61 protein-coding genes, 1 tRNA gene and 1 pseudogene (2 of these 63 only partly in view) are annotated in these 53,850 nt (G+C 59.9%); 33 read left to right on the top strand and 30 right to left on the bottom strand.

From position 1 onward, the window contains the following. Window positions 1-545, bottom strand: partial view of an alpha/beta hydrolase gene (locus ACP7E6_RS12875; protein ID WP_426230125.1) — the 5' portion only. Its footprint begins 340 nt before the window's first position; the window shows 545 of its 885 coding nt (coding positions 1-545); the start codon lies at window positions 543-545; the stop codon falls past the left edge of the window. Window positions 546-786: 241 nt separating this feature from the next. Here ACP7E6_RS12875 and parE point away from each other — a divergent pair, with 241 nt between their 5' ends. After that, entirely contained in the window at window positions 787-2,862 is a 2,076-nt protein-coding gene (gene parE, locus ACP7E6_RS12870) for a DNA topoisomerase IV subunit B (protein ID WP_426230124.1), read from the top strand. 105 nt (window positions 2,863-2,967) lie between these two features. Here the strand turns inward: parE and ACP7E6_RS12865 are convergent, their stop codons facing one another. Then, window positions 2,968-3,456: a GNAT family N-acetyltransferase gene (locus tag ACP7E6_RS12865; protein WP_426230123.1), complete on the bottom strand. Its 489-nt coding sequence runs from the start codon at window positions 3,454-3,456 to the stop codon at window positions 2,968-2,970. Between the two features lie 219 nt (window positions 3,457-3,675). Here ACP7E6_RS12865 and ACP7E6_RS12860 point away from each other — a divergent pair, with 219 nt between their 5' ends. After that, window positions 3,676-4,122: a hypothetical protein gene (locus tag ACP7E6_RS12860; RefSeq protein ID WP_426230122.1), complete on the top strand. Its 447-nt coding sequence runs from the start codon at window positions 3,676-3,678 to the stop codon at window positions 4,120-4,122. Between the two features lie 2 nt (window positions 4,123-4,124). Here ACP7E6_RS12860 and ACP7E6_RS12855 read toward each other — a convergent pair whose 3' ends face one another. Next, the gene (locus ACP7E6_RS12855) at window positions 4,125-5,150 is read right to left on the bottom strand and encodes an SDR family oxidoreductase (protein WP_426230121.1); all 1,026 of its coding nucleotides are present in this window, start codon (window positions 5,148-5,150) and stop codon (window positions 4,125-4,127) included. Between the two features lie 105 nt (window positions 5,151-5,255). On the opposite strand from ACP7E6_RS12855, the gene ACP7E6_RS12850 reads away from it, so the two are divergent. Next, window positions 5,256-5,807, top strand: coding sequence for a helix-turn-helix domain-containing protein (locus ACP7E6_RS12850; protein WP_426230120.1), 552 nt, complete (start codon window positions 5,256-5,258; stop codon window positions 5,805-5,807). A gap of 4 nt (window positions 5,808-5,811) precedes the next feature. Here ACP7E6_RS12850 and ACP7E6_RS12845 read toward each other — a convergent pair whose 3' ends face one another. Further along, the gene (locus ACP7E6_RS12845) at window positions 5,812-6,951 is read right to left on the bottom strand and encodes a DUF2336 domain-containing protein (RefSeq protein ID WP_426230119.1); all 1,140 of its coding nucleotides are present in this window, start codon (window positions 6,949-6,951) and stop codon (window positions 5,812-5,814) included. Window positions 6,952-7,029: 78 nt separating this feature from the next. On the opposite strand from ACP7E6_RS12845, the gene ACP7E6_RS12840 reads away from it, so the two are divergent. Next, the gene (locus ACP7E6_RS12840; protein WP_426230118.1) at window positions 7,030-7,740 is read left to right on the top strand and encodes a hypothetical protein; all 711 of its coding nucleotides are present in this window, start codon (window positions 7,030-7,032) and stop codon (window positions 7,738-7,740) included. 9 nt (window positions 7,741-7,749) lie between these two features. Here the strand turns inward: ACP7E6_RS12840 and ACP7E6_RS12835 are convergent, their stop codons facing one another. Together ACP7E6_RS12835 and ACP7E6_RS12830 are read right to left on the bottom strand one after the other, a co-directional pair. Beyond that, window positions 7,750-8,352 (bottom strand): flavin reductase family protein, encoded by a 603-nt coding sequence (locus tag ACP7E6_RS12835; RefSeq protein ID WP_426230117.1) that lies wholly within the window; start codon window positions 8,350-8,352, stop codon window positions 7,750-7,752. Then, complete coding sequence (locus ACP7E6_RS12830) at window positions 8,352-8,936, bottom strand: nitroreductase family protein (RefSeq protein ID WP_426230116.1); 585 nt, start codon at window positions 8,934-8,936, stop codon at window positions 8,352-8,354. Before ACP7E6_RS12830 ends, ACP7E6_RS12835 begins: the two co-directional genes overlap by 1 nt. 112 nt (window positions 8,937-9,048) lie before the next feature. Between ACP7E6_RS12830 and ACP7E6_RS12825 the strand changes: the two genes are divergently transcribed. After that, complete coding sequence (locus ACP7E6_RS12825) at window positions 9,049-10,056, top strand: hypothetical protein (protein WP_426230115.1); 1,008 nt, start codon at window positions 9,049-9,051, stop codon at window positions 10,054-10,056. Window positions 10,057-10,060: 4 nt separating this feature from the next. Here the strand turns inward: ACP7E6_RS12825 and ACP7E6_RS12820 are convergent, their stop codons facing one another. Next, window positions 10,061-10,903 carry a lysophospholipid acyltransferase family protein gene (locus tag ACP7E6_RS12820; RefSeq protein WP_426230114.1) on the bottom strand — a complete coding sequence of 281 codons (843 nt, stop codon included), beginning with the start codon at window positions 10,901-10,903 and terminating at the stop codon, window positions 10,061-10,063. A 209-nt stretch (window positions 10,904-11,112) separates the two neighbouring features. Then, the gene (thrS, locus tag ACP7E6_RS12815; RefSeq protein WP_426230113.1) at window positions 11,113-13,101 is read right to left on the bottom strand and encodes a threonine--tRNA ligase; all 1,989 of its coding nucleotides are present in this window, start codon (window positions 13,099-13,101) and stop codon (window positions 11,113-11,115) included. Between the two features lie 240 nt (window positions 13,102-13,341). Between thrS and ACP7E6_RS12810 the strand changes: the two genes are divergently transcribed. Together ACP7E6_RS12810 and ACP7E6_RS12805 are read left to right on the top strand one after the other, a co-directional pair. Further along, window positions 13,342-13,554 carry an antitoxin MazE family protein gene (locus ACP7E6_RS12810; protein ID WP_426230112.1) on the top strand — a complete coding sequence of 71 codons (213 nt, stop codon included), beginning with the start codon at window positions 13,342-13,344 and terminating at the stop codon, window positions 13,552-13,554. Continuing rightward, window positions 13,551-13,813: pseudogene (locus tag ACP7E6_RS12805) on the top strand (type II toxin-antitoxin system PemK/MazF family toxin); the annotation flags it as partial. The gene ACP7E6_RS12810 and the pseudogene ACP7E6_RS12805, both read left to right, overlap by 4 nt. Window positions 13,814-13,945: 132 nt before the next feature. Here the strand turns inward: ACP7E6_RS12805 and ACP7E6_RS12800 are convergent. From ACP7E6_RS12800 to ACP7E6_RS12790, 3 genes are read right to left on the bottom strand one after another with little or no spacing between them, the layout of a single operon-like run. Next, window positions 13,946-14,497 carry a DUF1697 domain-containing protein gene (locus tag ACP7E6_RS12800; RefSeq protein WP_426230111.1) on the bottom strand — a complete coding sequence of 184 codons (552 nt, stop codon included), beginning with the start codon at window positions 14,495-14,497 and terminating at the stop codon, window positions 13,946-13,948. Next, on the bottom strand, window positions 14,494-14,868 hold the full coding sequence (gene yidD / locus ACP7E6_RS12795) for a membrane protein insertion efficiency factor YidD (protein ID WP_426230110.1): 375 nt from the start codon (window positions 14,866-14,868) through the stop codon (window positions 14,494-14,496). Before yidD ends, ACP7E6_RS12800 begins: the two co-directional genes overlap by 4 nt. A 1-nt stretch (window position 14,869) precedes the next feature. Then, complete coding sequence (locus ACP7E6_RS12790; protein ID WP_426230109.1) at window positions 14,870-15,319, bottom strand: iron-sulfur cluster assembly scaffold protein; 450 nt, start codon at window positions 15,317-15,319, stop codon at window positions 14,870-14,872. Window positions 15,320-15,659: 340 nt separating this feature from the next. On the opposite strand from ACP7E6_RS12790, the gene folE reads away from it, so the two are divergent. From folE to ACP7E6_RS12775, 3 genes are all read left to right on the top strand, one after another. Continuing rightward, window positions 15,660-16,277, top strand: a complete 618-nt coding sequence (folE, locus tag ACP7E6_RS12785; protein WP_426230108.1) for a GTP cyclohydrolase I FolE — start codon at window positions 15,660-15,662, stop codon at window positions 16,275-16,277. 24 nt (window positions 16,278-16,301) lie between these two features. Continuing rightward, window positions 16,302-16,754 (top strand): phosphoribosyl-AMP cyclohydrolase, encoded by a 453-nt coding sequence (gene hisI, locus ACP7E6_RS12780; RefSeq protein ID WP_426230107.1) that lies wholly within the window; start codon window positions 16,302-16,304, stop codon window positions 16,752-16,754. Window positions 16,755-16,967: 213 nt separating this feature from the next. Beyond that, complete coding sequence (locus tag ACP7E6_RS12775) at window positions 16,968-17,942, top strand: patatin-like phospholipase family protein (protein ID WP_426230106.1); 975 nt, start codon at window positions 16,968-16,970, stop codon at window positions 17,940-17,942. A gap of 71 nt (window positions 17,943-18,013) precedes the next feature. On the opposite strand, the gene ACP7E6_RS12770 is transcribed toward ACP7E6_RS12775, so the two are convergent. Both ACP7E6_RS12770 and ACP7E6_RS12765 read right to left on the bottom strand, forming a co-directional pair. Then, window positions 18,014-18,442 carry a CBS domain-containing protein gene (locus ACP7E6_RS12770; RefSeq protein ID WP_426230105.1) on the bottom strand — a complete coding sequence of 143 codons (429 nt, stop codon included), beginning with the start codon at window positions 18,440-18,442 and terminating at the stop codon, window positions 18,014-18,016. Between the two features lie 254 nt (window positions 18,443-18,696). Next, on the bottom strand, window positions 18,697-19,431 hold the full coding sequence (locus tag ACP7E6_RS12765; RefSeq protein WP_426230104.1) for a rhomboid family intramembrane serine protease: 735 nt from the start codon (window positions 19,429-19,431) through the stop codon (window positions 18,697-18,699). A gap of 425 nt (window positions 19,432-19,856) precedes the next feature. On the opposite strand from ACP7E6_RS12765, the gene ACP7E6_RS12760 reads away from it, so the two are divergent. Then, window positions 19,857-20,501, top strand: a complete 645-nt coding sequence (locus ACP7E6_RS12760) for a PAS domain-containing protein (protein ID WP_426230103.1) — start codon at window positions 19,857-19,859, stop codon at window positions 20,499-20,501. 90 nt (window positions 20,502-20,591) lie between these two features. After that, window positions 20,592-21,200 carry a PilZ domain-containing protein gene (locus ACP7E6_RS12755; protein ID WP_426230102.1) on the top strand — a complete coding sequence of 203 codons (609 nt, stop codon included), beginning with the start codon at window positions 20,592-20,594 and terminating at the stop codon, window positions 21,198-21,200. A 90-nt stretch (window positions 21,201-21,290) separates the two neighbouring features. Here the strand turns inward: ACP7E6_RS12755 and ACP7E6_RS12750 are convergent, their stop codons facing one another. Both ACP7E6_RS12750 and ACP7E6_RS12745 read right to left on the bottom strand, forming a co-directional pair. Beyond that, entirely contained in the window at window positions 21,291-21,710 is a 420-nt protein-coding gene (locus tag ACP7E6_RS12750; protein WP_426230101.1) for a DUF1801 domain-containing protein, read from the bottom strand. 83 nt (window positions 21,711-21,793) lie between these two features. Beyond that, window positions 21,794-22,180, bottom strand: coding sequence for an ester cyclase (locus ACP7E6_RS12745; protein WP_426230332.1), 387 nt, complete (start codon window positions 22,178-22,180; stop codon window positions 21,794-21,796). A 547-nt stretch (window positions 22,181-22,727) separates the two neighbouring features. Between ACP7E6_RS12745 and ACP7E6_RS12740 the strand changes: the two genes are divergently transcribed. The 4 genes from ACP7E6_RS12740 (at window position 22,728) to ACP7E6_RS12725 (ending at window position 26,641) form a co-directional block, all read left to right on the top strand. Continuing rightward, a complete protein-coding gene (locus tag ACP7E6_RS12740; RefSeq protein WP_426230100.1) occupies window positions 22,728-23,336 on the top strand; it encodes a transglutaminase-like cysteine peptidase in 609 nt (202 codons plus the stop codon). Between the two features lie 532 nt (window positions 23,337-23,868). After that, a complete protein-coding gene (locus ACP7E6_RS12735; protein WP_426230099.1) occupies window positions 23,869-24,603 on the top strand; it encodes a hypothetical protein in 735 nt (244 codons plus the stop codon). 196 nt (window positions 24,604-24,799) lie between these two features. Then, window positions 24,800-26,290 carry a D-alanyl-D-alanine carboxypeptidase gene (locus ACP7E6_RS12730; RefSeq protein WP_426230098.1) on the top strand — a complete coding sequence of 497 codons (1,491 nt, stop codon included), beginning with the start codon at window positions 24,800-24,802 and terminating at the stop codon, window positions 26,288-26,290. An 84-nt stretch (window positions 26,291-26,374) separates the two neighbouring features. Continuing rightward, window positions 26,375-26,641, top strand: a complete 267-nt coding sequence (locus tag ACP7E6_RS12725) for a hypothetical protein (protein ID WP_060505114.1) — start codon at window positions 26,375-26,377, stop codon at window positions 26,639-26,641. 63 nt (window positions 26,642-26,704) lie between these two features. Here ACP7E6_RS12725 and ACP7E6_RS12720 read toward each other — a convergent pair whose 3' ends face one another. Beyond that, complete coding sequence (locus tag ACP7E6_RS12720; protein WP_426230097.1) at window positions 26,705-27,142, bottom strand: DUF1489 family protein; 438 nt, start codon at window positions 27,140-27,142, stop codon at window positions 26,705-26,707. A gap of 71 nt (window positions 27,143-27,213) precedes the next feature. Beyond that, window positions 27,214-28,614: an L-serine ammonia-lyase gene (locus ACP7E6_RS12715; protein ID WP_426230096.1), complete on the bottom strand. Its 1,401-nt coding sequence runs from the start codon at window positions 28,612-28,614 to the stop codon at window positions 27,214-27,216. Between the two features lie 256 nt (window positions 28,615-28,870). Here ACP7E6_RS12715 and ACP7E6_RS12710 point away from each other — a divergent pair, with 256 nt between their 5' ends. The 3 genes from ACP7E6_RS12710 to ACP7E6_RS12700 all read left to right on the top strand — a co-directional run bounded on the left by ACP7E6_RS12710 (window position 28,871) and on the right by ACP7E6_RS12700 (window position 31,134). Beyond that, window positions 28,871-29,563: a DUF599 domain-containing protein gene (locus tag ACP7E6_RS12710; protein WP_426230095.1), complete on the top strand. Its 693-nt coding sequence runs from the start codon at window positions 28,871-28,873 to the stop codon at window positions 29,561-29,563. Between the two features lie 86 nt (window positions 29,564-29,649). Beyond that, on the top strand, window positions 29,650-30,657 hold the full coding sequence (locus ACP7E6_RS12705) for a heparan-alpha-glucosaminide N-acetyltransferase (protein WP_426230094.1): 1,008 nt from the start codon (window positions 29,650-29,652) through the stop codon (window positions 30,655-30,657). 3 nt (window positions 30,658-30,660) lie between these two features. Continuing rightward, window positions 30,661-31,134, top strand: a complete 474-nt coding sequence (locus ACP7E6_RS12700; RefSeq protein WP_426230093.1) for a methyltransferase family protein — start codon at window positions 30,661-30,663, stop codon at window positions 31,132-31,134. A gap of 27 nt (window positions 31,135-31,161) precedes the next feature. On the opposite strand, the gene ACP7E6_RS12695 is transcribed toward ACP7E6_RS12700, so the two are convergent. The 3 genes from ACP7E6_RS12695 to mgtE all read right to left on the bottom strand — a co-directional run bounded on the left by ACP7E6_RS12695 (window position 31,162) and on the right by mgtE (window position 35,250). Next, on the bottom strand, window positions 31,162-33,135 hold the full coding sequence (locus ACP7E6_RS12695) for a PhoX family protein (RefSeq protein WP_426230092.1): 1,974 nt from the start codon (window positions 33,133-33,135) through the stop codon (window positions 31,162-31,164). Between the two features lie 136 nt (window positions 33,136-33,271). Beyond that, a complete protein-coding gene (locus ACP7E6_RS12690; RefSeq protein WP_060638414.1) occupies window positions 33,272-33,658 on the bottom strand; it encodes a MerR family transcriptional regulator in 387 nt (128 codons plus the stop codon). 164 nt (window positions 33,659-33,822) lie between these two features. After that, window positions 33,823-35,250, bottom strand: a complete 1,428-nt coding sequence (mgtE, locus tag ACP7E6_RS12685; protein WP_426230091.1) for a magnesium transporter — start codon at window positions 35,248-35,250, stop codon at window positions 33,823-33,825. Between the two features lie 257 nt (window positions 35,251-35,507). Here mgtE and ACP7E6_RS12680 point away from each other — a divergent pair, with 257 nt between their 5' ends. Next, a complete protein-coding gene (locus ACP7E6_RS12680; RefSeq protein ID WP_426230090.1) occupies window positions 35,508-36,011 on the top strand; it encodes a peptide deformylase in 504 nt (167 codons plus the stop codon). A gap of 35 nt (window positions 36,012-36,046) precedes the next feature. Here ACP7E6_RS12680 and ACP7E6_RS12675 read toward each other — a convergent pair whose 3' ends face one another. Next, complete coding sequence (locus ACP7E6_RS12675; RefSeq protein WP_426230089.1) at window positions 36,047-36,310, bottom strand: hypothetical protein; 264 nt, start codon at window positions 36,308-36,310, stop codon at window positions 36,047-36,049. 84 nt (window positions 36,311-36,394) lie between these two features. On the opposite strand from ACP7E6_RS12675, the gene ACP7E6_RS12670 reads away from it, so the two are divergent. Continuing rightward, window positions 36,395-36,784 carry a hypothetical protein gene (locus ACP7E6_RS12670; protein WP_426230088.1) on the top strand — a complete coding sequence of 130 codons (390 nt, stop codon included), beginning with the start codon at window positions 36,395-36,397 and terminating at the stop codon, window positions 36,782-36,784. A gap of 98 nt (window positions 36,785-36,882) precedes the next feature. On the opposite strand, the gene ACP7E6_RS12665 is transcribed toward ACP7E6_RS12670, so the two are convergent. Next, window positions 36,883-36,967, bottom strand: a tRNA-Leu gene (locus tag ACP7E6_RS12665). Between the two features lie 195 nt (window positions 36,968-37,162). Between ACP7E6_RS12665 and lipB the strand changes: the two genes are divergently transcribed. Beyond that, the gene (lipB, locus tag ACP7E6_RS12660; RefSeq protein ID WP_426230087.1) at window positions 37,163-37,921 is read left to right on the top strand and encodes a lipoyl(octanoyl) transferase LipB; all 759 of its coding nucleotides are present in this window, start codon (window positions 37,163-37,165) and stop codon (window positions 37,919-37,921) included. Here the strand turns inward: lipB and ACP7E6_RS12655 are convergent. From ACP7E6_RS12655 to ACP7E6_RS12645, 3 genes are all read right to left on the bottom strand, one after another. Continuing rightward, complete coding sequence (locus ACP7E6_RS12655; protein WP_426230086.1) at window positions 37,894-39,150, bottom strand: hypothetical protein; 1,257 nt, start codon at window positions 39,148-39,150, stop codon at window positions 37,894-37,896. The two genes, lipB and ACP7E6_RS12655, sit on opposite strands and share 28 nt — an antisense overlap. A 97-nt stretch (window positions 39,151-39,247) precedes the next feature. Continuing rightward, on the bottom strand, window positions 39,248-39,844 hold the full coding sequence (locus tag ACP7E6_RS12650; RefSeq protein WP_426230085.1) for a hypothetical protein: 597 nt from the start codon (window positions 39,842-39,844) through the stop codon (window positions 39,248-39,250). Window positions 39,845-39,939: 95 nt separating this feature from the next. Then, the gene (locus tag ACP7E6_RS12645; protein WP_426230331.1) at window positions 39,940-40,836 is read right to left on the bottom strand and encodes a DMT family transporter; all 897 of its coding nucleotides are present in this window, start codon (window positions 40,834-40,836) and stop codon (window positions 39,940-39,942) included. Window positions 40,837-41,072: 236 nt separating this feature from the next. On the opposite strand from ACP7E6_RS12645, the gene ACP7E6_RS12640 reads away from it, so the two are divergent. From ACP7E6_RS12640 to fghA, 5 genes are all read left to right on the top strand, one after another. Continuing rightward, window positions 41,073-41,468 (top strand): helix-turn-helix domain-containing protein, encoded by a 396-nt coding sequence (locus tag ACP7E6_RS12640; protein WP_426230084.1) that lies wholly within the window; start codon window positions 41,073-41,075, stop codon window positions 41,466-41,468. A 92-nt stretch (window positions 41,469-41,560) separates the two neighbouring features. Then, window positions 41,561-42,688 (top strand): S-(hydroxymethyl)glutathione dehydrogenase/class III alcohol dehydrogenase, encoded by a 1,128-nt coding sequence (locus ACP7E6_RS12635; protein ID WP_426230083.1) that lies wholly within the window; start codon window positions 41,561-41,563, stop codon window positions 42,686-42,688. Window positions 42,689-42,964: 276 nt separating this feature from the next. Then, window positions 42,965-43,435, top strand: a complete 471-nt coding sequence (locus tag ACP7E6_RS12630; RefSeq protein ID WP_426230082.1) for a YaiI/YqxD family protein — start codon at window positions 42,965-42,967, stop codon at window positions 43,433-43,435. Window positions 43,436-43,455: 20 nt separating this feature from the next. Next, entirely contained in the window at window positions 43,456-44,109 is a 654-nt protein-coding gene (locus ACP7E6_RS12625) for a DUF1345 domain-containing protein (protein WP_426230081.1), read from the top strand. Window positions 44,110-44,185: 76 nt separating this feature from the next. After that, window positions 44,186-45,019, top strand: coding sequence for an S-formylglutathione hydrolase (fghA, locus tag ACP7E6_RS12620; protein WP_426230080.1), 834 nt, complete (start codon window positions 44,186-44,188; stop codon window positions 45,017-45,019). Between the two features lie 59 nt (window positions 45,020-45,078). Here fghA and ACP7E6_RS12615 read toward each other — a convergent pair whose 3' ends face one another. Beyond that, entirely contained in the window at window positions 45,079-45,390 is a 312-nt protein-coding gene (locus tag ACP7E6_RS12615) for a DUF1883 domain-containing protein (protein WP_426230079.1), read from the bottom strand. 164 nt (window positions 45,391-45,554) lie between these two features. On the opposite strand from ACP7E6_RS12615, the gene crcB reads away from it, so the two are divergent. The 4 genes from crcB (at window position 45,555) to ACP7E6_RS12595 (ending at window position 48,494) form a co-directional block, all read left to right on the top strand. Beyond that, entirely contained in the window at window positions 45,555-45,932 is a 378-nt protein-coding gene (gene crcB / locus ACP7E6_RS12610; RefSeq protein ID WP_426230078.1) for a fluoride efflux transporter CrcB, read from the top strand. Window positions 45,933-46,058: 126 nt separating this feature from the next. Further along, window positions 46,059-47,051, top strand: coding sequence for an RluA family pseudouridine synthase (locus ACP7E6_RS12605; RefSeq protein ID WP_426230077.1), 993 nt, complete (start codon window positions 46,059-46,061; stop codon window positions 47,049-47,051). Then, window positions 47,051-47,716: an HAD-IA family hydrolase gene (locus tag ACP7E6_RS12600; RefSeq protein WP_426230076.1), complete on the top strand. Its 666-nt coding sequence runs from the start codon at window positions 47,051-47,053 to the stop codon at window positions 47,714-47,716. The genes ACP7E6_RS12605 and ACP7E6_RS12600 overlap by 1 nt, the downstream gene beginning before the upstream one ends. Beyond that, a complete protein-coding gene (locus ACP7E6_RS12595; RefSeq protein WP_426230075.1) occupies window positions 47,709-48,494 on the top strand; it encodes an ATP12 family chaperone protein in 786 nt (261 codons plus the stop codon). Before ACP7E6_RS12600 ends, ACP7E6_RS12595 begins: the two co-directional genes overlap by 8 nt. An 81-nt stretch (window positions 48,495-48,575) precedes the next feature. Here the strand turns inward: ACP7E6_RS12595 and sugE are convergent, their stop codons facing one another. Beyond that, complete coding sequence (gene sugE, locus ACP7E6_RS12590) at window positions 48,576-48,890, bottom strand: quaternary ammonium compound efflux SMR transporter SugE (protein ID WP_426230074.1); 315 nt, start codon at window positions 48,888-48,890, stop codon at window positions 48,576-48,578. Window positions 48,891-49,145: 255 nt separating this feature from the next. Here sugE and ACP7E6_RS12585 point away from each other — a divergent pair, with 255 nt between their 5' ends. Beyond that, entirely contained in the window at window positions 49,146-49,523 is a 378-nt protein-coding gene (locus ACP7E6_RS12585) for a VOC family protein (protein WP_426230073.1), read from the top strand. Window positions 49,524-49,540: 17 nt separating this feature from the next. On the opposite strand, the gene ACP7E6_RS12580 is transcribed toward ACP7E6_RS12585, so the two are convergent. Then, window positions 49,541-50,872 (bottom strand): replication-associated recombination protein A, encoded by a 1,332-nt coding sequence (locus tag ACP7E6_RS12580; RefSeq protein ID WP_426230330.1) that lies wholly within the window; start codon window positions 50,870-50,872, stop codon window positions 49,541-49,543. Between the two features lie 48 nt (window positions 50,873-50,920). Then, complete coding sequence (locus ACP7E6_RS12575) at window positions 50,921-52,213, bottom strand: DegQ family serine endoprotease (protein WP_426230329.1); 1,293 nt, start codon at window positions 52,211-52,213, stop codon at window positions 50,921-50,923. A gap of 299 nt (window positions 52,214-52,512) precedes the next feature. Between ACP7E6_RS12575 and ACP7E6_RS12570 the strand changes: the two genes are divergently transcribed. Continuing rightward, window positions 52,513-53,523, top strand: a complete 1,011-nt coding sequence (locus ACP7E6_RS12570) for an RNase A-like domain-containing protein (RefSeq protein WP_426230072.1) — start codon at window positions 52,513-52,515, stop codon at window positions 53,521-53,523. 66 nt (window positions 53,524-53,589) lie between these two features. Here ACP7E6_RS12570 and rplQ read toward each other — a convergent pair whose 3' ends face one another. Then, window positions 53,590-53,850, bottom strand: the 3' portion of a protein-coding gene (gene rplQ, locus ACP7E6_RS12565) for a 50S ribosomal protein L17 (RefSeq protein WP_113317595.1). 165 nt of this gene lie beyond the right edge of the window; 261 of the gene's 426 nt are visible here — the last part of the coding sequence; its start codon lies off the right edge, out of view; it ends in the stop codon at window positions 53,590-53,592.

The raw sequence follows: 53,850 nt of genomic DNA, 5'->3' as shown, positions 1-53,850 counted from the left end.
CTGCCCGGTGATTGCTGTCGGGCAAAGGCGACCAGTCCGGCGATGTCTGCGACACCCGCATCATCGAAGGAGCGGATGCTCGGGGCATAGTAGGCACCGCCGTTTTCAACAGCGAGGTTCTTCAGGCGATTGAAATTGCCGCCGAACGACCAGTCGTTGGCGCCGAGCCGCCGGTCGCCGCCCCGGCCGTGGATGAAGATGACCGTGAATGCCGCACCACTCGGGGCACCGACCCGCAACACATCGAGCGGCCGGTTGGCCAGATCAAGCGTCTCGTTGGCCTGCGCGCGCTTGACACCGAGCGACACATAGGCCCGCCTTACCCGGCGTTCCGGCTCCTGGTCGCGGCCGTGGATATCGCGCATCTTATCGTAATCGATGACGCGGTAATCGCCGTCATCCCCGGTTTCCAGTACCGTTCCGTAGGAAAACAGCTCGTCCTTGAATGGCTTCAGCGGTGCTGCCTGCGCCGGCAAAGCCAAGACGACCATGACAATTGAGGCAAAAACAACGCGAAAGATCAAATGAGCTGTGGACAGGTGCATCCGGAATGTTCCTCTTTTGATCCAAGCCTTGCCATCGGACCTTCCGCAAAGCAACAGTTGGGGCTATTGAAGGCACGATCGGCGTGTTGACGCGTGCGGCTGAGACACAAGGCTGGCCAAGTCGCTCTCGCGCCAGGAATTTGGCAGAATTCCGGCGATTCGTGCAGACATTCATGACGGCCCAGTCCGCACCCCGGCCCGGATCTGAAGCCGCCACCACGGAAAGACATCAAAACAGACTATGACCGACAGCAACGATCTCTTTTCAGCATTGCCCCTGGTACCGAAGCCTGCGACGGATGCCGTCGTGCCGAAGCCGGTCGTTGTGACGCCCGCCGCTCCCGTGGTGGAACAGCGCAGCGGCGCCTCCACGACGCTGAAGGCCGATACCGGCGATTACAATGCCTCGACGATCGAAGTTCTGGAGGGGCTGGAGCCGGTTCGCCGGCGGCCGGGCATGTATATTGGCGGCACCGACGAAAAGGCGCTTCATCACCTGTTTGCCGAAGTCATCGACAATTCGATGGACGAAGCGGTCGCCGGACACGCCAATTTCATCGACGTCCATCTCGACGCCGAAGGCTGCCTGTCGGTCACCGATAACGGCCGCGGTATCCCGGTCGAGAACCATCCGAAATTCCCGGGCAAGTCGACGCTCGAAGTCATCATGACCATCCTGCACGCAGGCGGCAAGTTCGACAGCAAGGTCTACGAGACCTCAGGTGGTCTGCACGGCGTCGGCGTTTCCGTCGTCAACGCGCTTTCGGACATTCTCGAAGTCGAAGTTGCGCGCAATCGCAAGCTCTACCGCCAGCGCTTTTCGCGCGGCATTCCGCAAGGCGGGCTGGAGGAGCTGGGCGATATCCAGAACCGGCGCGGCACCAAGGTGAAATTCCACCCGGACCCGGAGATCTTCGGTTCGCACGCAAAATTCGATCCGGCCCGGCTGTTTCGCATGGCGCGGTCGAAGGCTTATCTGTTCGGCGGCGTCGAAATCCGCTGGTCCTGCGATCCGGCACTGATCGAAGGCACGGATACGCCGGACAAGGCGGTGTTCCACTTCCCCGGCGGCTTGAAGGACTACCTTCAGGCGACGATGGGCAAGGAATTCACCGTCACCCGCGAAATCTTTGCCGGCAAGACGGAAAAGACCGGCGGCCACGGCGCGATGGAATGGGCGGTCACCTGGTATGGCGGCGACAGCGTCGTGCATTCCTATTGCAACACCATTCCGACACCCGAAGGCGGCACGCATGAAGCCGGCTTCCGCATCGCGCTGACCAAGGGCCTGAAGGCCTATGCCGAACTGACGCAGAACAAGCGCGCGGCGATCGTCACTACCGAAGACGTGATGATCTCGGCGGCCGGCATGCTGTCGGTGTTCATCCGCGAACCGGAATTCGTCGGCCAGACCAAGGACAAGCTGGCGACCGTCGAAGCCCAGCGCATCGTCGAAAACGCGCTGCGCGATCCGTTCGACCATTTTCTCGCCGACAACCCGCAGGAAGCCCATAAGCTCTTGGAATGGGTGATCGAGCGCGCCGACGAACGGGTGCGCCGCCGCAAGGAAAAAGAGGTTACCCGCAAATCGGCGGTGCGCAAGCTGCGCCTGCCGGGCAAGCTTGCCGACTGCTCGCAGAATTCGGCCGAGGGCGCCGAACTGTTCATCGTCGAAGGCGATTCGGCTGGCGGCTCGGCCAAGCAGGCACGCAACCGCTCCAACCAGGCGATCCTGCCGCTGCGCGGCAAGATCCTCAATGTTGCCAGCGCCGGCCGTGAAAAGCTTGGAGCCAACCAGCAGATCAGCGATCTCATCCAGGCGCTCGGCTGCGGCACGCGCAGCAAGTACCGCGAGGAGGATTTGCGCTACGAGCGCGTCATCGTCATGACCGATGCCGACGTCGATGGCGCCCATATCGCCTCGCTGCTGATCACGTTCTTCTACCAGGAAATGCCGGAGCTCGTGCGGGGTGGCCATCTTTATCTGGCCGTGCCGCCGCTCTACCGCATCACGCAAGGGGCCAGGACGCTCTACGCCCGCGACGACGCCCATCGGGTGGAACTGATGGAGACGGAATTCAACGGCCGCGGCAAGGTCGAGATCGGCCGCTTCAAGGGACTTGGCGAAATGATGCCGGCGCAGCTGAAGGAAACCACCATGGATCCGGCCAAGCGCACGCTGCTGAAGGTTGCCATCGACGAGGTGGATTTCGAAGGCACGCGCGAAGCCGTCGACAACCTGATGGGCACCAAGGCCGACGCCCGCTTCCGCTTCATTCAGGAACGTGCCGTGTTTGCGGACAACCTGGACATCTAGGTCAAAGCCTTGATAGGCCGATTCAACACGCTGCTGAATTGATTCAACTTTCCGCTCCAACTGACGGAGCGGAAACGATTTTCCCTGCGAGGAACTGACTCTGCGTCAGGCGATGGCTTTTTCCATGAACAGGCTGAGCGGGTCCGGTTGATAAGAACCGAACGGCCCGATCTCGACATAGCCGGCGGTCTTGTAGAGGCCGATCGCCTCGGGCTGGTAGATGCCGGTCTCCAGTCGGATCGCCGACAGGCCGGCCTCGCGGCCGTGACCTTCGAGATGATCCAGCAACTTGCGGCCGATCTTCAAGCCCCGTGCCTGCGGATCGACGAACATGCGCTTGATCTCGGCACTGCCGTCTCCCGCATCCGCCAAGGCACAACAGCCGACGATCTTTCCTTCATGGCGGGCGACGAAGAAGGAGACCGATGGTTTTTCGAGCGTCGAGACATCGACGAGGTGGTTGCTTTCGGCCGGATAGAGCGACTGCGCATAGGCGTCGGATTGGTCGAGCAGGTGCAGGACGCCGGGCTGGCGAGGCGATTCTTTTTCAATGGTGAGAGTCACTTGGCGTTGTTCCTTCGCAGGTCGATTCATGCCGTTCGCAATCAACTCTAAAAGCACAGCGCTGAAAACGACAGACGGCAAATCTGGCTCTATTCGACAAGCGCCTCTCACCCAGCCCAAACGGCAGAAACAAATTGTTTCCAAGCTTTTCCCACTCTGCCTTACTTCCGGAGCAAAAAGACTTTTAGTTCAGCGAACTCAGAATCGCTCTTTACCGAACGATCTTCACCGAATTGGAGAACATCCGCGATGGTTCCTGCCCTGATCGTCATGACAATTCTCGGCTGCGACGACAGCGTCAGCCAATGCCACTACGTCTCGACGATCAGCGGCACCTGGCAGACCATTGCGATATGCGATGCGGAATCGCAGAAACAGTTGCCGAAATTCTCCAACGTCAACTACCCGGTGATCGTCGCGGTCTGCGAAACGTCCGGCGACACGATGGCCAATGCCAGGGACCCTGCACCCGAACCGACGAACCAGCCGGCGCTCGATCAGGCTCATGCGGTCGAACCGGACGTCGTACCGGCACCGCCGACTGCGGAACAAAAGCGGCCAAGCCTGCCGCGCCGGACATTGGCGATGGTGTCAGGCGCCCTGCCCGACGCGTCGGCACTGCGCAACGCCGTGACCAAGCCCGTCCACTATATCGAGGACGGCTATTCCTGGGTGGCGCGGAAGTTTACGAAGTAAGCCTATACGAGCCCGGCAGCGATCAAGCTTTCGGCGCTGGCACGGATTGCCTCGTCCTCCGAGCGCGGTTTCCAACCCAGCACGCGCCTCGCCTTTTCGTTCGATATGCGCGCGTCGCGGCCAAGCTCACCGGCAATCAGCTTCAGGCCGGGATCGAAGCGCGCGGCTAGTCTCGCAAGCCAGTTGGGCAGAACGAATTTCGGCAGCTTTTTCCCATAGGCAGGGAAGTCGCGTTTCAGGACATTGGCGATATCCCTGATCGATAGCGCCTTGCCGGCGATGATGAAACGTTCGCCGGCGGCCCCAGCGGTCGTCATGGCAAGAACGTGCGCTTCCGCAGCATCACGCACATCGACGACCGGCACGCTGAAATCCGGCATGGCGGGATAACGGCCCTTCATCAGGCTTTGCACCACACCGACCGACGTGCCTGTCTCGGCGCCCAGGATGGGGCCAAGGATCATGCCCGGATTGACGACGACCAGTTCAAGGTCATTTTCGCGGGCAAAGTCCCAGGCGGCGCGCTCGGCCAGCGTCTTCGATTTGTAGTAGGGCGTGGCCAGCGGCCCGTCGACATCGGTCCAGTCGGTTTCCGTAAAAGGCGCCCTGCCCGGACCGTAACTGACGGCGGCAATGGAGGATGTCAGCACTACGCGGCGAACGCCGGCATCTCTTGCGGCACGCAGCACCCGCAACGTTCCCTGTTGCGCTGGCAGGATGAGGTCATTTTCATCTTTTGGAACGCTTGATGGAAAAGGCGATGCCGTATGGATCACATCTGTTACGCCGGAAAATGCCGCATCCCAGCCCTCGTCAGACAGAAGATCAGCGACAACGAAGGAGAGTTTTCCACCACCGGCACCTTCCGCCGACCGGATCGCCGCCTCGATGGACGCCGCCTTTTTTAGCGATCGCAAGGTTCCACGAACCTCATATCCGGCCTGCAGCAATCGTGCTGCGACACGGCGGCCGAGAAAACCGCCTATTCCAGTCACAGCAATCAGCTTGCGTGCATCCTTGTTCATCATCTACCTCTTCTCTGTCATTCTGACATTTTTGATCTATTTTGTCAGTTTGACATTTTTAGTCCAAAGTGTCAATTCAACAGAATGGACGAGAAGAAGCAGCATATCATGACGGCGGCCGCAGAGGTTTTTACCCGCTACGGCTTCAAGAAGGCGTCGATGCAGGATATTGCCGATGCTGCCATGATGTCGCGCGCAGCGCTCTACCTGCATTTCAGAAACAAGGATGATCTGTTCCGGTCACTGATGACATGGCATCACGGCGCGGCTTTGACGGCGGCGGAGGCGGCCTTTTCGTCCAGCCGCCCTTTCATCCTGCGGATGGAAAATGCGCTGACGGATTTCACCATGACGATCATGGCGCCCGTCAAGGCCAGCACGCACGGACTGGAACTGTTCGAGGCGAACATGCTACTGGCCGGCGACATTAATGTGGCAACCTCGCTTCGCCTGCGTGCACTCATCGAAGATGCAGTAAAGACCGCGGTCTCTCAGGACGAGATTTCGCTCTCCGCAACCGGCCTTTCGGCCGAAGCGCTGGCCGATCTGCTCTACGTCTGTCTGGACGGAATTAAGAAAGCGCCCAACGGACTTGAGAAACTGGACCAACGGTTGGCCGCCCTGATGCGCCTGCTCGACACGTCGACACGGCCTTCCTGAAAAATCAGGCCGCTTCACGGGCTGCAAGCAGCGCGTAATCGCGGGCGCTCTGGCGCTGTTCGGCAATCGTCAGCTTCTCGATGAGATCAGCAAGGCCGCCGGAGGCATCGGATACTTGGCTCCTGCCGCGCAGTTTAGACAACAAGGCGGTGGAAATAGTGGCCGTCACAGTGGGTGAGCCAACCCGGTTTTCCTTGCGCCAGATCAGCACGGCCTCGGCAAACAGCGCACTGACGTCTCGGCCAAGCCCCGCACTTTCGAACAAAGCCCGGATGGCGTGGATACGGCCGTCGGAAAGAATCGAGCGAACCCGCTTGTCGGCGACATCAGACAGGTTGACGATGGCGGCTGCGAAGAAGTCGATCTTGCCGGAGCACAATGCGTTCAGAAGGAAGGCCGGCGTCAACCGTCCCGTTACCCGAAGATGCTCGACGAGGTTGGGGATCTGATCAGCCTGGGCTGCCCCCGCCATGCCGACGGCAGCCTTGTCGCAGGCTTCGCGGGTAATCCGCTCGACGCGGCGTTCGCCGATCACGGCCTGCACGAGACCGAAGCCGGAAAGTGCCGCTCCAACCTTCTCGACCAATGCATGACGGGCATCGGCCGGAAGATCGTCACGGTCAAGCAACGTATTGCGGACAGACCAGAGATGGCCGAGCCGGTCGCTCAGGCGTTTCAGCGTCCGGCAGGAAAACCGCGCCTGCTCATTTTCGAGCAGGATCAATACCTCTTCCTCGCCGCCGATCTCGGCGATGGCCGCGGCAACCGGCCGGGACATGGCCTGGCGGGCCGCAATGACTGCGCGGGTTTCCGGCGTGCCCTTGGCGGCGAGATCGACAAGGTCCATATCGTTGAGCACAGGAGAACGCGAAATGACGGCATAAGCGGTTTCAGGCTGGTCTTCGGCCAGCGACAGGATGATGGCCCGGGGAATGCGCGCGCAATCCGCAATGGCTTCGGCGAGCGCCAACCGGACTTTCGGCGAGGGGTCATCAAGCAGAAAGGTCATCGCCATTTCGGCCGCATGTTCGTCGAGCGTATTCATTTCTGCCGCAACATAGGCGCGGCCCAACGCGCTGGCCGCCCGAACCCGATCGCTGGTTTTTGCGGTCTCGACCCAACGAAGAAATGCTTGAATGATCACCGACGCCTCACTACACACCAACCAGCCACAATCCTGGTATTCCTACGTTAGCGATCAAAGGTTTAAGATTGGTTCACCATGTCCGTTAACCGCTTCGAAATGACGCTGCCGATGCTGTGCGCGGAACCGAAGGGGCTGCTGGCGCAGATCGGTACATACGAGACTGGGACCCTGATCCTCGATATCCGCAACGACTGGCTTACCGGAGAGGCTCTCGAGGCGGTGCAGGCGATCCTCACACAGAGGCAATCGACGGCAGGCTCGACGCTGTTTCGCGTTGGTGGACCGGACGACGAAGCCGGACAGGCCGCGATCGAGCGGCTGGTGGCGCTGAGGCCGCATGGCTTGGTGCTTTCCGGCTGTGGCGGTGCCGCCGACATTCAGAAGTTCGACGTCATGCTGCGGGTCGCGGAGGCCAGCAACGGGATCGAGGCGGGGTCGGTGGCACTGGTGGCGGAATTTGGCGAGAACCCGATATTCCTTCTCTCACCGGTATCGCTGAAAGATATATCCCGGCGCCTGAGGGCCATCATTTTCGACAGCGAAGGCCTGACGCGGGCGACGGCAAGCCAGGTGTTCAACGCCGCAGCGTCAAGGACCGGCGCGCCGCTTCTCCTCGCAGCTGCGACCGCTGTCATCAAGGCGAGACAGGCAGGCATTGCCTCCTACGCACTGCTGCAAGACAGGGATGACGATCCGCAGATCACGCGCGATATCGCGCTTGCCGATGGCTTTTCCGGCGTGGTTGCGCGCAACGCCGAACAATTGGCGGCGCTGGCCGTAATTTAGGACGCCGGACTATCGCGTGGGCCGCAACATTTCGAAGACGTCGCCGGCATCGCAATAATCCATATACCCCATCCTGCCGACCGGCCGGACCTTGGCCATGTCGAAGCGTCCGTCACGGATCGCCTCGTCGCGGATGTGAATGCCGACGACCTGGCCGATGACCACGTGGTTTTCAGAGAGCGTTCCGTCGAGCCCCTTTGGCTGGAATATTTCCGTGACCTTGCATTCGAGTGCCGCGTAAGCTTCGGCAACGAAGGGTGCCTGAACGAACTGGCCTTCAATGGGCATCAATCCGGCAAGTGCGAATTCGCTCTTGCCATGCGGAACCGGAGCCGATGTGGCATTCATCGCCTCGCGGATATCGAAGCTGACGAAATTGGCGGTGAACTCACGGGTTTCCTCGATGTTGCGCACAGAATCCTTGCGGCCGGACGAGGAGAACATCACCAGTTTCGGTGCATCGCTGATCGCGTTGAAGAAGGAATAGGGCGCCAGATTGAGGCTGCCATCGGCAGCCCTCGATCCGATCCAGCCGATCGGCCGCGGCGAGACGATGGCCTTGAACGGATCGTGGGCAAGGCCGTGGAGGTTTTGCGCAGTTGCATAAAACATCAGGCGTCCTCGCCCACCCAGGTGACGATCTCGGTCAGTTCGGGTCGCGGACGTTCCGTCGGCGGCACCTGCGGCGTACCGATGTGAATGAAGCCCGCTATTCTCTCGCCGGAATGAACGCCGAGCAGCGGATAGGCCTTTTCATCGAAGGCGTACCATTCGGTCAGCCAGTTCGAGCAGAACCCGAGCGCGTTGGCAGCCATCAACAGGTTGAGGCAGACGGCCCCGGCCGACATCAGCTGTTCCCATTCCGGCACCTTGACATGCGGGGCCGCCCTGCTGACGACGGCGACGACGACCGGCGCGCGCGACAGGCGGGCATTTTCCACCTTGATCATCTCTTCGGACAGATCGGGTTTGGCTGCGAGCGCCATTTTCGCCAGTTCGGCACTGATGCGAACCCGCTCCTCGCCGCGATAAACGATGAAGCGCCAGGGCGCCAGCTTGCCATGATCGGGCACGCGCGAGGCAAGCGTCAGCATTTCCTCGATTTCAGCCGTGTCCGGTCCCGGTCCACCCATCTGAAAGGCTGGAATAGACCGGCGGGTTGCCAGATAATCACGCAGGCTGATTTCAGTTTTCATTGCCGTCCATTTCCACTAGTTTGCCACCGCACGCCGCTACCACGAGGGCAGCCACGAAATTGCCATATCGGCGTTTCAAGTGGAGCCACACACTCAGGATGTCAACCACCCCATGCGCATCAAGGCCGGTCACGTTCGCGCTGTCACCATAGCGCTGGTTGTTGCAACAGCTGGCGCCCGTGCTCCACAGGCGCAGGAGCTTGCCGACCCCTTCAAGGCCTTCCCGGCGATCTCCGCTCCGACCAAGAAAATGCCGAAGCTCAACAGCTTCAATCCGACGGTCCCGGATGCCGCGACGCAGGGTCCGACGGCGAAAGACATTCAATTGGAAGCGCATCTGACGGAAAAGGGCAAGTCTGTCGAGCAGGGCCTGACCTGGCGCGTTTTCAGCCCTATTCCCGGCTCGGACGGCAAGCTGCCGCTGGTGGCCACGTCGGAAGGCGGATCAGCGGCGTTCCAGCTCATTCCCGGCGAATATTTCGTCAACGTCGCCTTCGGCCGCGCCGGCGCGACACGCAAGATCAGGGTGGCAGACGCCGGCCTGGTCGAAAAACAGGTGCTGGTGCTGGATGCCGGCGGCGTCATGCTGAATGCGGTGTCCGGCAGCGACGTACGCATCCCGCCGGGCGAACTGAGCTTTTCGATCTTTTCAGCGGATTCGAAAGAAGACGGCGAACGGGCGCTGGTTGTCGCCGACGTCAAGCCGAACACGGTCGTCCGGTTGAACACCGGCACCTATCACGTCGTTTCCAACTACGGCTCGGTCAACGCCGTCATTCGCGCCGATATCCAGGTGGAAGCCGGCAAGCTGACGGAAGCGACGATCCAGCACCGCGCCGCCAAACTGACACTGAAGCTCGTCTCGGAGCCGGGCGGAGAAGCGATTGCCGATACCGCATGGTCGATCCTGACCTCATCCGGCGACGTCGTCAGCGAAAGCGTCGGCGCTTTCCCGACGCTGGTGCTTGCCGAAGGCAGCTATTCCGCGGTGGCGCGCAACAACGAGAAGATTTTCCAGCGCGATTTTACCGTCAAGGCCGGCGTCAATACCGATGTCGAGGTCCTGCTCAACGACAAGGGCGTACAGCCCGCATCCGGTGCTTCCGACGCACAGGACTGAAGAACTAGGACACAGCCCTTTTGAGAAAGGGCTTGCGTGGCGGCGCCATGCAGAACACGCCGTCATAGATCCGCGTCAGGATATCCTTGCGATCGGCAATGGCACTCAGCTCTTCCCAGGCAATCAGCTGGCCGATGCGCGACGAAATCGTCGTGCCGGACAGCCTGCGGAACTCGCGGATCAACAGCGAGATGCGCAAGGTCAGCGAAACCTTGCTCGCCAGGTGAAACAGCCTGCCGTTCTGGCCTTCGAAATAGATCGGGATGACGCTTGCCTTGGCCGCCTGGATGAGTTTGGCCGGAAACATCTTCCACGGCAGATCCTCGGCCCTGCCAAAACCCTTTCTTGCCGTGGCAACACCACCGGCCGGAAAGACGATCAGGGTGACGCCTTCCTTGAGGAGCCGCACGGCCTCGTGGCGCGTCTGCATGTTGATCGCCAAGGCCTCTTTGGTTTCTTCAAACGAAATCGGCAACGAATAGGGCGCCATTTCCGGCACCTTCAAGAGTTCGTTGTTGATCAGCACCCGGAACGGGCGGCCGAGCTGCTCGGCAAGCGACAGGACAGCAATACCGTCGCCGATACCGAAGGGATGGTTGGCGACGATGACCACGGGCGTATCGGGCAGATGACGCGGCGGCCATTCGCCCTGGACACGGACGCGCACATCGATCAGGTCGAGCATTTCGCCGAAAATCCGGTCGCTCTTGCCGACGATGTTATGGCGCCACTGATTGTAGAGCCTGGCGTAACGATTGCGCCCGCCAAGCCCTTCCATGGAACGGATAAACCAACGTTTCAGCCGTCGATCGTTCTCGTTGGCGTAAGACAGCTCTTTGAACTGCACGTTGTTCCCCGTTCCAAGAAAAGGTGCGTCCGGAAGGGACGCAGCACAGGTATTTCGATCTGCCGGATTTGCGTTCCGGCGGCGGACGTTTATTCCACCCATCACGCATAAACCGGATAGTCTGCCAATGTTACAGTTTTCTGACAGAAGACTGAAGGCGCGGCCCTGCCGCACCTTCCCGACGGGATCATACAGGCTTTCGCCGATGATCAGGCCTTGGCCTTGCTCCGGCGCTCGGCCTTGCGCTTGACGTCCGGCGGCGTTGCTTCCAAGACCAGCGAGGCGATTGCCTCGTCGAGCGTCATCGGCGTTTGCGCCTGCGAACCGAGCCTACGGATATTGACCGTCCGCTCTTCCGCCTCGCGCATGCCGCAGACGATGATCACCGGCACCTTTGTCACCGAATGCTCGCGGACCTTGTAGTTGATCTTCTCGTTGCGGAAGTCGGTCTCGACCTCAAGACCGGCATCGCGCAGCAGTTCGGCAACTTCACGGCCATAGTCGTCGGCTTCCGAGGTGATGGTGGCGACGACGACCTGCAGCGGCGAAATCCACAGCGGCATATGGCCGGCAAAGTTTTCGATCAAGATGCCGAGGAAGCGCTCCATCGAGCCGCAGATGGCGCGGTGGATCATCACCGGCTGGGTCTTTTCCGAATTGCTGTCGATATAGAACGCACCAAAACGTTCCGGCAGGTTGAAATCGACCTGCGTCGTGCCGCACTGCCATTCCCGGCCGATGGCGTCCTTCAGCGTATATTCAAACTTCGGGCCGTAGAAAGCGCCCTCGCCCGGCAGGATACCGGTCTTGATGCGGCCTTCCGACTGCGCCTCGATCGTCTTCAGCACGTCCATCATGACGCTTTCGGCGCGATCCCAGAGCGCATCGTCGCCGACGCGCTTTTCCGGACGGGTCGAGAGCTTGACGACGACTTCCTTGAACCCGAAATCCTGATAGACCGACAGGATCAGGTCGTTGATGCGCAGGCACTCGGCTGCCATCTGCTCGTCGGTGCAGAACACATGCGCATCGTCCTGCGTGAAGCCGCGTACGCGCATCAGGCCGTGCAGCGCGCCGGAAGGCTCGTAGCGGTGGACGTTGCCGAACTCGGCAAGCCGGATCGGCAATTCGCGGTAGGATTTCAGGCCATGCTTGAAGATCTGGATATGGCCGGGGCAGTTCATCGGCTTCAGCGCGAAGACGCGCTCGTCGTCGGTCTCGTCACCGGCAACCGTCACCTTGAACATGTTGTCGCGGTACCAGCCCCAGTGGCCGGAGGTTTCCCACAGCGACTTGTCGAGCACCTGCGGTGCGTTGACTTCCTGGTAGGTGCCGGCCAGCCGCCGGCGCATATAGGAAACCAGCGTCTGGAAAATGCGCCAGCCCTTGCCGTGCCAGAAGACCACGCCCGGGCCTTCTTCCTGGAAATGGAACAGGTCCATCTCGCGGCCAAGCCGGCGATGGTCGCGCTTTTCGGCTTCGGCCAGGATATGCAGATACTGGTCGAGTTCTTCCTGCGTACGCCAGGCGGTGCCGTAGATGCGCGTCAGCATCGGGTTGTTGCTGTCACCGCGCCAATAGGCGCCGGCAACCCGCATCAGCTTGAAGGCATTGCCGATCTGGCCGGTGGAGGCCATATGCGGCCCACGGCAGAGATCGAACCAGTCGCCCTGATAATAGATCTTCAGGTCCTGATCGGCGGAGATCGCATCGACCAGCTCGACCTTGTAGTTCTCGCCCTTGTCGGCAAACACCTGACGGGCCTTGTCGCGCGGCCAGATTTCCTTGGTGAAGGGCTTGTTGCGCTGGATGATCTCCTTCATCCGCTTTTCGATCTTCGGCAGATCGTCGGGCGTAAAAGGCTCATTCTTGGCAAAATCGTAATAGAAGCCGTTTTCGATTACCGGGCCGATGGTGACCTGCGTGCCGGGCCACAGTTCCTGCACGGCTTCGGCCATCACGTGAGCCGTGTCGTGGCGGATCAGTTCCAGCGCGCGGGCATCTTCGCGGGTGACGATCTCGAGCTTGCCGGTGACGACCGGATCGGACAGGTCGCGCAGCTCGCCATCCAGCGCGATCGCGATGGCTTTCTTTGCAAGCGACTTGGAGATCGATTCGGCGACGTCACGGCCCGTCGTGCCAGCGGCATAACCGCGTACGGAACCATCGGGAAATGTAAGGGAAACAGCGTCAGACATAATAATCTCCTATCCAGTCCCGCCAACGAATGCGGGTGGTATGAGTGGAAGCCGGTCATGCCGGCGCGTGCGGTGCGCGGTATAAAGGGAAAGTAGCGGGATTGGAAGGGGTGGTGAGGTCATCTCCGTGAGGGCTTCGTTCAAACGTTAACCGGCATCAATGCAAATCGCTTTTGGCAATGATTGAATCAGCCTGCTTTCTGCTAAGTTACATGTAACCAGTATTTTGAGAGAACCTCCATGCCCTCAAAACCCTCACGTGTAAAAGTCGGTGAATACCGGGCGCGATTGCGCGCTCAAGGCCTACGGCCGATTCAGATCTGGGTACCGGATGTGCGCGCGCCTTCGTTCAAGACCGAGGCGCGCCGCCAGTCGCTTGCGGTTGCGCAAAGCGCCCAGGCCGAAGACGATCAGGCCTTCATCGATGCGGTCTATGACCCGGGCAATGAATGAGGCGCGGTGACATTTGGACCGTTGCCGGCGGCGCGGATTATGCGGGCAAACCGCGCCCGGTCGTCATCATCCAGGACGACAATTCGATTCGACGGCGTCGATAACCATCTGTGCCTTCACATCGGACGAAACCGAAGCGCCACTATTTCGGCTTCCTGTCGCACCGAGCGCACGCAACCGCCTTGTTGCGGTATCCCGCCTGATGGTCGACAAAATCACCACCGTGCCGAAATCGAAAATCGGACGGCAGATCGGGCGGCTCGATGACGAGGACATGCTGCGGCTAAACCGTGGCCTGCTGGTCTTCTTCGGGCTCGCTGGCTCGATGAAGCAACAGAATTAGAACCTCGCAGGCGCGGCCATTGACCGGCCGCAATCCCCCTTGCCGATGTCAGTCGCGTTTTGCGTCCGACATCGCATCGAGCATCGCGTTAAGTCCGTTGACGGTGTTGGCGTTGCGCAGCGTACCCACGCCCAGCTTCTTCGCCGTCAGATGGGATAGAAGCTTCGTTTCGCTCGGCTTTCCGCCGAAATCGATCCAGAGATCGCCGTCAATCAGGGCAAGGCGCAGTTCCGGCGGGGCAATCTTTTCGAGTTTTTCAAGATGTGTGGTGGTGAGCGGCTGGCGCATGACGCGCACGACGACGACGCTGTCGTCGCTTTCGGGAAACGGATTTTGGCAGGCAAGCCGTTTCCAATCACCGGCGCCCCGGACGATGATATCGACATGTTTTCCGAAATGCCGGCAAAACCCTTCCTCGAGCCGCGCCTCGATCACCGCGACCGGTTCGCTGGCGGTCTCGAAGACCAGGTTTCCGGTCGATACAAGCGTACGGGTGTTGCGAAAGCCGAGCCCTTCGGCCATCGCCCGAAGCTCCGACATTACCACACGGCGCCCAGTGCCCAGCACGATGCTATGGAGAAGAGCGACATAGACCGTCATGCCTGCGCCTTACCCGGCCGCCAGTAGCGCCATGGCGTATACCAATGCTTCGACGGCGCGAGACTTTCCGGCACCGGGTCGAGCCCGCCCGTGCCGCCGGGGCCGCAACGCAGGAAACGGAACAACACCATCCAGCCGCCCGGCCAAAAACCGTGGCGGGCGATGGCCTCGTAGCCGTATTCCGAACAGGTGGGGATGTGGCGGCAGGAATTGCCGATGAAGCCGGACAGCGTCAGCTGGTACAGCCGGATGAAGGCCATGCCGAACAAACGTCCGGGTGTCTTTCGAAATGGCCCCGCATAGTTGCGGCCCGAATAGGGCCGTCTGACGTCCCCGGTCTCATGGCCCTGACATCCCGGTTCGCCGCACATTTCAGCCGGCAGCCTTGACCAGGCGCGCGGCTTCGATCTGGCCGATCGCATCGACGACGGCATCGAAGGTCAGCATGGTCGAGGCGTGTCGGGCCTTGTAATCCCTGACGGGTTTGAGGAAGCGCATGTCTGCGAAACGGCCGGATGGCCCCTCGCCGTCCGCCTTCAGCATCGCCAGCATGTCTTCGCGCGCCTGGCGGATTTCCGAGGATGTGGCGCCGACGACATGGCGGGCCATGATCGAGGATGACGCCTGTCCGAGCGCGCAGGCTTTCACCTCATGGGCAAAGTCGATAACCGTGTTGCCGTCCATCTTCAGGCCGATCTTCACCTTAGAGCCACAGAGCTTGGAATGGGCGCTGGCCTCCGCGTCGGGATGGGTGAGCGTGCCGCTTTTCGGGATATTGCCGGCAAATTCCAGTATCCGACTATTGTAGATTTCATCCATCATTCGACGTGATCCGATGCATTTTGCGCGCTTTCAGGTAATCCGCGCATGATTTTCTATCGTATCTCAGAAAAAAACACAGTGTCTCCATCTGCGCCCCTTCCACATGTATCCCGGCATATTATATGGTATGTCGTGTGGGGGCGACAGGTTCGCAAGAGCGAACAGTTGCCTGTTGTTTGGGAAACCGTGCCGGATGATCCAGAGCCCTTAACCTCTGCAAATCTGAAAGCCCCGGAGCCCGCCGACGGAAACCAGACCTGAAAACGTCAGGTCAATGGCCAATGGCGAGTTGTCCGAAAAGATAAACGTCAAGTAACGCTTGTTACGCCAAGAGGCCATTATGGACGCCATAGTCAAGAATTTTCCCGCTGTGACCACGACTGATGGCCGGCCGAGCCAGAAGGAAGCCGAGGACGCCGTTCGCGTTCTCTTGCGCTGGGCTGGTGACGATCCGGCCCGTGAAGGGCTTCTCGATACCCCTGCCCGTGTCGCCAAGTCCTACAAGGAACTGTTTTCCGGCTATGACCTTGCTGCCGAGGAGGTTCTTGGCCGCACCTTCGAGGAAGTCGGTGGTTTCGACGATATCGTGCTGGTCAGAAATCTCGACTTCTTCTCGCATTGCGAACATCACATGGTTCCGATCATCGGCAAGGCGCATGTCGCTTACCTGCCGGACGGCAAGGTGCTCGGCCTGTCGAAGATCGCCCGCGTCGTCGATATTTTCGGCCGCCGCCTGCAGACCCAGGAAACCATGACGGCGCAGATCGCCAAGGCGATCGACGACACGCTGCAGCCGCGCGGCGTTGCCGTGATGATCGAGGCCGAACATATGTGCATGGCGATGCGTGGCGTCCAGAAGCAGGGCTCGACGACTTTGACCACCACCTTTACCGGTGCCTTCAAGACCGAGCCCGCCGAACAGGCCCGCTTCATGACCATGCTGCGGGGCTTCAAATAAGCTCCGTCAACCGGAGCCTTTCCGATGACACTTGAATTCGACCGCCCGTCCACCGACAAGGCGGAACTGGAATCCGGTTCCGCTTTCACGCCCCGTTTCGACACCAATGGGCTGATCACCGCCGTCGTCACCGATGCCGGCGACGGCACGCTTTTGATGGTGGCGCACATGAACGCCGAGGCCTTGGCGCTGACCATTAAGACCGGCATCGCCCACTATTATAGCCGTTCGCGCAAGAGCCTCTGGAAAAAGGGCGAAACGTCCGGTAACCTGCAAAGTGTCGAAGAAATCCGCACCGACTGCGATCAGGATGCACTGTGGCTGAAAGTCCGTGTGTCTGGCCACGACGCAACCTGCCATACCGGTCGGCGCTCATGCTTTTATCGTGTCGTCGGCGCCAAGGATGGTGTCACGTCACTCAATATCATTGATACCGAAATTCATTTCCATCCTGACGAGATCTACGGCAAAAATTAATCATCTGATGCTTTTTTGCTCAGCTTTTTGGATGGATTCACGATTTCGCAACCAGACTGGGAGCGTAATCTTGACAATGAGGATGCGTTCCGCCGGGAACACCCGGCATGCAACGCCATCCTGTAGAGTCAGTTCTTACGGCATGCGCTTGCACAGCAGTAATGCGAGACGTGACGGCCTGTAACAGTGTGTTCTGCGGCATGGAGGTGCCGGATGTTGAACTGGACATTCAATCGTAGCGGTATCACCGCAGATGCCTCCGTGCCGGGCGGACCTTCCCACGCTCTGGCGGCTCCTCCCCCGTCCGAACAAATCAAACCGCCGAAATCCAAGATAGCGCTGGCGCTTGGTGGCGGAGCTGCACGCGGCTGGGCACATATCGGCGTGTTGAAAGCGCTGGACGAGGAAGGTATCGAAGTCGGCATGATCGCCGGAACGTCGATCGGGGCGCTGGTTGGCGGCTGTTATCTGGCTGGAAAGCTCGACGAGCTTGAAACCTTCGCCCGCTCTCTGACCATGCGCCGCATTGCCGGCCTGCTTGATTTCGCCATCGGCGGTGGCGGCCTGTTCGGCGGGCTGCGGCTGACGAAACGCATGCAGGAACACCTGCAGGACATGTCGATCGAAGACCTCGACCGGACGTTCGTGGCTGTGGCGACCGAGGTCAATTCCGGCCATGAAGTCTGGATCGGTCAGGGTTCGCTGATCACGGCTATCCGTGCGTCCTATGCGCTGCCAGGCATCTTCGAGCCGGTCAAATGCAACAATCGCACCTTGATGGACGGCGCGCTGGTCAATCCGGTCCCGGTATCGGTCTGTCGCGCCTACGAGCAACAGCTGGTCGTTGCCGTCAACCTAAACTATGATCTTTACGGCCGCTCCGCTGTCATCAAGCACAATGCGGGAAGCCATGCGGCCGAGCAGCGGCCGAGGCACAAGCACCCGGAAGGCCAGGCAGGACGGCTGGGCATGACCAGCGTCATGGTCCAGGCCTTCAACATCATCCAGGATCGTATATCGCGGGCGCGCCTTGCCGGTGACCCGCCGGATCTGGCCCTGCATCCCAAGCTCAACGATATCGGCCTGTCGGAGTTTCACCGTGCCGGAGAGGCGATCGATCGCGGCTATTACGAAACCAAATCCAAGCTCAGCGAATTGCAGCGGCTTCAGGATGTGATGCTGCGATAACACCGGCGTCAACGCTGGCGTCTGCCGCGCGGCCGTTAAGCAGCGCGGCATTTTTATCAGCCATGGTCAGATCAGCCAGCGATATAGGCCTTGATCTGCGCGGCCTCGTGCTCGATCGCCCGGATATGATGGCGCACGGCATCGCCGATCGAGACGATGCCGACAAGGCGGCCGTTCTTTTCCACCGGAAGGTGGCGGGCGCGCATGTTGTTCATGATCTCCATGATGTCGTCGATGCTCATGTCCTCGGTGCAGCTATGCACCTTCGACCACATGACGGCGGACACGGTCTTGTCGAGGCAGTCGGCACCGAACTTGGCCATGGCGGCAACGACGTCGCGTTCCGTCAAAATGCCGGCGATCTTGTCGCCCGGCTTGACGATGATGACGGCACCGATACGATTTTCACTCAGCAAGGCGACCGCCTGGCGCACTTTTGCCTGCGGATCGACCGTCACCACCTGACGGCCTTTTTCGTTCAATATTGCCTTAACAGACATTCAAACCCTCCCGTTTCAGCGACCTGCATCTGACCGGGATATTGGCGAACCGCATGGGCGCTCCTCGCGCTGCGGTTATGGACCAATTCGCAAGACAGACATCATTCCTGTCGCGTTATCTGCCCATTGGCACCAAACCGAACTCCGCTCGATTCAGCACCTTCGGAGGTGAATGGTGCGCTACAGACCGGCGAAAATCAAGCGTTGTCGGTGACATCGTCAATCTTTCGAAAGGCGGCGACGGTTTAAAAAGCTCAATGGCGCGGATCGAAAAGGCCAAAAAGCAGAAAGCCGAACAGGAAGCCGCCAATATGCGCTTCCCAGGCAATGCCCCCCGCCCCGCCAAAGGCAAAGACGCCGAGGCCAATCAGGAAATTGGTCAGGAACCAGATACCGGTAAAAACCACGACCGAACGGTTCGACAACGCCTCGCCGACGGTCAAGCGGCGGTTGAGATGGGCAAACTGGCGGCTGATGCGGCCGCTGGGAGAAAAGACGAACCGCGCTGCGGCGCCCATCAGGCCGGCGACCACTCCGGAGGCGCCAACGACAAAGATGGTTTCGCCCCAATGGAAAGCCACATGCAGCGCGACGGCGGCGACAGCCGAAAGGCACCAGAAAAGCAGAAAGCGCAACGGTCCGATCCGGCGAATAACCGGGGCGCCGAACGCCACCATCCAGAATCCGTTGAAGATCAGGTGCTCCCAGGAGCCGTGCAGCAGGGAATACGTCAGGGGGCTCCAGAGCCAGGCAAAATTCTGATCCGCCAGAGGGTGATCATACCGGGCAGGCCAGAACGCGAAGTTCAAGATCACTTCGCTGTCAACCGCAGCCGACAGCAAATAGGTGCGCACAACATGGATGGCCACCAGCAGCGCCAGCATGGCGACAAGACCTGACGGCAGGTTGAAGGCCGGTTCGCTGACCCGCACTGCATTGTCGGCTTCAGCGCCCTGCGGCGGCGTCGCACCGTCGGTTTGGTCTGTCATGCTGCTCACGATTCCTTCCGCCGGTTCATCCTCAACCGGGCTCACATGTCTCGCTCTATACGATTCACGGTCCCGTCAAAAGCGGCGAGATGCGCGGCACTTGTTCGCATAGCTTGCGGGCGGAAATCAAATCAACAGGATTTGCAAGTTCGAACCCAGATGTTCCGGCGAAAAAAAGGCCGTCCAGTCAAAAACTGAACGGCCGGTGAGCCCCCAAAAACCCCGAGCCCTAAGTCAGTGTGCCGAAGGCAACCCTTCGTGAAGTGATGTCCTGTCATGCCATCAGAGCCGGTCGCTTTCAATCTAAACCAAACATTAACCTTAATATCGAGCTGGCACGGAAATCGCAGTGTCATCCCTACGGGCGTGTTTTTGTCCCCTGATGTGCCAAAGCGGCACAAACATGTGTCGAATGGAATGAGAGCATGCGCAGCAAGACCGCCATAGAGATCTACGCCTATTGGGACGAGTTGCGCGGGCATCGCGAGGTGCCGGCCCGCAGCCAGATCGAACCTGGTCATATTCGCAACATCCTGCCGGATCTCTTCATCCTGGAAAAAACACCGCGTGGCGATATCCGCTTCCGGCTTGCCGGCACACGCATCTGTGCGCTGTTTGCGCGCGAACTGCGTGGCTCGACATTCGATGCGCTGTGGCTTGCCGACCAAACCGGCCGTCTTGCCGGCATCGCTAATGACGTGATGGCACAGAAAACGCCGGTCGTTCTCTCGGCATTATCCCTTGCCGGCACCGCCGACCGTCTGCCGACCGAAATCATCCTTTTGCCGTTGCGGTCACCGGATGGAGCCGTGGACCGGATCATCGGGGCCTTGGTGCCGCTGTCGAGGCCGCTTTGGCTGGAGGCCACGCCTGTCAATTATCTCGATCTTGGCGGCATTCGCGTCCTCGATATCGCCAAGACCAACCTGTTTCAGCAGGACCGGCCGGAAAAGACCCTGCCCGCCTCCCGCCCGCTGCCGGGCCGCCAACCGATGACCGATCACGGCATCGCAAGCGCCATCCGCCGGGTGCTTCATCTCCGGGTATTCGAGGGCGGCCGCAGGGATTAATACGGCTCGAATGCAGGCATACAAAAAAACCTTCTGTTAACTGGAAGAAGGTAAAGCTGTGGCTTGGATGGACATCGCACAAGTGTGGTCATGTATTCGTTTCAGCAATCGCAGACGGCCGGCCCCAAGCAGCACAACGAAGGCGCTTTCCAGCGTGTCTCGGTGAACCTGACTGGCCGCCTCATGCTTGCCAACCACGACGAATTCGAATGCACCGCCATCGACATGTCGCCAGGTGACGTGCTGTTCACCTGCGATGCCCGGCCGCGGGCCGGTGAACGCATCATCGCCTATGTCGATCATGTCGGCCGCCTGGAAGGCACGGTGTCGCGTCTTGCCGAGAATGCTTTCGTCATCCAGATCAACGCCACCGACCGCAAGCGCGAAAAGCTCGCGGCGCAGCTGACCTGGATTGCCAACAAGCACGAACTGGGACTGCCCGAGGACCGGCGCCACGACCGTTTGGCGCCGCGCAAGACCCGCACCGATATCACCCTGGAAGACGGCAGCAAATATGTCTGCCGGATCATCGACCTGTCCCTGTCAGGGGCCGCCGTCGATATGGAAACTAGGCTTCCACTCGGCACCGCCATTCTGCTCGGCAGCATGAAGGGCCGCGTCGTGCGTCATTTCCAGGAAGGCGTGGCGATCGAATTCCTCGGAATTCAGTCGCGTGAGGCTCTTCGCGAATTTCTTTAGGTTCGCCGCGCTTTCGCTGGAAAAACCCGCGATGCGCCGTGCACACTATCAATTCCCGAGCAACAGACGGCACAGGATGAAGCGGTAGCGTCAGACCTGCGTGGTCTTTTGCGCCTTCGGACGCGGAGCAGCGTTCGCCTTCTTCTCCTTCTTGTTCCGATTGTATGCCACAGCCGAACGAATGAGCTCAGTCAGAGCACGCGGATCGATCGTATCACCCTCGAAAACATCGATCGACCGCCAGACCTTTCCTGCGAAACCGTTGTTGAACAGATTGTCCGGATCCGGAAGGCTGGCGCCGTGGGAAAAGGTCAGCTTCACTTTCTCCTTATGGGCGTTGCCGACCACCATGTTGCCGGCGCAAGACCAGACCGGGCTTCCCATCCACTTCCATTCCTCGATAATGTCCGGATCAGCTTCGAGAATGGCCTTGCGCAGGCTGGCGAGTGTCGCGCCGCGCCAATCGGTGAGACCGTCAATCAGCGCGTCGATATTTTCCGATGGCGTCATGGTTTTAATGCCTCGACTTGGGTCTGTGGCTGCAGAACAATTCTATCCAAGGACACCGACGCCGGCAACGGCGCACGCACTGGTTAGAGTTGGGCCTCGATCGCCGTCTTGTCGATAACCGACCAGACATTGGCAATCTTGCCGCCTTGGAACTGGTAGAACACGTTCTCGGTGAAGGAGATTCTCCTGCCGTTGACGGGGAGCCCCAGGAACGTCCCTACCGGCGTGCAGTCAAACACCAACCGGCTCGCGATGAAAGGCGGATCCGAGATCAGCAGCTGAATATTGAACTGCAGGTCCGGAATGTCGCGATAGTCACATTCGAGCATGCTGCGATAACCTGCCAAGCCGATCCGCCGGCCATTATGGCAAGCCTCATCCCCAACGAACCGCCCCAGGTTGGGCCAATCCTGCATGTTCAGACAGGCGATATAGGCTCTGTAGACATCCGAAAGGGCATTTTTCGTCACGGCACCTGTCTCCCGTTTTTTGCGTTCCCGGTCAACATTCCGGATAGCCAGCCCCGCCCTGCTGTTGATGCGACCCAATATGATACAAATTCTAGCCCAGATCAGTGCCGTTTTGGCGAAAACACGATCCAGCCGCAATTTCTCGTGCCGAAATAGAGAATATTTTTTGCCGATTTCCCAGCATTTTTCAGCATAGATCGGCAACTGCTTTGGTAAATGAAGTGCAAACGGCTGGGTTGCCTCTCCCTTTCGGCATGCGTGGTTATCCCACGTCGCCGCCGCTATCGTCCAGCGCAGAACTTGGTTTACTCCTGAAACCAACATGTTCCCCGCGAGATAGATGGTTTCGCCCGGCTTAACGGCACTGAGCCAATATGGGAATTCCTCAAATTTTATATAAGTTTGAATCAAATACATCTCGATATTTATTCAAGTTTAATTTGAATTTTCTACTTATTTCAATTTGTTTTGTACTTTATTTTACTTCCAATTTTCGCGAGCAATAAAAAACTCGGTGTCATTGTCACTCCAGAACGGGGAGACAAGCATGACAACGACATCATTCCTGAAGGCCAGCCTCATCGGCGCGTTTCTTTCTGCGGCAGCGGCACAGTCGGCTTTTGCCCTGCCCGCCAACATGATCACCGGCGGCGCCACCAATCCGCCAGTCGGACACTACGAGTTCTGCCGGAGCCAACCGCAGGAATGCCGCGCCAACCCTGGCAGCGACGGACCTCTGGCCCTGACCCGCGAAGGGTGGAAGAAAATTCTCGCGGTCAACTACGACGTCAACGAATCCGTGACGCCGCTGACCGACAAGGAAATCTACGGCGTCGAAGAGTATTGGGCCTATCCGGACAAGGTTGGCGATTGCGAAGATTACGTACTCCTGAAACGCAAGCGCCTGATGCAGGCCGGATTCTCGCCCTCAGACCTTTTGATCACTGTTGTCCTGCAGCCGAATGGCGAAGGCCATGCCGTGCTCACCGTGCGGACCGATCGCGGCGACTTCGTGCTCGACAACATGCGCAACAAAGTGCTGCTGTGGTCTGAGACCGAATACACCTATCTCAAGCGCCAGTCGGAACAGAATTCCGGCCGCTGGGTAAAGCTTCAGGACGGCCGCACCGTGGCTGTCGGTAGCGTCAGCCAGTAAGGCGGCCGCATGCCAGACATTCGCAGCCCGGCTCAGGATGCCCGGGCTGCGCGTAAAAAGGGCTTCGGTCAGTCCCCATCCCCGTCCCAGACCAAGGCCCTGCTGGCCGGTTCCGCTGTCCCCGGAACCGGCCTTTTTCTATTGCCCGAAGCGCAAGGGACCACCTGTTAGAAATAACCGGACACTTTTGGCGACGACGGCCGTAACGATAGGCCGGGCCGAAAGCGATCATACCGGCAATGGCGACTTCGGCTGACAGCGGAAAACTCCACCGGTCGGCCATTGTCCCTTCACCCATCGGCCAAGGCCGCGCCGTGACGCGGCTGATATCCGGCACGAGGAAAGAAGTGCCGAAACCGGCAACAAGCAGAACGAAGAACGCCGCTGCATTCATTGAAAATTAACCATGTTGCGCCAGCGTTACGATGCTTCTTCACTCCGCAAGTTCCGTGCCACCTCCCATGTTTCATACCGGCGCAAGCCAGCCGGGCGACGATACCGCCTGTAACGACAGTAAGACCGCGAACCCTCCATGACAGCCAACTCCGCAGCCGCCGGCCATGACGATCACGCTCCGCTGATCTCCACACGCTTCGTCTCCATGCTGACGGCTGCCGTCGTTGGACTGGCAGCCTTGACGGCAACGATCAGCCTTGCGGGCCGCTGGTATGGAGAAAGCCTGGCGCTGGCCGGGCACACGACCAGCACGGAGCCCACCGATATCCTCATCGGGCAGGACCATCTGCGGATTTCCTCCAATTTCATCCGTTTCGAACAACAGCGCGTGACCGGCCGCGCCGACCGTGTCGATCTCTACCTGACGTGGCCTGGGCTGCAGGGATATACCGACGGGACGCGCGCTCTTTTCAACGATGTCAACAAGCCGCAATCGCTGCTTTTCCTCGATATTTCCCAGAGCACGATGTCACGCGACATGTCGGGGCGGATCGAGCCGATCTACCAGCACCTCTTCAGCGGTAAAATGCTGCCCGGTCCCGCGGGGCTGGTGCGTCACGAGATGAAACAGAACTCCGGCTACGGCCAGGAAGTCTTCTTCACCGCGAACCGGGATGGCGATACGCCTTACGCCGTGCGCTGCATGATGCCGGCAACACCTGCCCTGTCGAGCAGCGCCGATTGCCAGCGCGATATTCACATCGGCCGCGATCTTGTTGTGCTTTACCGTTTTTCCAGCCAATTGCTGCCACAATGGCACGCCATCGACACCGCCATCACAACATTCCTGAACCAAAGACTGGTCCCTTGAATATCCGTCAGCCCCCCGGTCATGAGCCTGATTTGCCGAACGCAACGACCGTGGACCGGCTGTACCAAAATGCAAAGAAGACGTCAGACAGCAGAAACCAATCATTCATCATAAACCGATTGGTAACGCTATCCCGATAGAGTTTCGAGAACAGTCGTTTCTGGAGGCCACCCCGGACGGCATCTGTGAAAATAGAATGAAGAGTAGTGTAGTGTCCAAATCCATATTCAACGGCTCCGCTCCATATTCCCCCGTGCTATTTTTCAGGAAGGCATGCCGGGTACTTCTGGTATCGCTGGCCGCCACGTTCACGGCAATTCCCGTCGCCTTTGCCGCGCAATATGCGGGTATCGTGGTCGATGCGAAGACCGGCAAGGTTTTGTATAGCGAAAATGCCGACAGTCTGCGCTATCCGGCGTCGCTGACCAAGATGATGACGCTGTATTTGACCTTCGAGGCACTCGAAGCCGGCAAGATCAACAAGAACACGCCCGTTCCGTTCTCCAAGAATGCATCGGCTGAACCGCCATCCAAACTTGGCGTGCGTTCCGGCAATGCGATCACCGTGGAACAGGCGATCCTTGCTCTGGTAACGCGCTCTGCCAATGACGCGTCAACCGCACTCGGCGAGTTGCTTGGCGGCTCCGAAGACCGCTTTGCCCGCATCATGACCAACAAGGCCCGTGCGCTCGGCATGACCCGCACCACCTATCGCAACGCCAACGGCCTGCCGAACGACGCGCAGATGACGACGGCGCGCGATCAGGCCCGGCTCGGCATGGCGCTTCGCCAGCATTTCCCGCAATACTATTCCTATTTCTCCACCCGCAGCTTTCGCTTCGGCAAGCAGACGATCGGCAACCACAACCGCCTGCTTGGCAATGTGCGCGGCGTTGACGGCATCAAGACCGGTTACACCCGGGCTGCCGGCTTCAATCTGGTAACCTCGGCCCAAGCAGACGGCCGCAGCATCGTCGGTGTCGTTCTGGGCGGCAAGTCCGGTGGCGCCCGCGACGCACAGATGCGCGCCCTCGTCGCCAAGTACATGCCGGCCGCCTCGCGCCGTGGCGGTGGCAACCTCGTTGCCGAAACTGCCGATGCACCCACCATGCAGGCGCAGGCTGTGACCCAGCCTGCCGAAACGGAGCAGGCCGAAACCGTCGTTGCCGCCACCGGCGGAAGCTTCAATCTGCCGAACAATGGCCCGGTGCCGGATTTCCGCTACAGCGGCGAAACCACGAAGAGCATCGAAGTTGCCTACGCAGCACCGGTCAAGGCCAGCACCAATCCACTGGTGAGCCAGAAAATCATGCCGAATACGCTGGAAGCGCAGAGCCGCAAGCTTGCCAAGGCGGTCCCCGCTGCCGATGTCGATAATCAGATCACCAATTCCGTTGCCAAGCAGGCAACCGAAACGGCTGCGGTCGCCGACAATGCGCCGGCCGGCTGGGTGATCCAGATCGGTGCGACGCCGGACAAGGGCCAGGCGATGACATTGCTTGAAAACGCCAAGGACAAGGGCGGCAAGGTGCTGCGCGGCGCAACCCCCTTCACGGTGGCTTTCGCCAGCGGAGACGGCCATCTCTACCGGGCGCGCTTCGGCGGTTTCTCCGATCAGAACAAGGCTCTATCCGCCTGCAAGGCGTTGAAAAGCAAGGGCTTCGCCTGCTGGGCCAGCCTGCAGTAACAACAGCACACAAGTTTCGATCAGCGGCGTGTTGTGTTTACCGCTGATCCTCCTCGGATTTGGTTTTGCGTAACGAGGTTAGTTATGGGAATGAATGAGAATGGATCGGGCATGACGCCCGCACCGGACAAGAAGCGGAAGTCACCGCGGTCCGGCCTGCACCCCTTGCATGAAGCCGCCATGCGGATCGCCGAACTCGGCAGCCGCCCCCGGTCGAAGACCAAGGATCTGGTGACGCTGCTTTTGACGCATGGGGCACGGGCATGGCGCTCGACACAGCCGGACGCACAAATCCATGTGCATGTGACGTCGCCATCCGGCCGCTATCCGATCCGGCTGCGGATCCGGTAACAACGTCATAGAAAACGATCAAAGCCCGGTTCTGCCGGGCTTTTTGCATTTTGATCTCAGCTTTCAGAGGAGGCCGAGTTCGGCCAGTTCGCGGCGCAGGTCGAGCGGCATGTCCGCCGTTCCAGCGCCCAATGCCGACAGATCGCGCGGCGCTTCATTGTCCTGAAGATAGCGCCAGCCCTGAAACGCCCGGCGCGGCTGATAGGTGGTTTCGATGACTTCCGGGCCGAGGATCAGGTTGCAGCGGCCGATCCCCTCGCCGTCGGTGAAGGTTTCGATGCCGGTCAGCCGCTGGCGCGCTTGCACCTGCCCCTTGATCACCCAATAGAGTGATCCGCCGTCCAGCAGTTCCTCGACACGCTTCGGCACCATGCGCGTCGTATGGTAGGAATGGGGTTCAAGACCGGCGGCAACGGCCGTCAGTGCCTTACGCGACACCCATTCGCGAAGATCGTCAATCGATTCTGCGCCGACGCAGAGCTTGATGAGATGCAAGGCCATGGCCGGAGTTGAACACCCGCAAAGCGGTGCCGGTCAAGCTTGTTCTCGACCGTTCCACAGATCGGTGCCCGTCAGCACTCGACAACGTTGACGGCAAGGCCACCCGTCGACGTTTCCTTGTATTTATCGTGCATATCGACACCAGTCTGACGCATCGTCTCGATGCAGGCGTCGAGCGGCACGAAATGCTGACCGTCGCCTTTGAGCGCCAGCGAGGCTGCCGTAACGGCCTTGACCGCCCCCAACGCGTTGCGCTCGATGCACGGAACCTGGACGAGACCGGCGATCGGGTCGCAGGTCATGCCAAGATGATGTTCCAGCGCGATTTCGGCCGCATTCTCGATCTGCTCCGGCGTTCCACCCATGACGGCGGCAAGCCCGGCCGCCGCCATGGCAGACGCCGAGCCGACCTCGCCCTGGCAGCCGACTTCGGCACCGGAGATCGAGGCATTGAACTTGATGATGCCGCCAATCGCAGCCGCCGTCAGCAGATAGTCGCGAATGCCGTGATGATCGGCGTCCTCATGAAAATGCAGGTAGTAGCGGATCGTCGCCGGAACGACGCCGGCGGCGCCATTGGTCGGCGAAGTGACGACGCGGCCGCCGGCGGCATTTTCCTCGTTCACCGCCATGGCGTAGACACTCAGCCAGTCGTTGGCGAGCAGGGGGTTGATCTTGTTGGAGCGCCACTCGTCCTGCAGCTTGTCATGGATCATGCCGGCGCGGCGGCGCACTTTCAGGCCACCGGGCAAGATTCCGGAACCGGTCAGTCCACGGTCGATACAGCTTTTCATCGCGGCCCAGATGCGGTCGAGGCCTTCGTCCAGATCCTCCGTGGACATCGAACATTCCTCGTTCGCACGCTTCATCTGGGCGATCGACAGGCCGGAATGCCGTGCCATATCGAGCATCTGCTTTGCGGTTGAGAAAGGATAGGGAACCTTGACGCCGCCGGGCTTGGTCTTGCTCGCCTTCATCGCTTCAAGTTCCGTATCGGTAACGACGAAGCCGCCGCCAATCGAATAATAGACCCGCTTCAACAGCAAACGTCCGTCCTTGTCGAAGGCGGAAAAAGACATGCCATTGGCATGACCGGGCAGCGGCACCTTCTTGTCGAAGACAAGATCGGTCTTTGGCTGGAATTCGTACGCAGGATGCCCGGCAGGGGTGATGCGCCCGGTGCGCTCGACTTCGTCGATGATCGGATCCATCCGGTCGGGATCGACACGGTCCGGGCGCTCGCCCATCAGACCGAGGATCACCGCCCTGCCCGTTCCATGGCCGATGCCGGTAAAGGCCAGCGAACCGTGCAGGCTCGACTTGATCGAGGTGACGGTGGCATTGACGGCGCGCGGCCAGTCGCTCGACAGGATCAGGTCGAGAAAGCGGTTCGCCGCCGACATCGGGCCCATCGTGTGCGAACTGGAGGGGCCGATACCAATCTTGAAGACATCAAAAACCGAAAGAAACATGCGAACTCCGCCCCGGGACTGCTGGACCGGACAAGATTGCCGGACCACGATCATTGCATCGAAACTAGGCCATACTGCGCTGGCCATCAGGCGATCAACCGACGTCCACTCGCATGCGTGCGACACGGGCGGGCTGCCGGGTGGCTGTAGCACGATTCCTCGTTGATAAGTCGCCATGCCCGAGCGTCGATTTCAAGGGGCGGGGTAAACTTTCGCGATACCTTGCAATTTCGGCAAAGCATGCCAAAAACGAGGCATGACACTGACAGACTATATCGCATTGGCGGTCTTTGCGCTGCTGTGGACCGGTTACAACTGGGCCACGGACGGCAAGGTGCAACTCAAGCGCATCTCCTTGACGCGCCTGATGATGGAGAACCGCCGGCGCTGGCTTCTGAATTCCCTCAACCGCGACCTGAAGATGATCGACACGCAGATCGTCGCCGGACTGCAGGCGGGAACCGCTTTCTTCGCCTCGACGACGATCTTTGCGCTGGGCGGCTGCTTTGCGCTTCTGGGCGCCACCGACCAGGTCCAGGCGATCATGAGCGACCTGCCCTACGTCTTCCATGGCGGGCGCACGGCGTTCGAATTGAAGGTCGGCGGCCTTGCCTGCCTGTTCGCCTACGCCTTCTTCAAATTCGCCTGGTCCTACCGCCTGTTCAATTATTGCTCCATTCTCGTCGGCGGCATTCCGATGATGTCGGACATCATGCAGGATCGCGAAGGCGCAGAACGGGCCGCCGGACGGGCCGCCAGGATGAACATTCTTGCTGCCAAGCATTTCAATGCCGGCCTGCGCAGCGTCTTCCTGTCGATCGGCTATCTCGGCTGGTTCATCAGCCCCTATGTCTTCATCGCATTGACGGTCTTCGTCATTTTCGTGCTGACCCGCCGGCAATTCTATTCGGAAGCGCGCGAAGCCCTTCTTGACGACACAAACCCCTGAAAGTCTTGGGCGGAAAGCCCCGGCTACGCGTTGCGCCTGACGCAAGCTCGCCGCGTTATGATCCCGCCAGTCGAAAAGATAGAGCCATGTCGATACCCAACGCAGTCACCGAAACCGACACCGGGACGGCACCGCCGGTCGCCACAGAACGGCGTGGCCGCATCTGGGCGATCGATGCGCTGCGCGGATTTGCGCTGATCGCCATGGCGACCTATCACTTCTCCTGGGATCTCGAATATTTCGGCTATCTCGATCCGGGAACGGTCGGCACCGGCGGTTTCAAGATCTACGCACGGATGATCGCCAGCAGTTTCCTGTTTCTGGCAGGCATCGGCCTTGTGCTTGGCCATTATCCGGTCTTCAAGCCCCGGCCCTTCGCCATCCGCTTTGCCAAGATCGCCGCAGCCGCGCTGGTCATCACTGTCGCGACCTGGTTTGCCTTTCCCGACAGCTTCATCTTCTTCGGCATCCTGCATTCGATTGCCGCGGCAAGCCTGATCGGTCTCCTCTTCCTGCGCCTGCCCGCAATCCTGACGCTTTTCGCCGCCGCTGCGGCATTTGCGGCGCCATTCTACCTGCGCTCGGCCATTTTCGACACGCCGGCACTCTGGTGGGTCGGACTGTCGGAAACCCTGCCGCGCTCCAACGATTACGTGCCGCTGCTTCCCTGGCTGGCACCGTTCCTTGTTGGTATCGCCAGCGCCCGCATTGCGCTCCGCTTCGGGTGGTTTGAAAAACTGCGTTCCGATGGCAGCGCACGTTGGAAAACGATCCTGACTGCCGGCGGCCGTCACAGCCTGATCATCTACCTCGTGCACCAGCCGCTGTTGTTTGCGCTTGTCTTTGCCTATTCCCTGGTTTTCCCGGCGGCCAAGCCCGATCCGGTCGAGACTTATCGAAACAATTGCGTGGCCTCCTGCAGCCTGCAGGAAAACGCGGCGCTCTGCACCACCTTCTGCGGCTGCACCCTGGACAAGCTGATGGAAGAGAACCTCTTCGAGCCGCTGAACGAAGGCAAAATCGACGTCAAGACGGATGAGCGCATTGCGCGAATCGCCGGGCAATGCACCATGGAGTCACAACCCAAGGAATAGGATATGAACGCCTATCGCGCCAAGCCGCTGACCTACCCCTGGCCTCCATTTCTCTATATGGCGGCGTTTGCGGGGGCGGTCGGCTTGGGGCGGACATTGCCGATCGCGGTCATGCACGGTCATGGATGGGTGCCCTGGCTGTCGGGCTCGCTGTTGATCATCCTGGCCATCTGCCTGGATGTCTGGGCGGTGAAGACATTGATCGAACGGCGCACGGCGGTGATGCCGCATCGCTGTTCGTCGCATCTGGTCACCTGCGGACCATTCCATTTCACCCGCAACCCGATCTATCTCGGCTATACCTTGATGATGGTCGGCTTCGGCCTGGTCACGCTCAATCCCTGGTTCTTCATCATGGCCAGTGCTGCCGTTGCGATCATGACGCTGTTTGCCGTCCGCAACGAAGAGCGGCATCTCCTGTCGCGCTTCGGCTTCGAATTCGAACGCTATTGCCGCACCACCAGCCGGTGGATCTGAACCCACCGGCCTCGATACGTTACGGCTTCAGTTACCAACAACACCCTTGTCGTCGCGCGTGATGACGATCAGAGACGGGCGCGCCGGCATGCCATCGGCAAAATCCGGCCAGGCGGTCCCGGCGTCGGCGATCGTCGTTGCATCTTCATTGTCGGCCAATCGCAGTTCACCCGGATGCTGGATGGAGACGAAGACAGCCGTGCCATCCGGCGTGAAGGTCGGCGAACAGCACTCTGAGCCGACCGGGGCGATGTAGAATAGTTTTGGCAACGCCCTGCCCGGTCCCTCGGTGTCCATAACATACAGCGAATCGGCGATGCCCTCCGGCGGCGGCCCATCGGTGGTGACCCAAAGCCGTCCAGCCGGATCGACGCCGAGATTGTCGGGATCGGTGAACCAGCCCGACGCTGTCGTCGCAGGATTGAACATTGCCTCATCCTCGGGCTTGGCCGGATCGCCACAGAGCACGAAGACATCCCATGTGAACGTGTCGGCGGCATGGTCCGGCTTGTCCGGCGCACCCGGCGGAACGAGTTCGAGCAGGTGTCCATGCGGATTTGGTCCGCGCGGATTGGCGATATTGACGGTTTCACGCTCGCCGCCCTTGCCAGCGGCCAGCCGGTCCTCGTTTTCGGTCATCGCCACGTAGAGCTTTCCCGTACCATGATGCGGCACGAAGCCTTCGGGCGCATCCATCGGCGTCGCACCTACCAGATCGGCAGCGGCGCGGGTATTGAGCACGACATCTGCCTGCGTGGCAAAACCTGCCTCCGCCGTCAGAGGCCCCTGTCCTGCCACCAGCGGCAACCAGACCATGGTTCCGTCGCTTGCGAATTTGGCGACGGACAGGGTTCCATTGTCGAGCAAATCCTTGTTGGCTGCCCGGTCTGCCGGGTTCCAGGGATCGCGGGTGACGAAGCGGTAGAGATATTCGAAATCGTCGTCATCGCCCATGAACACCGCGACGCGGCCGTCCGGCGCCACGGTCACCTGCGCACCCTCATGGGTCATGCGGCCGAGCGACGTCCGCTTCACCGGCTTTGCCTCCGGATCGAATGGGTCTATCTCGACCACCCAGTCGAACCGCATCCACTCGTTCGGCTCTTCCTCGAACTTGAAGCGCGGATCGACGCGACTGACCGCGTAGATGTCGTTCTCGTCTTCGTCCCAGCCCTGCCGCTCCACCAGTTCCTGATTGGGCAGCGTCTTGTAATCGCCGGCAAAGACGTCCATCGCGCCCTCTTCGCCGGAAAGCATGGTGCCCCAGGGCGTGATGCCGCCATTGCAGTTGGAGATCGTGCCGAAGACTTTTTTGCCGGTCGGGTCGGCCTTGGTCTTCAGGCGGTCGTCGCCGGCAGCCGGGCCGGATATGTCCATCTCCGTGCCCATATGGATACGGCGATTGTGTTTGCTGTCGAGAACGATCTTCCAGTCCCTGCCGGTCTTTGCCACCTCAAAGACGCTGATCCCGAGACAGCCCATCAAGGCGCGGATCTGGTTGTCGGTCAGTTTTTCGCCATAGTTCTCATCTGTCAGCCCCGGAAACATCAGGAATGGCGAGGCATATTCGTGACTGACGACCATCAGGCCGTGGTCCGACGATGGCGATCCCTGCGGCAGCGGCAGGAACTGCGTGAAATCGTTGTTATAGCCGAACTGGCGCTCCGCCGCCTTGCCGTCGAGACTGGCAATGTCGAATGAAGGGCTATCGGGAAACAGCGCATCACCCCAGCGGGCAAGAATCTGGCGGCCGTAACCTTCCGGCCAATGATCGGCGGTATCGCGGACCCGCTGCAATTCCTTGAACGTCAATGTTGATTGACTTGCGGCCTGCACAGGCTGTGCCGAGAAGCCATGACCGACAGCGGCGATGGCGGCGAATCCGAAAAGGCCTTTGAGCACCGTGCGGCGATTGACACCCTCGGCAAGAATTTCACCGTAGGATGAAGAAAACGCGCGGCGTGGGTTCGGCCGGGCGCGGGTTTTCTGGCGGTCTGACATGAAAGCCTCCGATTTCTGTAACGAAGGCGATATGGCATGCAGCCGTGAACGTGCTGTGACGCACAAGACTGCGCCGGTGGGCGGCTGCGTTCGGTTTAGCTGGTTTTACACTCGAACCAGCAAGAGCCCCAGATGATCAGGTGCCGACGCCGATTTCGGCCAGACGGGTCAGGCAGGCCTCCTCGACATTGCCGAGTTCTTCCAGCGTTTCTTCGATGTCCTTGCGCTTCTGGTTGAGTTCGTCGCGCTTCTCTTCGACACGCTTCATGAGCAGGCGCAACTGACCGGCCTCGCCCGGCGGATCCCGGTAGACCTGGATGATTTCGCGGATTTCGGCGATGGTGAAACCGATACGGCGGCCGCGCAGGATTTCCATGATCAGGCGGCGGTCCGCCGAGCGGAACAATCGTGTCCTGCCGCGCCGCTCCGGGTGGATAAGTCCCTCGTCCTCATAGAAGCGCAGAGTGCGGGTCGAAACTCCGAATTCCCGCGTCAGCTCCGTAATGGTATAATACTTGTTCACGCCTGCCTCGCCTTGCGCCGCAATCGCGAAAATCGGGCGACATACGCCTGATAGTGCCACTGCGGTTGAAGTGTCGCACCGGTGCAAGGCCAGATATCAGGCTGCAACGATGTCAAAAGGCAGCTTGATTGACTTTGACGTAAAAGTCAAACTTTGCCAGATCGTCAGGTGACGCGAAACCACCAGGTGGCAAGCCCCAGAAACGCGAAAAATCCGGTGACATCCGTGACCGTCGTGACGAAAACCGCCGAAGAAACAGCTGGATCGGCGCCAAACCGGTCAAGCAGCAGCGGGATCATGATGCCGGCAAGCGCCGCAGCAATCATGTTGATCAGCATCGCAGCCGCGATGATGCCGCCGATATTGTAATCCTGGAACCAAGCACCGGCGACGACACCGATCAGCACGCCGAACAACAGCCCGTTCAACAGGCCGACACCGGCCTCACGGCGAACGATGCGCCAGGCATTGTGAATATCGAGATCGCGGGTGGCAAGCGCGCGCACGGTGACAGTCATCGTCTGCGAGCCGGCATTGCCGCCCATGCCGGCAACGATCGGCATCAGTACGGCAAGCGCAACGATCTGCTGGATTGTCGCCTCAAACAAGCCGATGACCGAAGCGGCGAGAAATGCCGTGAAGAGATTAACCAGAAGCCATGGCACGCGCGAGCGCGACGTGCTGCCGATCGAATCGGACAGCTCTTCGTCGCCGACACCGCCAAGCCGCATCAAGTCTTCTTCGGCCTCCTCCTGGATAACGTCGACGACATCGTCGATGGTCAGCACGCCGACCAGGCGGTTGTTCTCATCGACCACGGCGGCTGACAGAAGGTCATATTGTTCGAACAGCTGCGCCGCCTCTTCCTGGTCCATCTCGGCCGGCACCGGATGGTTGGTCTCGCGCATGATCGTCTCGATCTTGACCGAGCGCTTGGTGCGCAGCACGCGGTCGAGATCGAGCGCGCCGAGCAACTTGAAGGTCGGATCGATGACGAAGATCTGGGTAAAACTCTCGGGAAGGTTTTCGTCCTCGCGCATGTAGTCGATGGTCTGGCCGACCGTCCAGAATGGCGGCACCGCGACGAACTCCGTCTGCATCCGGCGACCGGCCGTGCTTTCGGGATAATCGAGAGACCGCCTCAGCCGCACCCGCTCGGTAAACGGCAGTTTCGACAGGATCTCTTCCTGGTCCTCCTGGTCGAGGTCCTCCAGAATGTAGACGGCGTCGTCGGAATCCATCTCTCCGAGCGCCGCGGCGATCTGCTCGTTGGGCAGGTGTTCGACGATATCGAGACGGATCGCCTCATCGACCTCGGTCAGCGACGACAGATCGAAATCATCGCCGAGCAGCGAAACCAGCGCCCGGCGCTGATCCTGCTGTATCGCCTCCAGGAGGTCGCCCATTTCGGATGCGTGCAGGCGCGCAACGTGCTGGCGCAGGTAGAGAAGATCGCGATCGGCAATGGCAGCACCGACATGCATCAGATAGTCGGAGCGCACCGAACCGTCTTCGGCGTAGATATCCGAGCCGTCATACATATCGGCGTCGGGGGAATTGCGGTCTCTGTCCTGGTCGCCGGTACTGCTCATGTGCCTGCCCTCAAAAGAATTGCAGCCATCCAAGACGCTGGCGTGAAACCGGACGGGAGCAGGAAGGCAATGTCATCGACCGGTGGACGCAGCCCGCTTGAATATCCGAACCGCCCAATCCTGCTAGCTGAACAAACCCGTGAGGTCCACAACCCGATACGCTACTACTCTGATCGTATCGCCGTTTTTGCGCAAGCTGTTGCAAAATCATGCGAAATGTTTAGCTCTGGCGGATTGAAAAGCGATGGAGGCAACCCTTGTCCCGACGACCGATCCTGCGTTTTCCAGATCCCCGGCTCTCCATGCCTGCCGGTGCCGTGGTGCAATTCGACGCGGCGCTTGCGGCGCTGGCGGCAGACCTGCTCGACACCATGCGCGCAGCGCCCGGCATCGGCATCACCGCGCCGCATATCGGCTTGCTGCAACGCTTGGCCGTCATCGAGCTCGATGCTCCGTCCGGCACAAAAATCTACGTCAACCCGGAAATCACATGGTCATCGACTGAAACCACAGCGCATGCGGAGGGCAGCGTCTCGATGCCGGGAGTAACCGAAGACGTTATCCGGCCGAGCCAGGTGCGCGTGCGCTATCAGACGTTACGTGGCGAGGTGAAGGAAGACGACGCCGACGGCTTGTTGTCCATCTGCCTTCAGCACGAGATCGACCAACTCGACGGCGTCTTCTGGCTGCAAAAACTGTCGCGGCTTAAACGCGACCGGGCGATCAAACGCTTTGCAAAACTGGAGAAAAACAGCGATTAGGCCGGAACCGCCGCCCTATTCCCGGCCGCAATGCGTCAGCCGAACACGCGGCGGAACCAGCCGCTCAGAATTGCCGACGGGGAATAGCTCAGCGGCTCGATGCCGATCGCAGAGTATCCCGCCCTGGTCAGGTAGAAATGCTTCGTGCCGGCGCGTTCGCGATAGCGAACATATCCCATGTTCAAGGCCCGCATCAAAATCGGCATCTGATCCTGACGCCAAGCGATCTCCGATGCGGGCACATTTTCGGCGCCCGCATCATAAACCAGCATCAGCAGATCCTTAAGGTCATCGGCCATTACCGCATCTCCCGTTGCGCGGCGATTGCGGCTTGAAGCTGGCGAAGGGTGGAACCAGAGCCGCCGGCACGCGTTCCAAACCACATGGATTTAAACTGGCAATATATTCAAGACAATTTTGACTGGCTCGGGCACATCGTCGAAGCATTGTGTATTGCTGCCGTCGTCACGGCACTCGGCCTCGTGCTCTTCAAGCGCCGTATCGCGCTGATCATCGGTCTGGCTTTTGCCTCAGGGCATTTTCACGGCCGGGAAAAGCGTGATTTCGAAGTCTCCGTCCACATGCGGCCGCCGCACCTTCGTGCCTACGAAATCTGGAACTGGTCCTGGGATCAGGCCACCGACTTCTGGCCGGTTGCAGCCGTTATTATGATCCTTCTCGTCATCGCCGTCAGATATAAGGCAGCCTCTCCCAGCGCCGAACACAGATTGACACCACGACCGCCGCAAACAGCCCATCGCACCAACGAATGATCACTTTTGTGGGTCTGTGCCGACGCGGAGACTAACCCATTCAAAAGACACAAAAAAACCCGCAAAAAGCGGGTTTCTTGTTTGGCTTGAAAGCCAAATGGTGCGGTCGAGAAGACTCGAACTTCCACGGGTTGCCCCACAGCGACCTCAACGCTGCGCGTCTACCAATTCCGCCACGACCGCATCGTGGTAGATGCCGAACTGCTCCGGCGGGGCTGCATGTAGCAAAAGCGTTTGGGGTGCACAAGGGCAGGATGACAGAAAGTTGACGACAACATCAACTATTTCAACAGGCTGGTTCCTGCACCCCTGAGAATGCTGGACTCTTGGCCTTTGACGTACCATTTAGAAAAACAAATCAACGGGATTGCTTTGGTCATGCAGCGCGAAAATCTGGAAAAAACGTTCTTCGCAGCGGATGGCTGTCCGCCGGTGCGGTGGAGAATCGCGCCTTCGCTTGTCGACTATGCCGACGCGATCGAAACGATGGAGCGCGAGGCTGCGGCGATTGCCGCTGGCGAAGCGGACGAACTCGTCTGGCTCGTCGAACATCCGCCGCTTTATACCGCCGGAACCAGCGCCAACGCTGCCGACCTGGTCATGCCGGGCCGCTTTCCGGTATTCCAGACCGGCCGTGGCGGCGAATACACCTATCATGGCCCGGGGCAGCGCGTCGTTTACGTCATGCTCGACCTCAAACGGCGCAAGCAGGATGTTCGCGCCTTTGTCGCGGCGCTCGAGAGCCTGGTCATCGAAACGCTTGCCAGCATGAATGTCAGGGGCGAACGGCGCGAAGACCGCGTCGGTGTCTGGGTCCGGCGTCCGGAACGGCCTTCCCTCCCCGACGGCTCGATGGCGGAGGACAAGATTGCCGCGATCGGCATTCGCCTGCGCCGGTGGGTGAGCTTTCACGGCATGTCGCTGAACGTCGATCCCGACCTCGACCATTTCCACGGCATCGTCCCCTGCGGCATTCGCGGGTATGGCGTCACCAGCCTGGTCGATCTCAGCCTGCCGGTGATGATGACCGATGTCGATATCAAGCTTCGCCAGGCATTCGAGGATATTTTCGGCCCGGCAGTCAATGATGCCGACTGTCTGCACTCCGGTCAGGAAAACAGCCGGTCCGTTGCATAGACGATCGCATAGCCGTGCAGGGCCACGGCCGAGTAAAGCCCGAGGCCACTGAGGATCCGCTCTCCGCCCGTCATCTCGTCCAGGCGGTGGCGCGGCTTGACCCCACCGCTGCCCATCATGCTCAACAGGGCAAACACCGCGAGCCCTGCCAGCAATGCCGGCGTTGAAAGGCCGATCCGCCAGCCGACACCGGCAATGATCAGGGTGATGAGGAAGCTTCCCGCCATCCGGCTGGCGCGCGAGCGGAATATTTGGCGCAAGACCTGGCCGCCATCGAACCGGTTCATTGGCAGGAGGTTGAGCAGGTTGAACGAGCCGAGAATGAGCAGGAAGATCAGAACCTCCGTCCCCGAGGGGAAGACGTCATTGCCGGCTGCCTTGTGCAAAACGACCGCAATCGGAATGAGGAAAGCCGACATGCCCGCTCCCATAAGCGCGCAGGTGGCAACCTCGAAGAGAGAATTGTAGGGCCTGCCGCCGATGGCAACACCACCCAGCAGCGGCACGAAGATCATCCGTACTGTCTTGTGACCAAAGGCGCGGTAAGCAGCCATGTGCCCCAGTTCGTGCAGCACGATGACCAGTGTCAAAAGTGCCGATAGCAGCAAGCCGGTGCGGGTGAGACCAAAGAACGGCCACAGGAGCAGCGTCGATAAAACCGCCAACCCACATTGGACAAGCGGATGTTCGAAGGCGACCCGTGTGGGTTTGCTCTGGCCGGTTTCAAGCCATTGCTGCAACGCCTTTAACTCGCGCCGCAAGGAAAAAAAGCGAAAGATTAGAAACGCCAGGCCGCGGTAACGGTCGGTCTGCTCGATGGTCAGGTGCACCCTGTCACCGTCTTCGACGAGCCGGCGGCGTTCGCGAAAATCCTTCCAGAATACCGCGTCGAGCGCGCTGTCATCGAGCACATGAGCCTCATACTCGGTGTCCGGCACAGTTCCGGTAACTTCGATCAACCGGACGATCGGCTCTCCGTGCCGGTCGAGATGGGTATAGGTCTGCTGCACCCGGTTAGGGGCGTCCGGCACACGGTGACTGGTCAGCACCGAATGATGCCAGTCGGCGGAAGTCCCAAGGGGAAAAATTGCACTCCAGACTTTGGCCCGGCCTTCACGGAACGATCCATGCACACGCACCGTGCGCAAACCGAGCGGCACCGCCAGCAGAAGCCATAACAGTCCGACATTGATGACAAGAAGCGCGATCGCCGGTGCATGCGTCGCCATATGCGCTCTCCCATTGGTCGTCAGCCGACGTTAGCTGCAGAGCGTGAACAAATCGTGCGGAAGGCCGACATCCGCCGGCTTCCCGGCCTTTCCAGCACTATGCTGCCTCGATATGGTCGCTCGACAGGCCGGTCAGAATACCGACCTGCTCAAGCATCTTACGTTCGCGCGCCGTCAACCGGCTGCCGCGTGAGCGGGCAATGGCGCTCATCACCCGGGCGATCAGCAGAATATCGGCTTTCTGCAGCCCATTTTGCCGGCTGCCGCGCAACCCGGCCCAGACACCGTCATCCCCGGTCATCACCATACGGATCTGTTCCAGCGCAAAGATCGACAGACTGTCGGGGATGTGCTTGGAGATGTCGATGATGTGAAACAAAAGGTCGAGTTCGATCCGCGAATTCACCACGCCGCGCGTCGAGATCATCGCAATCAGCCAATCGGCATTCCATTCGTCCATGGCGCCTTGCGGATAGCAAGAGTGGACAATGAATTCCGTCAGGGCATCGATGAAGTGCCATTCCGGACATTTTTCGCTGCACGAGCCGTTGATCGCCAGGAGGATTACCGCGTCTTGCGATGCGGTAATCCCTGGAACGAAAACATGTTCGCGCAGAATGGCGATATCATCGGCCGTCAAGCGCGTCTTCCCGGCGATGACACATGCCGGATAAGAAAGACGAAGTTCACCCATCGTTTCTCTCCCGTTTCATCATGAAACTGAACCGAACCTAGACCAGGTGCGTTTCCAATCCGGAAAGAATGAGTGTTAGTATAGGCTTGACAGATTCAATCAATTTTTAGCATTAACCCGGCCCGCCGTTCCCGCCAGATCATGAACAGGCCGGAGCCGACGATGATGGCGATACCAAGCCATTTCGACAGGGTCGGGAATTCGCCAAAAATCAGGAAGCCCAGAGCGGTTCCGGTGATGATCTCCAGATAATGGAACGGCGCCAGAAGCGACACAGGTGCTGCCTGAAACGCCTTGACCACCATCAGATGGCCATAGCCGGAGATGGTGCCGAGCGCGATGACCAGAACCCAGCCCAGCGTGGAATGCGGCAGCGACGGGATGAAATCCACCGAACCTGCGCTGTAGCCGATCGCGATGGCGGCGACCATGAACAGCGACCCGCCGATGCCGGCAATGGTCTGCATCGTCAAAGGCGTATCGGCATTGCCGACAACCCGGTTCAACAGCAGATAGCAGGCAAACAGGAAGGCGCAGAATACCGGCATCAACGATTTCAGCCCGAAAATCTGGAAACTCGGCTGGATGACGATCATGGCGCCGCCGAACCCGATGAAGATGGCAAGCCAGCGCCGCCAGCCGACTTTTTCGCGCAGGATCAGGGCCGAAAGGCAAGTGAGGATAAACGGTTCGACGAAATAGATTGCAAAGACGTCGGCCAGCGGCATGTATTTGACCGAAACGAAAAACAGCAAGGCGGCCGCGGCCAAGAGAACGCCGCGCAACAGGTTGAACCAGAGACGCTTCGGTTTCAGCGCCCGCAGACCACCGGTCGACAGAAGCATCGGCAGCACCGAGACCAGCTGGAAGAAGAACCGGTAGAACGTCACCTGCGCCGGCGACATGCCCTGATAGACCGCCATATATTTGGCGATCGCATCCATGCACGGCAGGATGATCATCGCCACAAGCATGATCGCAAGGCCCTGCATGACGGTATGCGCAGGCGTGGCGGCAGTCGGCATGGATGTGCTCAAGGGGAAAGTCCCATTTTGGGCGCCGTCCTGACAGGACGCGCACAGAAGACGCTTTTGGCGGCATTTTTGACGTGGAAGGGTGTCCAATTTCGCAGCAGGTTCTATAAATTGCAACAATGAAGTCTTCGACCGCAATCGCGGCCGCCCCGGAACTCGACCCATCCAGGCCCACAAGGCACAAGGAGAGACCGATGCGTCTATCGACCGAAACCGCCCTGGCAATGTTGCGCAGGCCAAGCGACAACGACACTCTGGGAGGCCGCATCTGGCGGGCGCGCGATGCGATGAACCTCTCGGTCAAGGATCTTGCAAACCAGCTCGGTGTCCGCGGCGATACCATTTCCGCCTGGGAGCGCGACCGCTCCGAACCGCGCACCAATCGGCTGTTCATGCTGGCCGGGGTGCTGGGGGTCACACCGGCCTGGTTGATCGCCGGTATCGGCGAAGCGCCGAAGGATGATCTTTCGAACACGGTTTCCGGCCAGTTGCGCGATCAGCTGGCGCAGGTGAAGAAACTGCACGAGCAGACGGGAAAGGCGATCTCCGCCCTTGAGATGGAGATCAACCGCGTCCTACAGGACATCTGATATTTCACCACCGATTCTCAGCCGATTCCGGCTTGAGCGCCACCGGCCACTCTGCGATTGTGGCGCAAACTCATTTCAGGGAGACGATACTCATGGACGTACGCGCCGCTGTTGCCGTGCAGGCAGGCAAGCCACTCGAAATCATGACCGTTCAGCTCGATGGCCCGCGCGCCGGCGAAGTGCTGGTCGAGGTCAAAGCGACCGGCATCTGCCACACCGACGAGTTCACGCTGTCGGGTGCCGATCCGGAAGGCCTGTTTCCAGCGATCCTCGGCCATGAAGGCGCCGGCATCGTCGTCGATGTCGGCCCGGGCGTCACCTCGCTGAAGAAGGGCGATCACGTCATCCCGCTCTACACGCCGGAATGCCGCGAATGTTATTCCTGCCTGTCGCGCAAGACCAATCTGTGCACCTCGATCCGTTCGACGCAGGGACAGGGCCTGATGCCGGACGGCACGAGCCGCTTTTCCATCGGCAAGGACAAGATCTTCCACTATATGGGCTGCTCGACTTTCGCCAATTTCACGGTTCTGCCGGAGATCGCGTTGGCCAAGGTCAATCCGGACGCGCCGTTCGACAAGATCTGTTACATCGGCTGTGGCGTCACCACCGGCATCGGCGCCGTCATCAATACGGCGAAGGTCGAAGTCGGCTCGACGGCGATCGTCTTCGGTCTCGGCGGTATTGGTCTGAACGTCTTGCAGGGCCTGCGCCTTGCCGGTGCCGACATGATTATCGGCGTCGATATCAACAACGACCGCAAGGCCTGGGGCGAAAAGTTCGGCATGACGCATTTCGTCAATCCGAAGGAAGTCGGCGACGATATCGTCCCCTATCTGGTCAACCTGACCAAGCGCAACGGCGACACGATCGGCGGCGCCGATTACACGTTCGACTGCACCGGCAATACCAAGGTGATGCGTCAGGCGCTGGAGAGCTCGCATCGCGGCTGGGGCAAATCGGTCATCATCGGCGTTGCAGGGGCCGGCCAGGAAATCTCCACCCGTCCGTTCCAGCTGGTCACCGGCCGCAACTGGATGGGCACAGCCTTTGGCGGCGCACGTGGCCGCACCGACGTGCCCAAGATCGTGGAATGGTACATGGAAGGCAAGATTCAGATCGATCCGATGATCACCCATACGATGCCGCTCGATGACATCAACAAGGGTTTTGACCTGATGCACCGCGGCGAAAGCATCCGCAGCGTGGTGATCTACTGACCGGGACCCGAGGCTTCGACGCCGGTTTCGGGATCACCGAACAATAGTTCCATGGGCGCCGCGTCTGTTTTAGGCGCGGCGCTTGTGTCTGAGGGCTGTCTGCTCGGTTGATATGGTTCTGGATTTCAAACGGCCGGACGGTTATGCGTTCGAAAGACAACGACCGGAAACGGTCCGGTGGCGAACAGCATGACGGGCAAAATGATCAGGCGCTGTTTCTTCGTGCCGGTGTGTCCGGCTTGCGGCCTTGATAACAATGAAGCGGTACGAGCAGTCATGTCAGAACCAACAGAGCCAGCAAGCACCATCTATGTCGATGCCGACGCCTGCCCGGTCAAGCCGGAAATCCTCAAGGTCGCCGAGCGCCATGGCCTGCCCGTCGTGCTGGTCGCCAATTCCGGACTTCGCCCCTCCCGTGACCCGATGGTGCGCAATGTCATCGTCTCGTCCGGGTTCGACGCCGCCGACGACTGGATTGCCGAGCGTGCCCATGACGGCGACATCGTGATTACCGCCGACGTGCCGCTGGCCGGGCGCTGCGTTGCCGCCGGCGCGCAGGTGACCGGACCGACGGGCCGCATTTTCGACAAGGCGAATATCGGCATGGCGACTGCCATGCGCGATCTCGGTGCGCATTTGCGCGAGACCGGCGAGAGCAAGGGCTACAACGCCGCCTTCTCGCCGCGCGACCGGTCGGCTTTTCTCGAAACGCTCGACCGGCTTTGCCGCCGCGTCAAACAACGCTAGCCAGCAGATCGGGAGCCTATATGAGCATGTCGGACAAGAAGATCGCGCATCGCCGCCATACCCCGTTCTACGCGGGCGGCATCTGTGCCGCGATCACGTTTGCGGTGTGCCTCTTTGCCAAGCCGAGTTTGGCGGTCAATCTGGCTGCCGTGGTCTTCTTTCTCGTCTATCTGCTGATGATCGCCTGGCGTATTCCGAGGCTGACCGGCGCATACCTTAAGCATCATGCTGCCGGCACCGACGAACCGGCCATCATCATATTTGCAGTGACGCTGGCAACGGCCGGGATCTCGCTTGTCTCGCTGTTCATGGCGTTGAATACCGGTGGCAAGGAGACCCTGCTCGAACTGGTACTGGCATTTTCCTCCGTCACCCTCGGCTGGCTGACGGTCCACACAATGGCGGCGATGCATTACGCCCACAGCTATTGGAGCCTGCAGGCGACGGGGAGCGATGGCGATAATCGCGGTCTTGAGTTTCCGGGTACCAAGGACCCGGGGGGCTATGACTTCCTCTATTTCTCCTTCGTCATCGGCATGACGGCGCAAACCTCCGACATTGCCATCACCTCGACCGCCATGCGCAAGATCAATCTTGTGCATGCGGTCGTCTCGTTCTTCTTCAACACGGTGCTGGTAGCGGCTGCGGTCAACGCGGCGGTGTCGCTGGCCTAAAGCGCGGCATCGCAAAACCGCTACGCACGTTTGCGCGACATGCGCTGGTTCGTTTTCAGATTCAAGGGAGCACAGCTTGAAAGTCCTTTCCCAGAACACCGCATTCGGTGGCATGCAGGGCGTCTTTTCGCACGATTCACAGGCCTGCGGGGTCGAGATGACCTTCGCAGTCTATATTCCGCCACAGGCGATCACAGCGCCCTGCCCGGTCGTCTGGTATCTTTCCGGGCTTACCTGCACCCATGCCAACGTGATGGAAAAAGGCGAATATCGCCGGATGGCTGCCGAGCTTGGCCTGATCATCGTCTGCCCCGATACCAGCCCGCGCGGCGGCGATGTTCCGGACGAACTGACCAACTGGCAGATGGGCAAGGGTGCCGGCTTCTATCTCGACGCCACCGAGACGCCCTGGGCCGAAAACTACCAGATGTACACCTACATCACCGAGGAGTTGCCGGCCTTCATCGCCCAGCACTTTCGCGCCGACATGGCCCGCCAGGGCATTTTCGGCCACTCCATGGGCGGCCACGGCGCCATGACCATCGCACTGAAGAACCCGGACCGGTTCAAAAGCTGCTCGGCCTTCGCGCCGATCGTCGAGCCCTCGACGGCAGACTGGTCGATCGGTGCCTTCGAAAAATATCTTGGTGAGGACAAGGCAAGCTGGCGGGCATATGATGCCTGCGCATTGGTGAAGGACGGCGCCCGCTTCCCCGAATTCCTGATCGATCAGGGCAAGGCCGACAATTTTCTCGAAACGGGCCTGCGGCCATGGCTGTTCGAGGATGCCATCAAGGGCACCGGAATCGGCCTGACGTTGCGCCTGCATGAGCGCTACGATCACTCCTACTATTTCATCTCATCCTTCATGGACGAGCACCTGAAATGGCACGCTGACCGGCTGGCTTAGGCTTCAGCCATAGGATTGAAGAACCGCACCGTCCTGCCCCGTGCGGTTCTTTTCAAGTTTCAGGATGCGGACTGGAAACGCGGCGGCGTGGCGGTTTCAACGATGCGGATGCTCGATTCGCATTGGCCATGATGACCTTCCATATCGACGACCACGTGCCAGTGACCGGATTGCGGAATGGTCAGGCGGATCGGTGACTTACGCGCTATGCCGCCGACGAACTGATGCCTCAGCGTTTCGGTGTAGAGCTGGAAATTGTTAGCCGTCATCAGCCGCACGTTGGCGACGGCCGACAGGGTGATCTCGATCGTCACACCGGCGCGCTGCTGTTTGAGGTCGTAATGGGTGAAATTGAACTTCAGTTTTGTCATTGCACGTCCGCTCGAACCGCCTGGCCAGTGGCGGTCATATTAGAATTTGCGTGTTAAAAATTGGTTTTCCTTTGGTGCACGGTTTAGCAGCGAACTCACTTCAGATGCACCAAAACGGGCGGGCATCTTTTCCGCCACGCCGGTTTCGGCTATGGCATTTTTCCATGACACATATCTTTCTTGTTGCCGCTGGTGGCGCTGTCGGTTCCGTGCTCCGCTATCTCGTCGGGCTCTGGACGTTGCGCAGCTTCGGCCAGTCGTTTCCGTGGGGAACGCTTACGGTCAACATCACCGGATCTTTCCTGATCGGCGTCTTTGCCGAGGTGATCGCCCGTAAATTCGGCGCATCGGCGGAGATGCGGGTGTTCCTGATCACCGGCATCCTGGGCGGCTACACCACCTTTTCCGCCTTCTCGCTCGACGCGATCACCCTGCTCGAACGCGGCGAACCGGTCACTGCATTGATTTATGTGGCTTCCAGCGTACTTCTTTCGGCACTCGCGGTCTTTGCCGGGCTGGCCCTTATGCGCGCAATGGTCTAAAGGGACCTCTCAGAGCGCCATGCGTCCAATGGGGACCGGCCTGCTCTGTCATATCAGTTTGCGCACGGATTTCCGGTCGGCACCATTGTCGAGGCGCGATGGCAATTGGATGCAGGTAGAAATAAAATGGCGGGCATTGAACACAAACAAGTCGAATCCGACGAGGCGGGCATGCGCCTCGATCGCTGGTTCAAAATCCATTATCCGGGCCTCGGCTTCGGTCCGCTGCAAAAACTGCTGCGCTCCGGCCAGGTCCGCGTCGATGGCGGCCGCGTCAAATCGGACATGCGCGTCCAGCCCGGCCAGGTGGTGCGCATTCCGCCGATGGAAGTCGATCCGAAGACCAGGACAGGCCCGATCGCCGGCCGTGACCTGCGCCACGCATCCGACCATGAACTTTTGTCGCGCATGCTGTTGCATGAAGACGCCAAGGTCATCGTTCTCAACAAGCCGCCTGGTATCGCGGTTCAGGGCGGCTCCGGCATCAACCGCCATATCGACGACATGCTCGAAGCCTGGACCAGCCCCAAGGGCGAAAAGCCACGCCTCGTCCACCGTCTCGACCGCGACACGTCCGGCGTTCTGGTGATCGCCCGCACCCGTGGCGCCGCCCAGAAGCTGACGGCAGCCTTTCGCGAACGCGATACCAAGAAAACCTACTGGGCGATGGTCAAGGGTGTGCCGCGCAAAAGGGAAGACAAGATCTCGACCTGGCTGGTCAAGGAACAGACGCCGGACGGCGACCGCATGCGGATTGCCAAGCATGGCGAGGACGGTGCCGACCACGCGGTGTCCTACTACCGGATCATCGAGACGGCCGGCCAGAACCTGACCTGGCTGGAAATGGAGCCCTATACCGGCCGTACCCACCAGTTGCGCGTCCATGCCGCCCATATCGGCCACCCGATCATCGGCGATCCGAAATATTTCGGCGCCGAATTCAATTGGGCCTTCCCCGGCGGCGTTCAAAACAAGCTGCATCTGCATGCGCGGCGCATCGACGTTCCGCATCCGGATGGCGGACGCCTGATCGTCACCGCCCCGATGCCGCAACATATGGTCCAGAGCTGGAACCTGATCGGCTTCGATATGGCCAGCGCCGAGGAAGCCGACGACTGATGAAACTCGCTCTTTTCGATTGCGACGGCACCCTGGTCGACAGCGCCGGGCTGATCCACGAAGTCATGGCCCGGACGTTCGAGGATTTTGGCCTTGAACGCATCTCGCTGGAGGCCACCAAGAGCATTATCGGCCTGACGCTCGATATCGCCATAGCCCGGCTGATGCACCAGCCGCACGTGGACGATCGCGCCCAGGCGATGACGGCGCATTACAAGAAGATTTACGGCGGCGTCCGCACCGAAATGAACTTTCGCGAACCGCTGTTCGATGGCATCGCGCCGCTGATCGCTACCCTGATGAGCCGCGACGAACTGCTCTTAGGTGCCGTTACGGGAAAATCCCGGCGCGGACTTGATCAGATCTGTGCAAGCCACGGTTACGAAAAGACATTCTTCGTTTCGAGGACGGCCGACGACTGCCCATCGAAGCCGCATCCTGCGATGGTGACGGAGTGCTGCTCCGAGGCCGGCGTCGACGCCAAGGATACGGTCGTTATCGGCGACGCGATCTACGACATGCAGATGGCCAAGAGCGCTGGTGCCTCGGCCATCGGCGTCGCCTGGGGTTATGCGTCGGTTCCCGAGCTTATCGACGCCGGTGCGGATTACATCGCCCGTACCCCGCATGATATTCTGGACTGGATGGAGACACATCATGCCTGATATTCGCGACGATCTGCATCAGGCGCTGAGCGACCCGGATCCCGTGCGCCGCGCGCAGATACAGATGCACAAGCCATTAGCGAAGCGTTTCTACAAGAGTGTCGGCATCGGCCCGGCGGAAGACGGCGGCCATGCCATCCTGCTTGACGGCCGTACGGTCCGCACCCCGGCCAAACACTATCTGACCGTTCCGACGCAGGCCGCAGCCACTCTGCTGGCAGCCGAATGGGATGCCCAGAAGGACGAGATCGACCCGGCAACCATGCCGGTCACCCGTCTTGCCAACACGGCGATCGATGGCGTCTCCAAGGATATCCGCGCCGTTTTCGACGACATCCTGAATTTTGCCGGAACTGATCTTCTCTGCTACCGCGCAAGCGATCCGGAAGGCCTCGTCGCCCGTCAGTCGGAACGCTGGGATCCGGTCATCAACTGGGCTGCGGAAAAGCTTGGCGCGCGTTTCGTTCTCGTCGAGGGTGTCGTGCATCAGCTTCAGCCGCGCGCCGCCATCAACGGTGTTGCCGAAGCGCTGCGCGCCTATGCCACGCCGCTCGGCCTTGCCTGCCTGCACACGATCACCACGCTCACCGGCTCCGCCCTGCTTGCCATCGCCTTTGCCGAAAAGCAGCTGTCCGCAGACGAGGCATGGGCGCTTGCCCATCTCGACGAGGACTGGCAGATCGAGCATTGGGGCACCGATGACGAAGCCTTCCAGCGCCGCGAAAACCGCTGGCGGGAAATGCAGGCGGCAACGGCGACACTCGACGCCCTGCGCTGATTTTTAAAGCTCAAGCGGCCGATACAAAAACACCCCGCGCAGCGCTCTGCACGGGGTGTTTTCAATTCAGCGCCGTAATTTTCAGGCGGTCAGCTTCAGCCCGGCAATGCCGACTATGATCAGCGCGATACAGCCGATCCGAACCGCTGTCGCAGGTTCGGCAAATAGCACGATGCCCAGGATTACCGTCCCGACCGTGCCGATACCGGTCCAGACGGCATAGGCGGTGCCGAGCGGCAATGTGCGCACGGCGATGCCGAGCAGAACGACGCTTGCCACCATCGAGGCGCCGGTCAGAACTGTGGGCAGAAGCTTGGTGAAGCCCTCGGTATATTTCAGGCCGATCGCCCAACCGATCTCAAGAATTCCTGCAAGGAAAAGGATTACCCAGGCCATCAATCTCTCCGTCTCAAGGGAGCGAGGCCGTCCTCGCAGATGTTCGGGTGCGGGCTGGATGCCGACCCCGTGCAGCCGTCTGCATGGGCACTCTATGCCATCCCGATCCGACAGTGACAAGAGCTTGCTATCCGTGCCAATCCTTCGCAACGTGGCCGTCCGGCGGCAAAGACAATCCGGTACCACAGGCGGTTTACCCCTTGTGCGGATGATTTCGAACGGGGAAGATAGGCGCGAAACAGGGAGTATTCCGCAATGTTTGACCATGTGTCGATTGGCGTTAAAGACCTCGATCGTTCGCTTCGTTTCTATGATGCCATCCTGACGCCGCTCGGCTACGAGCGGCTGTCGAAAACGGATACGGTGCTCGGCTATGGTTCGGACCGGATCAGCCTGTGGATCGCCAAGGTCGAAAGCCCCGTGCCCGCCGACCGCAGTTCCGGCCTGCATTTCTGCTTCATCGCACCTGATGCCGCCGCGGTCGATGCCTTCCACGCAGCCGGCATTTCCAACGGTGGCGAAGACAATGGTCTGCCGGGACTGCGGCCGGAATACAGCCAGTTTTATTATGCAGGATTTCTCGTCGATCCCGACGGCTATCGCCTCGAGGCGTTTTTCAAAATTCCGGAATAGGGCTGGTTGCAAGCGGCCTATTCTTTTGCAGCGCGTTCCCGCTTCAGGCGGTGCCAGAACTCCAGGCGTTTCAGCGTCTCGCGCTCGAAGCCGCGCTCCTGCGGCTTGTAGAAACGCGTGTCCTTGCTGCGCAATTCTTCCGGAAAGAACTCCTGTCCGGAATAGGCATCCGGATAATCATGATCGTATTTGTAACCCTCGTGATAGCCGAGATCCTTCATCAGCTTGGTCGGGGCGTTGAGGATGCTTTTCGGCGGTGGAATGGAGCCGGTCTGGCGGGCCATCTCGAGGGCTGCATCGAAGGACCGGTAACTGGCATTGGATTTCGGCGCGGTCGCGACATAGACGATCGCCTGCGCGATGAAGAGCCGGCCTTCCGGCCAGCCGATCCGCTCGAAGGCAGTCCAGGCGGCAATCACCTGCGGCATCGCGTTGGGATCGGCCATGCCAACGTCTTCACTGGCAGCGCAGGCGAGCCGCCGGAACAGCGTCGTCGGATCCTCCCCCGCATCGACCATGCGCGCGCCCCAATAGAGCGCCGCATCGACATCGCTGCCCCGCAGGCTTTTGTGAAAGCAGCTCAGGAGATTGTAGTGGCCATCCTGCGCCTTGTCGTAGATCGGCATGCGCTTCTGCAGGGCTTTCGACAGGCGCCCGATATCGAGATCCCCCTCTTCGCCAAGTGACAGGACATCGTCGGCCAAGCCCACCAGATAGCGCCCGTCCCCATCGGCCATGCTGATCAAGGCTGTCCGCGCGTCATCCGTCAGCGGCAAGCGTTTTCCAACAAAATTCTCCACCCGCGCCAAGAGCAGTTCGGACGAGGCAGCATCGAACGGATTGAGCGTAAAAACCTTCAATCGCGACAGCAAGGCAGCCACCAGGCTGAAGCTCGGATTTTCCGTCGTCGCGCCGATCAGGATGACCGTGCCGTTTTCGACATGCGGCAGGAGAGCATCCTGCGTGCTGCGGTTGAAGCGGTGCAGCTCATCGACGAAGAGGATGGTCTGGCGGCCGATGGTTCGGTTATTCTTTGCCGTATCGAACACCTTGCGCAGATCGGCAATGCCGGACATCACGGCGGACAGCTGGACGAACTCCATCTTTGCCGAGGTGGCGACAAGGCGCGCAATCGTGGTCTTGCCCACACCCGGCGGGCCCCAGAGGATGAACGAACCGACCGTGCCGCCCGACAGCATGCGGGCAATCGGTCCATTCTCACCCAGAAGGTGATCCTGGCCGATGACCTCTTCCAGCGTTTCAGGACGAAGAGCATCGGCAAGCGGCCGGTGGGTATCCTCATCGAACAGCGTCACAGGCAACCCTCCATCCGGAACGGCCGGTCCCATGACCGGCCGGAGCAATATGCTTTTGTCCCTTGGAGGCCGGGAACCCGATCACCGGAAGAACTGACGGATACGTTGACCGCCGCGCTCGATCTCGACGCGCCACAGCGATGGGTCGTCCTTGGCAATCGTTTCAAGCGTCGTGGACTTGTCGATCGGCGTGCCATTGACGGCGATGATGATATCTTTTGGCTGGAAACCAACGCGGGCCGCAGGCGATCCGCGATTGATCTGCGTTATCACCACGCCCTGCGAAGACGCCGGCATCCGCAGTTCGTCGGCCAGCCGCGGCGACAGATTGCCGACCACAGCGCCGGAGAAGGGATTGCGGCCCTCGATCAGCCGCTCATCGCGGGGCGACGTTTCCGGCGCTTCGGCCAGCGCAAGCTCGATATCGCGCGTCTTGCCGTTTTCACTGATCGTGACCTTGGCGACATGGCCGATGCCCACGGTGGTGAGGCGATAACCCAGCGCATCGGGATGCTCGACCGGAATGCCATTGACGGCGACGATCACCTGGCCGGGCTTGATGCCGGCCTTCTCCGCCGGCCCACCTTCGATGACGGAGCTGACCAACGCGCCGCGTGCGCGGTCGAGCCCGAGCGCATCGGCGACTTCCGAGGTCACCGGCTCAAAGCTTGCGCCGATGAACGGCCGGGTAAAGCTGCCATTGCCGCCTTCGGCTGACGCGACGAAGACCTTGACGAGATTGGCGGGAATGGCAAAGCCAACGCCGTTGGAGCCGCCGCCGCGCGAAAAGATCGCGGTATTGATGCCGATCAACTGACCGTTCATGTCGATCAGGCCGCCACCGGAATTGCCGGGATTAATCGCCGCATCGGTCTGGATGAAGAAGCCGAAGTCACCAGTGATAACCTGATTGCGGGCCAGCGCCGAAACGATGCCGCTTGTGACCGTCTGGCCGACGCCGAAGGGATTGCCGATCGCCAGCACCAGATCGCCGACTTCGACCGCATCCGAATCGCCGAGCGGCACGGTATCGAACGGACCGTCCGATTTGATCTTCAGTACGGCAAGGTCCAGCCGCTCATCCTTGAGCATGACCGTGGTTTCGAACTCGCGGCCATCGGCAAGCGCGATCTTGATGTTATCGGCATCGGTGATGACATGATAATTGGTGACGACGATGCCATTCTTGCCGACGATGACACCGGATCCGAGCGAAGACTGCTTTTCCGACCGGTTGGGCATGCGCTGGCCGAAGAACTGCTCGAAAAACGGATCATCGGCGAAAGGCGAGCGGCTCTGAACCGTCTTTTCCGCATAGACGTTGACGACGGCATTGGCCGTCTGCTTGACCAGCGGCGCAAAGGACAGCTGCATTTCGATCTTGCTTTGCGGCAACACTTTCGGCGTCTCCGCCTGCGCCTGTGCAGCAGATATAAAAGAAACCACGTCGCCCCCGGGCTTACTCGGTTTTCCCGCAAACACCAGACCAGCAGCCAGAACACCGACGGCACCTAAGGCAACGAACGAATAGATAAAGCGCGGCATGTCAATCAGTCCCATCAAATCAATCCAGCGGACACACAGATAGGACGCCGGCTCCCAAAAAGCAAAGGCGGCCGATCACAGAAAAAAAGCCGCAGCACTTCGTCCCCGGCCCCATCAACGCATTTGTCATGAGGAATCTGCGGCGGAGAAACGAACCTCATGGACAATATGCACACCGTACCGATCTGGAAACTCACACAACTGCGCTGGATGATCACCGCCACAACCTGCAGGCGTTATTGCGAAAGGCGAACTTCAGACCCGACCAGCCGCGCGTGCCGGCGGGAAATCCTGATGGCGGCCAGTGGGCAGATGATGCGACTGGCTCAGAAGATGAAGCAACGGTCCATCGAGTTAATGACGAATTCGGCCAATACTACGTCGATCTGCAGGCAATTGAAGGCTACCGTGGCGCTCACACGATAAGCAACCATGTATATCGATCAAAAGCCGAGTTGCTTGTGGGAATGGGTCCAGAAGCGTCCCGTTGGCTTCCATTTTCCGGCGCAGTCAGACGTCAAGGCAAATTCGGAAGCTATCCCGACGCGCTGCGTTATGTGAACGAAACGATACTGGCGAACCTCGACACCGTCGAGGCCGTAAAAGCCGGATTGCTAGGAGTTGAGAGAGGCGAGTTAATCACCAAATATTACGGGCATGCGACAGGGGCGGAATGGTACAGGGACACCGGGTACTCGAAGCCGCGATGGCGCACCACCTATAGCGTTGGTGTACTACTCAGACGAGACCCCAGATTGCCACAAGGTTTTTTGGTTGTTACAGCTTATCCGCGAAACGAGGACTGGGAGCAGAAAGTGATGAGAGAATTCGTTGCCAAATCCCCCGGCTTCCGGGCGTTCACCAGAGCCATGCTTCATGATCCCCTCATATTCGGCTCTCATGACGAAGTCATCGACTTCGGGATCGGTCACGTTCTGCACCAGTTCCCGGAAACGGCGGATGATCTCGACAATTTTCTGGATTACTGGCTGAACGCTAATGCGACGGACCAGCAACTAGAAGATCTCTGGGCCGCATCGAACGCGGACTTTTTCCTGATCGGGGAAGCCGTTCGACCCTTTCTCGCCCGTGTCCTTGAGATGCTGCGAGAGGAACGTGGCACGCCTTCGTCGCCATAAGGCGCACAGCAAAAAGGCCGGGCGATCTCGCACCCGGCCTTCTTAAAGTCTCAGTCCGCAGACCGATTAAGCGGCGTCTGCAGCTTCTGCTTCGGCAGCAACGCGTGCGATGTCCTTGGCGCCCTTGGCCGAGGTGTCGCGGTCAACGAATTCAATGACGGCCAGAGCCGCATTGTCGCCGTGACGGTAGCCAGCCTTCATGATGCGCAGGTAGCCGCCGTTGCGGGTTGCGTAACGTGTTGCGATGGCATCGAACAGCTTGCCGACGACAGCAACGTCGCGGATCTGCGAGATGGCCTGACGACGAGCATGAAGGTCACCCTTCTT

It is taken from the genome of Pararhizobium sp. DWP3-4 (assembly GCF_049898205.1).
GTDB lineage: Bacteria > Pseudomonadota > Alphaproteobacteria > Rhizobiales > Rhizobiaceae > Pararhizobium.
The sequence above is the reverse complement of the archived record's forward strand: the minus strand, read 5'-3'. Positions and strand labels throughout refer to the sequence as shown.

What these genes read in the sequence shown, in the direction of transcription:
- ACP7E6_RS12800 (WP_426230111.1), bottom strand. Translation starts at nt 14,497, where the DNA reads ATGACGGTCTATGTCGCTCTTCTCCATAGCATCGTGCTGGGCACTGGG.
- ACP7E6_RS12720 (WP_426230097.1), bottom strand. Translation starts at nt 27,142, where the DNA reads ATGGCCTTGCATCTCATCAAGCTCTGCGTCGGCGCAGAATCGATTGAC.
- ACP7E6_RS12715 (WP_426230096.1), bottom strand. Translation starts at nt 28,614, where the DNA reads ATGTTTCTTTCGGTTTTTGATGTCTTCAAGATTGGTATCGGCCCCTCC.
- ACP7E6_RS12705 (WP_426230094.1), top strand. Translation starts at nt 29,650, where the DNA reads ATGTCGATACCCAACGCAGTCACCGAAACCGACACCGGGACGGCACCG.
- ACP7E6_RS12725 (WP_060505114.1), top strand. Translation starts at nt 26,375, where the DNA reads ATGGGAATGAATGAGAATGGATCGGGCATGACGCCCGCACCGGACAAG.
- ACP7E6_RS12600 (WP_426230076.1), top strand. Translation starts at nt 47,051, where the DNA reads ATGAAACTCGCTCTTTTCGATTGCGACGGCACCCTGGTCGACAGCGCC.
- ACP7E6_RS12835 (WP_426230117.1), bottom strand. Translation starts at nt 8,352, where the DNA reads ATGTTTTATGCAACTGCGCAAAACCTCCACGGCCTTGCCCACGATCCG.
- ACP7E6_RS12730 (WP_426230098.1), top strand. Translation starts at nt 24,800, where the DNA reads ATGAAGAGTAGTGTAGTGTCCAAATCCATATTCAACGGCTCCGCTCCA.
- parE (WP_426230124.1), top strand. Translation starts at nt 787, where the DNA reads ATGACCGACAGCAACGATCTCTTTTCAGCATTGCCCCTGGTACCGAAG.
- hisI (WP_426230107.1), top strand. Translation starts at nt 16,302, where the DNA reads ATGACACTTGAATTCGACCGCCCGTCCACCGACAAGGCGGAACTGGAA.
- ACP7E6_RS12755 (WP_426230102.1), top strand. Translation starts at nt 20,592, where the DNA reads ATGTATTCGTTTCAGCAATCGCAGACGGCCGGCCCCAAGCAGCACAAC.
- lipB (WP_426230087.1), top strand. Translation starts at nt 37,163, where the DNA reads ATGCAGCGCGAAAATCTGGAAAAAACGTTCTTCGCAGCGGATGGCTGT.
- ACP7E6_RS12640 (WP_426230084.1), top strand. Translation starts at nt 41,073, where the DNA reads ATGCGTCTATCGACCGAAACCGCCCTGGCAATGTTGCGCAGGCCAAGC.
- ACP7E6_RS12625 (WP_426230081.1), top strand. Translation starts at nt 43,456, where the DNA reads ATGAGCATGTCGGACAAGAAGATCGCGCATCGCCGCCATACCCCGTTC.
- ACP7E6_RS12645 (WP_426230331.1), bottom strand. Translation starts at nt 40,836, where the DNA reads ATGCAGGGCCTTGCGATCATGCTTGTGGCGATGATCATCCTGCCGTGC.
- ACP7E6_RS12790 (WP_426230109.1), bottom strand. Translation starts at nt 15,319, where the DNA reads ATGATGGATGAAATCTACAATAGTCGGATACTGGAATTTGCCGGCAAT.
- ACP7E6_RS12670 (WP_426230088.1), top strand. Translation starts at nt 36,395, where the DNA reads ATGGATTTAAACTGGCAATATATTCAAGACAATTTTGACTGGCTCGGG.
- ACP7E6_RS12830 (WP_426230116.1), bottom strand. Translation starts at nt 8,936, where the DNA reads ATGAAAACTGAAATCAGCCTGCGTGATTATCTGGCAACCCGCCGGTCT.
- ACP7E6_RS12675 (WP_426230089.1), bottom strand. Translation starts at nt 36,310, where the DNA reads ATGGCCGATGACCTTAAGGATCTGCTGATGCTGGTTTATGATGCGGGC.
- ACP7E6_RS12865 (WP_426230123.1), bottom strand. Translation starts at nt 3,456, where the DNA reads ATGAATCGACCTGCGAAGGAACAACGCCAAGTGACTCTCACCATTGAA.
- ACP7E6_RS12775 (WP_426230106.1), top strand. Translation starts at nt 16,968, where the DNA reads ATGTTGAACTGGACATTCAATCGTAGCGGTATCACCGCAGATGCCTCC.
- folE (WP_426230108.1), top strand. Translation starts at nt 15,660, where the DNA reads ATGGACGCCATAGTCAAGAATTTTCCCGCTGTGACCACGACTGATGGC.
- ACP7E6_RS12825 (WP_426230115.1), top strand. Translation starts at nt 9,049, where the DNA reads ATGCGCATCAAGGCCGGTCACGTTCGCGCTGTCACCATAGCGCTGGTT.
- ACP7E6_RS12695 (WP_426230092.1), bottom strand. Translation starts at nt 33,135, where the DNA reads ATGTCAGACCGCCAGAAAACCCGCGCCCGGCCGAACCCACGCCGCGCG.
- ACP7E6_RS12605 (WP_426230077.1), top strand. Translation starts at nt 46,059, where the DNA reads ATGGCGGGCATTGAACACAAACAAGTCGAATCCGACGAGGCGGGCATG.
- ACP7E6_RS12700 (WP_426230093.1), top strand. Translation starts at nt 30,661, where the DNA reads ATGAACGCCTATCGCGCCAAGCCGCTGACCTACCCCTGGCCTCCATTT.
- ACP7E6_RS12655 (WP_426230086.1), bottom strand. Translation starts at nt 39,150, where the DNA reads ATGGCGACGCATGCACCGGCGATCGCGCTTCTTGTCATCAATGTCGGA.
- ACP7E6_RS12575 (WP_426230329.1), bottom strand. Translation starts at nt 52,213, where the DNA reads ATGCAGCTGTCCTTTGCGCCGCTGGTCAAGCAGACGGCCAATGCCGTC.
- yidD (WP_426230110.1), bottom strand. Translation starts at nt 14,868, where the DNA reads ATGTGCGGCGAACCGGGATGTCAGGGCCATGAGACCGGGGACGTCAGA.
- ACP7E6_RS12580 (WP_426230330.1), bottom strand. Translation starts at nt 50,872, where the DNA reads ATGGGACCGGCCGTTCCGGATGGAGGGTTGCCTGTGACGCTGTTCGAT.
- ACP7E6_RS12650 (WP_426230085.1), bottom strand. Translation starts at nt 39,844, where the DNA reads ATGGGTGAACTTCGTCTTTCTTATCCGGCATGTGTCATCGCCGGGAAG.
- ACP7E6_RS12850 (WP_426230120.1), top strand. Translation starts at nt 5,256, where the DNA reads ATGACGGCGGCCGCAGAGGTTTTTACCCGCTACGGCTTCAAGAAGGCG.
- crcB (WP_426230078.1), top strand. Translation starts at nt 45,555, where the DNA reads ATGACACATATCTTTCTTGTTGCCGCTGGTGGCGCTGTCGGTTCCGTG.
- ACP7E6_RS12630 (WP_426230082.1), top strand. Translation starts at nt 42,965, where the DNA reads ATGTCAGAACCAACAGAGCCAGCAAGCACCATCTATGTCGATGCCGAC.
- ACP7E6_RS12710 (WP_426230095.1), top strand. Translation starts at nt 28,871, where the DNA reads ATGACACTGACAGACTATATCGCATTGGCGGTCTTTGCGCTGCTGTGG.
- ACP7E6_RS12740 (WP_426230100.1), top strand. Translation starts at nt 22,728, where the DNA reads ATGACAACGACATCATTCCTGAAGGCCAGCCTCATCGGCGCGTTTCTT.
- sugE (WP_426230074.1), bottom strand. Translation starts at nt 48,890, where the DNA reads ATGGCCTGGGTAATCCTTTTCCTTGCAGGAATTCTTGAGATCGGTTGG.
- ACP7E6_RS12615 (WP_426230079.1), bottom strand. Translation starts at nt 45,390, where the DNA reads ATGACAAAACTGAAGTTCAATTTCACCCATTACGACCTCAAACAGCAG.
- ACP7E6_RS12770 (WP_426230105.1), bottom strand. Translation starts at nt 18,442, where the DNA reads ATGTCTGTTAAGGCAATATTGAACGAAAAAGGCCGTCAGGTGGTGACG.
- ACP7E6_RS12810 (WP_426230112.1), top strand. Translation starts at nt 13,342, where the DNA reads ATGCCCTCAAAACCCTCACGTGTAAAAGTCGGTGAATACCGGGCGCGA.
- ACP7E6_RS12860 (WP_426230122.1), top strand. Translation starts at nt 3,676, where the DNA reads ATGGTTCCTGCCCTGATCGTCATGACAATTCTCGGCTGCGACGACAGC.
- ACP7E6_RS12570 (WP_426230072.1), top strand. Translation starts at nt 52,513, where the DNA reads ATGAGGAATCTGCGGCGGAGAAACGAACCTCATGGACAATATGCACAC.
- thrS (WP_426230113.1), bottom strand. Translation starts at nt 13,101, where the DNA reads ATGTCTGACGCTGTTTCCCTTACATTTCCCGATGGTTCCGTACGCGGT.
- ACP7E6_RS12765 (WP_426230104.1), bottom strand. Translation starts at nt 19,431, where the DNA reads ATGACAGACCAAACCGACGGTGCGACGCCGCCGCAGGGCGCTGAAGCC.
- ACP7E6_RS12735 (WP_426230099.1), top strand. Translation starts at nt 23,869, where the DNA reads ATGACAGCCAACTCCGCAGCCGCCGGCCATGACGATCACGCTCCGCTG.
- ACP7E6_RS12855 (WP_426230121.1), bottom strand. Translation starts at nt 5,150, where the DNA reads ATGATGAACAAGGATGCACGCAAGCTGATTGCTGTGACTGGAATAGGC.
- ACP7E6_RS12760 (WP_426230103.1), top strand. Translation starts at nt 19,857, where the DNA reads ATGCGCAGCAAGACCGCCATAGAGATCTACGCCTATTGGGACGAGTTG.
- ACP7E6_RS12750 (WP_426230101.1), bottom strand. Translation starts at nt 21,710, where the DNA reads ATGACGCCATCGGAAAATATCGACGCGCTGATTGACGGTCTCACCGAT.
- ACP7E6_RS12595 (WP_426230075.1), top strand. Translation starts at nt 47,709, where the DNA reads ATGCCTGATATTCGCGACGATCTGCATCAGGCGCTGAGCGACCCGGAT.
- ACP7E6_RS12585 (WP_426230073.1), top strand. Translation starts at nt 49,146, where the DNA reads ATGTTTGACCATGTGTCGATTGGCGTTAAAGACCTCGATCGTTCGCTT.
- ACP7E6_RS12635 (WP_426230083.1), top strand. Translation starts at nt 41,561, where the DNA reads ATGGACGTACGCGCCGCTGTTGCCGTGCAGGCAGGCAAGCCACTCGAA.
- mgtE (WP_426230091.1), bottom strand. Translation starts at nt 35,250, where the DNA reads ATGAGCAGTACCGGCGACCAGGACAGAGACCGCAATTCCCCCGACGCC.
- ACP7E6_RS12840 (WP_426230118.1), top strand. Translation starts at nt 7,030, where the DNA reads ATGTCCGTTAACCGCTTCGAAATGACGCTGCCGATGCTGTGCGCGGAA.